Genomic DNA, 43602 nt, shown 5'->3' on the forward strand with positions numbered 1-43602 from the left:
GGGGTAAGGCCCCCGGCAGACCACCGGGTTGATAGGCCAGAACTGGAAGCCCAGCAATGGGTGCAGGTGACTGGTACTAATAGGCCGAGGACTTACCACAAAGAAGCTACGCGTCCACTGTGCAGTATCTGAGACAACACACGAGTTGGTCAGCAGATAACTGAAACCCGCACCACCGATCCATCACCAGCAGCACCGGTGACAGGAAAAGTGTGTGCCTCGTGCTCTGTTGTTTCACAGAGTTTCGGTGGCCATAGCGGAGGGGAAACGCCCGGACCCATTCCGAACCCGGAAGCTAAGCCCTCCAGCGCCGATGGTACTGCACCCGACAGGGTGTGGGAGAGTAGGACACCGCCGAACAACCCTTCCCAGAAAGCCCCCCGACCACCGGTCGGGGGGCTTTCTGCATTCACGGGTCATGCACCGGCAGAAGGTCTTTCGCCGTGCCCCCCGCCGGCCGGCATGGTGCTACCGGGAGGCGCCCACTGCCTTCATGGCAGCTGCGACCACCTTCTCGACGCCGTCGACATCCGGCACTCCCGCGCCGTGCTCGTCCGCCTGGAGGTCCTCGAGGGTGTCGAACTGCGACTGCAGCAGAGACGGGGGCATGAAGTGCTTCCTGCGCGACATGCGGTCGAGAAGCGTGTCGTAGTCCGCTTGCAGATGGACGAAGAACAGATCCGGGTAGCCCCCGCGCAGCCAGTCCCGGTACCGCCGCGCCAGGGCGGAACAGGCCGCCACCGACGTTCCACCTTCGACTGCCACTCGTTCGATCTCACCTGCCACCGCGGCGAGCCACGGTCGACGGTCGTCGTCGTTCAGCGGGTGGCCTGCAGACATCTTGTCGATGTTCGCCTTGGGATGAAAAGTGTCGCCCTCGATGAAGGTGCTCCCCAGTGTCGTCGCCAGTGCGCTGCCGACGGTGGTCTTCCCGGTCCCCGACACACCCATCACGACGATGTGTCTCGGAATGCCGTCGGCGTGGTCCGTCACGTCAGAACACCACCCAGAGCAGTGAGGCGAGCGCGAAGACCGCGAGTCCCAATGTCGTTTCCATGACCGTCCAAGTCTTCAGAGTCGTCTTCTCGTCCATGCCGAAGAATCGGCTGACGAGCCAGAAACCCGAGTCGTTCACGTGCGAGAGCACGGTGGCCCCCGCAGCGATCGCGAACACGAGCAGTGCGATGTCGAAGTTACCCAACCCGAGCTCGACCACCTGAGCCGAGACCAGGCCGGCAGTGGTCGTCAGCGCGACCGTCGCGCTGCCCTGCGCGACGCGGAGAGCCGCCGCGATGAGGAACGCCTGCACGATCAACGAGAACCCGAGATCCGACAGCGACTCCGTCAGAGACGCACCGATGCCGCTGGCGCGAAGAACTCCGCCGAACATTCCGCCGGCGCCCGTGATGAGGATGATCGCGCACACCGGGCCCAGGGCGTCGTCCATGAGCGACGTGGCCTTGGAGACGGAGAACCGTCCGGGTGCCAGGACCACGAGTGACAGGAGCACCGTCAGCAGCAGAGCGACGGGTGTCTGCCCCAGGAGAATGAGTGCGTCCGCCCATCCGGCGTCCTCCGAGACGATTCCGGCGGTCTGCAGCGTCGAGACACCGGTGTTCAGGCAGATGAGTATCAGCGGGAACAGGAGCAGTCCGAGGACGGCCAGGAAGCGCGGTGGCGCGACGGCAGGAGCGTCGGGGTCGTCGGCGGCATCGGCGAACAGCGCGGCCGGGCTGGTGACGAACCGGCGACCCAGGCGTGTGCCGACCAGGTAGGAACCGAGGAACCACGCGATGATCGCGACCGGGAGCCCGACGACGAGAGTGACGCCGATGTCTCCGCCCATGAGGTCCGCAGCTGCCACGGGTCCCGGGTGCGGCGGCACGATCGCATGCATGGCCGCGAAGGCGCCGGCTGTCGGCAGCGCGTAGAGCAGGACGGATCCGCCGAAGCGCCGCGCCACCGAGAAGATGATCGGCAGGAAGATGACGAGACCGGCGTCGAAGAAGATCGGGAACCCGAAGATCAAGGCCGCGACGCCGAGCGCGAAGGGAGCGCGCTTCTCACCGAAGCGTGCGATGAGGGTGTCCGCGAGAACCTGGGCACCACCGGTCTTCTCGAGGAGCCGGCCGAGCATCACGCCCAGCGCGACGAGCAACGCGACGTTGCCGAGTGTCCCTCCGAAGCCCGAGAGGAGCGTGTCGGGTACGTCCGCGAGCGGGATGCCTGCGGCGACCGCCGTCACCATGCTCACCAGAACGAGCGACAGGAAGGCGTGGAGCTTCACCTTCATGATGAGGAAGAGCAGGACGGCCACGGCGACGGCCGCGACCGACAGCAGGTAGGCCGTTCCGTGTACCGGTTCCATGATGTCCACGCCGAGTCACCCTTTCGCGTGCCGAGATGTGTCCCGACACTAACGGCGCGACTCGCACGCACGGCGTTGCACGCGCCTCACCGTGTCCGAATCGTCACGTCCGGCGGGGTGTCATCGAGCGCGTGCCACGCGGCCCTCGTCCCACACCGGTTCACCCGACTCGTACACCCGACCATCCGCCCCGAAGACGAGGAACCGGTCGAAACTCCGAGCGAACCATCGGTCGTGCGTCACCGTGACCACGGTTCCGTCGAACGCGACGATCGCGTCCTGCAGGGAGTCGGCCGACTCGAGGTCGAGGTTGTCGGTGGGTTCGTCGAGGAGAAGCATCGTGGTGCCGGACAGCTCCAACAGCAGGATCTGCAACCGTGCCTGCTGACCACCGGAGAGGTCGTCGTACCTCTGCTCCGCCTGGCGGGAGAGCCCGTAGCGGTCCAGTGCGCGGGACGCGGCCTCCCGTCCCATCCCGTCACGGTGCGAGGTCCCGCGGTGCAGGATGTCCAGCAATGTGTTGCCCTCGAGGTCGGGACGGGTGTGGGTCTGAGCGAACAGTCCCGGGCGGACCCGCGCACCGAGAGTGGCTGTGCCCGTGTGCGGTACGGGTGCCAAGTCGAGTTCACCGACAGGGAGGTGCTCGAGGTCGGGATCGGTTCCGCCGGCCGCGAGCAGCCGCAGGAAGTGCGATTTGCCGGACCCGTTGGAGCCCAGTACGGCCACGCGGTCGCCGTACCAGATCTCCGTGTCGAAGGGCTGCATGAGTCCGGTCAACTCGAGTGACGTGCACACGAGTGCACGCTTCGCGGTCCGTCCTCCCGTGAGCCGCACAGCGACGTTCTGGCGGAGCGGCACCGCCTCGGGTGGGCCCGCCTCCTCGAACTTCGCGAGCCTCGTCCGGGCCGCCTGATAGCGCGAGGCCACACCGTCGTTGAACTTCGCCTTCTCGCGCAACCGCAGTACGAGCGCCTGCAGTTTCACCCGCTCCTCGTCCCACCGCGCCTTCAACTCGTCGAGTCGCGCGTTCCGCTTCTCGCGTGCCTCGGTGTAGGTGGAGAAGCCGCCGCCGTGCACCCACGCCGAGGCGCCGTTGATCCCCGGCTCCAGTGTCACGATGCGAGTTGCGGCCGTGGACAACAACTCTCGGTCGTGGCTGATGAACAGTACCGACTTGTCCGACGCGGCGATGGTGCGCTCGAGCCACCGCTTGCCCGGCACGTCGAGGTAGTTGTCGGGCTCGTCGAGCAGCAGCAGCTGATCGTTGCCCGCGAACAATGCCTCGAGCACGAGCCTCTTCTGCTCGCCGCCACTGAGCGTGGACGCGGCCCGCCACTTCGCGCGTTCGAACGAGGTGCCCATCGCGGCCATGGTGACCTCGTCCCAGAACGGCTCGAGGTCGTACCCACCGATGTCGCCCCAGTCGGACAGCGCCTGTGCGTAGGCCATCTGGGTCGCTTCGTCGTCGTGCTCGATCATCGCGTTCTCGGAGTCGTCCAGTCGCCGGGCGGCCGTACGGACGGGCTCGGCGCACACGGACAGCAGGAGGTCACGCACCGTCGACTCGTCGCGCACCTGGCCGACGAACTGCCGCATCACCCCGAGCGTTCCGGAGCGCGTCACGCTCCCCTCGTCCGGCGGCACGTCACCGGCGACGATGCGGGTGATGGTGGTCTTGCCGGTCCCGTTGGGTCCGATCAGTGCGGTCTTGGCGCCGTCACCGACCCGGAAGGACACGCCGTCCAGCAATTGGCGGCCGTCGGGCAGGAAGTAGTCGACGTCGGACAGTTCGAGATGGGACACAGGACGTCAGACTACGGCCGGTCGATCGCGTCCTCCACGCCATATTCGTGCGTCGCTGGAGACGTCGCGGAACCCCGTCGGGCAAACTTGACCGATGCAGCCCACACAGCGACCCGTCACTCCCGGCGAGACCGGACGGCCGCGGCTCGTCGCATCGGACGTCGACGGAACGCTCATCGACCACCACGAGCGTGTGACGGCTCGAACGAAGGCCGCGGTGCACGCCGTCGTGGCGGCCGGGGACACCTTCGTGCTGTCGACGGGTCGACCGCCGCGGTGGATCGGGCCCATCGTCGAGCAGTTGGGCCACGCGCCCATGGCCGTGTGCGCCAACGGCGCCGTGATCTACGACAGCGAGAACGACGTGGTCGTGTCGGCGCGGACGTTGAGCGTGACCGATCTGGCCGAGCTGGCCGCTCTTGCGGAGTCCCTCATCGCCGGGTGCGGCCTCGCGGTGGAGCGGGTCGGCCGCAGCGCGCACGACGCGGCGACGCCGCAGTTCGTGAGCTCCCCCGGCTACGAGCACGCGTGGCTCAACCCCGACAACACCGAGACGTCCTCGGAGGAGGTGCTGTCCGCCCCCGCCGTGAAGTTGCTGATCCGGCAGTCGTCGATGACGAGCGGGGACATGGCGGCCGCACTGACGTCCCACGTGGAGCACCTCGCCGACGTGACGTTCTCGACCGACAACGGGCTGATCGAACTGAGTCCGCCCGGGGTGTCGAAGGCGTCGGGACTGCTGGAGATCGCGCGCACTCTCGGCATCGACGCGTCCGAGATGATCGCGTTCGGAGACATGCCGAACGACGTGCCGATGCTGACGATGGTCGGCCACGGCGTCGCGATGGGCAATGCGCACCCTGCTGCGATCGCCGCGGCCGACGAGGTCACCACGAGCAACGCGGACGACGGCGTCGCCCGCGTGCTCGAACGGTGGTGGAGCTAGAGGAGAACGATCAGCCGACGGGCGCTGCCTCGGGAGCCGGGGCAGCCTCGGGGGCCGGTGCGGGAGCGTCCACCGGCGCGCCGGCGTTCATCTCCGCGGTGTACGTGTCGGTGAAGGTCTTGACGACCGTCGTCACGATGCCCGTGATCTCGTCGAACGAGAGCGATCCGTTCTCGAAGTCGGACTGCCATCCGTTCGGGATGCGGTACTCGTCGGACGTCGGGAGTCCGAGAGATCCGGACTCCGAGCCCATGGCGACGAACTGCTTGAAGATCTGGCCGAGCACCGAGACCACCTGGCCGGTGGGCGTCGTGTAGATCGATCCGTTGGCGAAGTCCGCGCGGGTCTGTCCCTCGGGTGCGGGGAGCAGTCCGGTCAGGGCGGCGCCGAGTCGACCCGACTCACCGCCCTCGGCGACCCACTTCTGCACGATCGGGTTCTGGACGCCCATCGCGAGGAGTTCGGACACGAGCCCGGTCAGCGTGTTGCCGGGTGCCGGTGACGACGCGTCGACACTCGGGGGAGCGGCGACGGGCGGCGCCACCAGGCCCTCGTCGGTCGAGGTCCCGGTACCGGGCTCCGCCGGTGTCGGGGTGCCGGTCCCGTTCAGGTTGGCTGCCGCGATGGACCGGATGTCGTCCATACGTGCGTAGGCGGCGTCGCCCGGGCACTCGGTGTTGCCGACGTCGCGGTGCGCGAAGATCACCGGGAGATCGATCGAGCGGCCCTGCTGGACGAACGTGTACTGCGTGCCCTCGGACGTCATCGTGGTGGTCCCCTTCGGGTCCAGGCCGGCCTTGCCGAGACGCCATCCGAGGAACTTGCCGGCAGCGTCGAGCGACTCCTGCGTCGGCTGCTCCGAGCTGTAGTCGCCCATCAGCGCGATGCCCATGGTGTTCTCGTTGAAGCCGCCCGCGTGCGCGCCCTCGACGTTGCGATCGAGGCCACCTGCGCGGCCCTCGAACACCTGGCCGTACTTGTCCACCAGCACGTTGTAACCGATGTCGCACCAGCCCAGTGTCTGCGCGTGGTACGCGTAGATCGCCCGGACGATGCCCGCGGACTCGTCCTTGCTGTAGTTGTTGCTGCCCGCGGTGTGGTGCACCGTGGCGCCGCCGAGAGAGTCGTCGTACGTGGGAGAACCGCAGCGCTTCGACTCGTCCGCTCCCCACTGGGCGCGGGTGATCACGGCGGGGCCGGAGCCGTCGACGGGGGTCGCGATGTCACTCAGCGTGCTGTCGGCCGCCGAGGTGCCGGGCGTGATGAGCACGGCGGTCGCGTCCGCGAGGGCGTTCGCGATCGGCTGGGCCCGTAGCGGGCGGGACGACGACGCCGGGACGTAGCCGAGCTCGGGTGCCGGCGCGACGGGATCGGCCGCGTCGGGAGCGGGAGCCGCCTCGGGTGCTGGTGCCGCCTCGGGAGCGGGTGCCGGCGGCTCGACCGGGAAGGCCGGGTCGGCGGGGTTCAGCACGGCGCCGGCCGGGACGGTGGGGCTCAGCAGGAACTGGACGCGCTTGGTCAGGCCCACGTAGATGGGCTCCGTGCCGTTGGCGACGGCGGGCACGTCCGAATCGGTGCGACCGGTGTCGATGGACTGCGTCTCGTTCCACGGACCCCAGGAACCGTCGTCGAGCTGGGCACGCACACGGGCCACCGCAGAGCCGAGCTGGTCGGCCGTCAGCGCGACCATGCTGAAGGGGGCGTCCTGGGACACCTCCTTGACCACGGCGCCGTCCTGCGAGCCGTCCACCTCGGACGGCGCGGGGGCCGCCGGATCGGTGGGCGACGCGGCGGGCACCTCGGGAACCGTGAGTCCGGGGATGGACGGGATCTCGAAGGAGTCGGGCAGCGACAGATCGCGCAGCGACCCCAGGTCGATGTCCGGCAGATCCAGCCCGGTGAGTTCCTTCACGGGGATGACGATGTCGGGTGCGTTCGCGAGCGCCAGCTTGGCGATCTGCGTGGGAACGACGGTGGTCGTGTCGTTGGCCGCGCGCACTCCGGTGGTGCTGTCCCCGACGGCGTAGACCACGACAGGACTCGTGACCGCGAGTGCGGCGACGACACCCAGAATCAGTGACGGCTTCGGTCGACGGTGCAAGACGATTTCTCCCCTGGTAGACGTTGCCCCGCGATCACCGTCACATGTGACGGATGTGACTCATGTGATAGGTGATGCGCAACAAGCGCCACACTAACCACAGAAACACCAACCATCAACCTCAAGTAGAGGGTTCGGCCAGGTGTTCGAACGATTCGCCCGTCGGGAGGGTCGACGTGCGGGTTGCGGGACGACTACACAGCGTCGGATACCCTGGTCACCCGTGACTGATACTTCGCGAGGACGGTACGACCTGATCGTCGTGGGGTCCGGTTTCTACGGCCTCACGATTGCCGAGCGGAGTGCCGCGGAACTGGGAAAACGAGTGCTCGTGCTCGACCGGCGCTCCCACATCGGAGGCAATGCCTACTCCGAACCCGAGCCCGGTACCGGCATCGAGATCCACAAGTACGGCGCCCACCTCTTCCACACGTCGAACGAGAAGGTGTGGGAGTACGTCACTCGCTTCACCGAGTTCACGGGCTACCAGCACCGCGTGTTCGCCCTGCACAAGGGCCAGGCGTACCAGTTCCCGATGGGCCTGGGCCTGGTGTCCCAGTTCTTCGGCCGCTACTTCACTCCCGCCGAGGCGCGCGCGCTCATCGAGGAGCAGTCCAGCGAGATCTCGGTCGAGGATGCCGCGAATCTCGAGGAGAAGGCCATCGCGCTGATCGGCCGCCCGCTGTACGAGGCGTTCGTCCGCGACTACACCGCCAAGCAGTGGCAGACCGATCCCAAGGATCTGCCCGCGGGCAACATCGCGCGGCTCCCGGTCCGCTACACCTTCGACAACCGCTACTTCAACGACACCCACGAGGGTCTGCCCGTCGACGGCTACACCGCGTGGCTCGAGAACATGGCGAAGAGCGACCTCATCGAGGTCCGGCTGGACACGGACTGGTTCGACGTCCGTGACGAACTCCGGGCCGAGAGCCCGGACGCGCCGATCGTCTACACGGGACCGCTGGACCGGTACTTCGACTACTCCGAGGGCGAACTGGGTTGGCGCACACTCGACTTCGAGACCGAGGTGCTCGACACCGGTGACTTCCAGGGCACCCCGGTGATGAACTACAACGATGCGGACGTGCCCTACACGCGCATCCACGAGTTCCGGCACTTCCATCCCGAGCGCGACTACCCCGCGGACAAGACGGTCATCATGCGCGAGTACTCCCGGTTCGCAGAGTCGGGAGACGAGCCGTACTACCCCATCAACACTCCCGACGACCGCGCGAAGCTGGCGGCCTACCGGGCCCGCGCCAAGCAGGAGACGGCCGAGAACTCCGTCCTGTTCGGCGGCCGACTGGGCACCTACCAGTACCTCGACATGCACATGGCCATCGCCAGTGCGCTCACCACGTTCGAGAACACGTTGCGCCCCCACCTCGAATCCGGTGCTCCACTGGGTGATTCGGCGTGAGCGAGGACCAGTTGCTGGGGCGGTCGCTGCTCCAACGCATCCTGCTCCCGCGCGCCGGTGAGCCGCTCGACGTCCGCACCCTGTACACGGACGAGGCCCGCACCAACCCGCGCCGCGCGCATTCGCTCTCTCGCACCTCGGTGTCCATCGGATCCGAGTCGGAGGTCTCCTTCGGCACGTACTTCAACGCGTTCCCGGCGAGCTACTGGCGACGGTGGAGCACGCTGGATTCCGTCGTCCTGCGGGTCGAGCTGATCGGCCACTGCCGCGTCGACGTCTACCGCTCGAAGGCGGACGGGTCCCGGATCCACGTCCAGGGCGGCGACACCGACGACGCGACGACGGTCGACGGCGACGTCACGACTCTCGAGTTCGTCGTCGAGCTCGGTCCCTTCGAGGACGGCGGATGGATCTGGTTCGACGTCACCACGGACACCGACGTCGAGGTGCGGTCCGCCGGGTGGTTCGCACCCGTCGACGCGCCCGGACGCGCGTCCGTGGCCATCGGCATCCCCACGTTCAACCGGCCGACGGACTGCGTGAAGGCGCTGACGGCGATCGCGTCCGATCCACTGGTCATGGCCGTCGTCGACGCCGTCATCGTGCCCGACCAGGGCACCCGCAAGGTGCGCGACGAGCCCGGATTCGACGACGCCGCGGCCGCGTTCGGCGATCTCCTCAGCATCCACGACCAGGCCAACCTCGGTGGATCCGGCGGATACAGCCGGATCATGTACGAGGCGCTCGAGAACACCGACGCCGAGCACATCCTCTTCATGGACGACGACATCGAGATCGAGCCCGACTCGATCCTGCGGGCGCTCGCCATGGCCCGCTTCGCGAAGGTGCCGACACTCGTCGGTGGCCAGATGCTCAACCTGCAGGCACGAAGTCACCTGCACGTGATGGGCGAGAAGATCGACACCGGCATCTTCATGTGGGGTGGCGCCCAGAACGTCGAGTACGACCACGACTTCGCCGAGAAGCCGCTCCGCGAGTCGACACTGCTGCACCGCCGGATCGACGTCGACTACAACGGCTGGTGGATGTGCCTCATCCCGCGGGTGGTCGCCGAGACGATCGGTCAGCCGCTGCCGCTGTTCATCAAGTGGGACGACGCCGAGTACGGACTGCGAGCCCGCGAGGCCGGGTTCCCCACGGTGACTCTCCCGGGGGCCGCGATCTGGCACATGGCGTGGAGCGACAAGGACGACGCCATCGACTGGCAGGCGTACTTCCACCTGCGCAACCGCCTCGTGGTGGCGGCGTTGCACTCCCCGGGTTCCGCCCGCGGCCTCGTGGTGAACACCGTCAAGGCCACGATGAAGCATCTGCTGTGCCTCGAGTACTCCACGGTCGCGATCCAGAACATGGCGATCCGCGACTTCCTCGCCGGCCCCGAGCACATCATGGACATCCTGCCGACGGCGCTCGCCGAGGTGCACCGGGTACGCAGGCAGTACCCCGACGCCGTGGTCGTCCCGTCGTCGACGCTGCTCCCGCCGGCCAGCGGCGCGGACGTACCCGCCGTCGCCGAGCCGGTCGGCGCCGTGGCCAAGGTGTCCCGGCTGGCGAAGGGCCTGATCCACAACGCCCGAGGTGCGCAGCGGCAGCACCACGACCGTCCCCAGCTCAACGTGCCGACGCTCGATGCGCGCTGGTACCTGCTCTCGCAGGTCGACGGTGTCACCGTCACCACCGCCGACGGACGCGGCGTCGTGTACCGCAAGCGGGATCCGAAGATCGCCTCCGCGCTGCTCGGAGAGGCGCTCTCGCTGCGCCGCGAGCTGGCGTCGCGCTTCCCCGAGCTGTCCGACCGGTACCGTCGCGCCGTGCCCGAACTCACCAGCAAGGAGCGTTGGGAACGTGTCTTCTCCTATCCGAACTGACAACCTGGTTCGAACCGACCTGCGGGTCCTCACCGCGGTGCAGGGCAGCGTCGGATCACTGCCGGGCGCCGTGCGTGTCGCTCGGGGGATGTCGCACTTCGGTGAGCACGCCCTCGGGTGGATCGCCATCGGCGGTGTCGGTGCCGTGGTCGACTCGGCGCGGCGCGAGCAGTGGGCGTCGGTCGCGGTCGGTGCCGTCGGTGCGCACGCGGCGTCGATCGTCGTCAAGCGCATCTCGCGGCGTCGGCGCCCGACCCATCCGTCCGTGCGCGTCGGCGTCTCCACGCCCAGCCGGTTCAGCTTTCCGTCGTCGCACGCGACGTCCACCACGGCCGCGGCGCTGCTGATCGGCCGCGCGAGCGGTCTGCCCGTGGCACCGGTGCTGGTGCCCGCGATGCTGGTGTCGCGCCTGGTGCTCGGTGTTCACTACCCTTCCGACGTACTCGTGGGCTCCGCGCTCGGCGCGCTGTCCGCGGCGGCGACGGTGCGAGCCGAGAAGAACGCGGCGGTCCGATTCGGCCTGACCGGCGGAGACGCAGCGGCCACGACAGCAGGAGCAGCATGAGCGAGGAACCCGCCGTCGTCGGCGCGCCCCCGAAGAACCTGGCCACGGGCATCGTCAAGGCGGTGCGCCCGCGCCAGTGGGTCAAGAACGTGCTGGTCCTGGCGGCGCCCCTGGCTGCCGGCTCGGTCACCGAGAGCTCGGTGCTCCTGCCGGTCGCGCTCGCGTTCCTCGTCTTCTGCATGGCCGCGTCGGGCATCTATCTGGTCAACGACGCGATGGACGTCGAGGCGGACCGGGCGCACCCCACCAAGCGATTCCGTCCCATCGCGGCGGGTGTCCTCCCGGTCAACCTGGCCTTCGCGATGGCGGTGGTGCTGCTCGGCGGCGCGATCGGGCTCTCGTTCCTGGCCAACTGGAACCTCGCCGTGGTCATGGGCGTCTACATCGCGGTCCAGCTCGCGTACTGCTTCGGCCTGAAGCACCAGGCGGTGCTCGACATCTGCATCGTCTCGTCCGGCTTCCTGCTGCGCGCGATCGCGGGCGGCGTGGCGGCCGACATCCCGCTGTCGCAGTGGTTCCTGCTGATCATGGCCTTCGGATCGCTGTTCATGGCAGCCGGCAAGCGGTACGCCGAACTGCAGCTCGCCGAACGCACCGGCGCCAAGATCCGCAAGTCGCTGGAGAACTACACCACCACCTACCTGCGGTTCGTGTGGACGCTCAGCGCCACGGCCGTCGTCATCTGCTACGGACTGTGGGCCTTCGACCAGGACGCGAAGAACGGCAGTTCCCTCTTCGCGATCTCGATGGTTCCCTTCACTGTCGCTATCCTGCGGTACGCAGTGGACGTGGACGGTGGCGAAGCGGGCGAGCCCGAGGAGATCGCACTCGGGGACCGGGTGCTCCAGATGCTCGCCATCGTGTGGATCGGAGTGGTGGGTGTCGCTGTCTACCTCGCATGAGGAACTGACAGAACGTACCGGCGACGAGCAGTCGCGGGCCGAGGACCGGGTGGGAACGCCCGGGTGGGCCCGAGCGACCGGCGTCGCCGGTATCGCCGTGGTCGCGGTGCTGACCTTCTGGGGCGCCTGGGACCGCCGTTGGATCGCGGACGACGGACTGATCGTGCTGCGCACGGTCCGCAACCTCCTGGCCGGCAACGGGCCGGTGTTCAACGCGGGCGAGCGCGTCGAGACCAACACGAGCGCCGCCTGGACCTATGTCGTGTACGCCTTCTCGTGGCTCAGCGGTGTCCGCCTCGAGTACGTGGTGCTGACCATCGCCCTCGTGCTGACGACGGCGGCCGTCACGGTCGCGATGATCGGCACGGCACGCCTGTACGCCGGGCGCGCGGTGCTCGCGCTCCCCGCAGGAGCGCTCGTCTACATCGCCGTACCGCCGGCACGCGACTTCGCGACGTCCGGCCTCGAGTCGTGCCTGGTCATCTTCTGGATCGCGGTCCTGTGGTGGCTGATGCTCCGGTGGGCGGACCGGCGGGTGGAGAACCCGTCGACGGCACTCGTGCTCGTCATCGCGTTCTGGGGCGGACTGTCGCCCCTCGTCCGCCCGGAACTCGTCATCGTCGGCGGCCTCGCGCTCCTCATGCTCGTCGTCGCGACGTCGGGATGGATCCGCCGCGGCGCCGTCGTCGTGGTCGCCGGTCTGCTCCCGGTGGGCTACCAGATCTGGCGCATGGGCTACTACGCGCTGCCGTACCCGAACACCGCGGTGTCGAAGGACGCCGGCGGCGCCAAGTGGGCGCAGGGTTCGACGTATCTGTGGAACCTCGTGGGGCCCTACGCCCTGTGGGTGCCCGCGGTGCTGGTCGTCGTGGCCGCGGCACTGGCCGCCACCCGGATCGGGCCCGGTGCGGCTCGCCGTGGCGAGGCGCCGAGCGGTCTCGACGGACTGGTCTCGCGGATCCGGACGCCGAGCGCCGTGGTGGTCTTCGCGCTCGTGTCGGGTCTGATCTCCACGGTGTACGCGGTGCGAGTTGGCGGCGACTTCATGCACGGCCGCACTCTGCTCCCCGCGCTGTTCCTGCTGCTGCTCCCGGTCGCCGTCGTGCCGATCCCGCTGCGGCGCGGGATCGTGGTGCTGGTGTCGTGCGTCGCGCTGTGGCTCGGCGTGGTCGTCTGGGCGATCTTCGCGGCCACCACCACCGGCATGCCGCAGGGCACGACGGTCGGGCGTAGCGGCATCGTCGACGAGCGGGCCTTCTACTCCGAGAACACCGGCCACCGCCATCCGATCCTGGCCAGCGACTACCTGGACTACCCGCGCATGCGGGCAATGGTGCAGACCATCGAGAACACGCCGGACGGCGGTCTGTTGCTGCCGTCCGCGCAGTTCACCTACTGGGACGTGGTGCCGCCGCCCCTGCCGATTCCCGAGGGCGGCGACGAGCACGTCGTCTACTTCCTCAACTTGGGAATGACCAGCATGAACGTGGGGCTCGACGTCCGGGTGCTGGATCAGATGGGCCTGGCGTATCCGTTGGCGGCGCACACGGAACGGCTCGACAACGGCCGCATCGGACACGACAAGAACCTGTACACGGACTGGGTGGTCGCGGACACCGGAATGGTGGACGTGCATCCCTTCCTGCCGTTCTATCTGGACGAGGAATGGGTGGAGCAGGCGCAGGTCGCGTTGACCTGTCCGGAGACGCAGGAACTGCTGACGTCCTACCGTTCGGAGCTCACGCGGGCCCGATTCGTGCAGAACTTCAAGCACTCGTTGGATCTCGCGGGGTACCGATTCGACCGGGTGCCGAAGTACGAAATACAACGGTGTAATTTGGAGATGCCCCCGGAGCGGCCCGCATCGTGACGATGTGCGGCAAGTGAGATCCGCGTCACAGTGAGATCACCGGGTCATGGCGTTTCGGTGTCGTGAGTATTCCGATTTCGACGTCCCGGCTGGATTCCGGCATCTCGTTTGTGTAACGCTGTCTCCGTCGGCGGAGATATGTGTAGATGATGTGCGTCGACGTGCAGGATCGCCCGCGGGGCGATCGTGCGCGGAAGACGAGACCGATGGTTCAGGTTCCGAGGTCTTCCTCGGAGCGTGACCGGATATCGATCGACGAAGCGGTGCGGCCGTCCGGCTGCACGGAACTGTGAGAGGCCGAATGTATGCGTGACGGGTCCGTTACCGATGTCGCTGGTGACGACAGCGCTCTGCCGCGTAAGGCTTCACGCCTGCGCACCCCCCGAGTGGGCCGACGTATGCGTCAGGCCCTCGTCTCCGTCGTGATGGCCGCCGCCATCCCCCTCGGCCTCGCGGTCGTGGGCACCGGAGCCACTGCCAACGCCGAGATCCGTGCCGGATTCGACGTCTGGTCCGACTCGTCCATGGGTCCGATCAAGAGTCGCGTCTGGCGCGCCGCCGACGGCAACACGTCGAAGGTCGTGTACCTCCTCGACGGTCTCCGCGCGACGCCGGACATCAGCGGCTGGGAGCACGAGACCAATGCGGGCTCGTTCCTCTCGGACAACAACATCAACGTCGTCCAGCCGGTCGGCGGTGAGTCCAGCTTCTACACCGACTGGTACGCACCGTCGAACTTCAACGGCCAGCAGATCACGTACAAGTGGGAGACGTTCCTGACGCAGGATCTCCCCAACCGTCTCGCAGCGGGTGACCTCGGCTTCTCGCGTCAGAACAACGGCATCGTCGGTCTGTCGATGGGCGGCAGCGCTGCGCTGACGCTCGCCGCGTACCACCCGAACCAGTTCAGCTACGCCGGCTCGCTGTCCGGCTACCTGAACATCTCGGCGCCCGGCATGCGCGAGGCCATCCGCGTCGCGATGCTCGACGCCGGTCGCTACAACGTCGACAGCATGTGGGGACCGCCCTGGAACCCGGCGTGGCTGCGCAACGACCCGTTCGTCTTCGCGCCGCGTCTGCGTGACAACGGCACGCGTGTCTGGGTCTCGGCCGCCAGCGGCCTCCCGGGCAACTACGACCGCCCGGGCTCGCTGCTCGACTACTACAACACCGCCAACGGCATGGGCCTCGAGGCTCTGGCGCTCGCCAACAGCCGCGCTTTCCAGGTCCGCATGGCCTCGATCGGCGCCAACAACGTCACCTACAGCTTCCCCGCGCAGGGAACGCACCGGTGGGGTTACTGGTTCGATCAGATCGTGCAGATGATGCCCGACCTGCGTGCCAACATCGGCTGAGTCAGCTCGCTAGTCGACAGCCCCGGCCCTCGCTTCGGCGACGGTGTCCGGGGCTGTCGCATGTTCTGAGGCGACTCCAGTAACATTTGCACCACCAGTCACAGCGAGTCTCCCCGAGACCGTCGCCGTGACCGTGTAGAACAAGATCGGCGGCACTCTCGACGTACCGGACCTCTCCGGCACGCCGACGGCCCCGCACAGTCTGACGTTTCGAGGAAGCGAGTCCCACACATGCGAGTTCCGAACGGCCGGAGAGCGCGGATCCTGTCCGCCCTGGCGTTCACGCTGGTTCTTCCGCTCGCAGGGGGCCAGGCCGCCACGGCGGTCGCGTCTCCGGTCCACGCGGCACCTGTCCAGGCAGCGCCGCTGCGCGCGCAGGCGGATGCCGGCGCCACCGTATCCGCGGTCGACTGGATCACCGACCGCCGTGTCGCGGTGTGGGTGAACTCGCCGTCCATGGGAGTCCCGATCCAGGTGCAGCTGCTGCTCGCGCGGGACTGGAACAAGAACCCGCAGGCCACGTTCCCGTCGGTGTGGATGCTCGACGGCATGCGCGCGACCGACACCGAGAACGGCTGGACCGCCGAGACCGACGCCGAGTCCTGGTTCGCCGACAAGAACGTCAACGTCGTGCTGCCCGTCGGCGGTCAGTCGAGCTTCTACTCCGACTGGGCTGAGCAGAACAACGGCCGGAACTACAAGTGGGAGACGTTCCTGACCAAGGAGCTCCCGCCCATTCTCGAGCGTGACTGGCGCTCCAACCAGACGCGCGCGGTCGCCGGTCTCTCCATGGGCGGCACCGCCGCGATGACGCTCTCGGCGCGGAACCCGGGCTTCTTCCGATTCGCCGGATCGTTCTCCGGCATCCTCAGCACCACGACGCTCGGAATGCCGCAGGCCATCGGGTACGCCATGCAGGACGCGGGCGGCTTCGACGCCGGTGCCATGTGGGGCGTGCCGTCGAGCGAGCTGTGGGCTCAGCACGACCCGTACGTTCTCGCGGAGAAGCTGAAGGGCATGAGCCTGTACGTCTCGAGCGGCAGCGGTACCGCCGGACCGTACGACCAGCAGTCCGACATCCCCGGCATCAGCACGAACTACGCCGGCATGGGTCTCGAGATCCTGTCGCGGCTCACGTCGCAGACGTTCGCGACCAAGCTCAACAAGCTCGGCATCCCGGCCTCGATCAACTACCGGCCGTCCGGAACCCACTCGTGGCAGTACTGGCAGTTCGAGCTCCGCCAGGCATGGCCGCAGATCGCCACCGCCCTCGGCGTCGAGGTGGACAAGCCCGCGTGCAGCGTCGGCGGGAACATCGGCGGCACCGCGAGCGCCAACGGATGGCTCGGCGACTGCCTCACCTCCGAGTACGACGTCGCGGGTGGGCGGGCACAGGACTTCCGGTTCGGTCGCATCTTCTCCTCCGACGGGGGCACGCACGTCGTCGCCGGTGCGATCGGTGGCGCGTACGCGGCCAACGGTGGTCCGGCCGGTGCACTGGGCATGCCGCTGTCGGGTGAGCTCGGAACCCCGGACGGCCGTGGACGCTACAACTCGTTCCGCAACGGAATGGTCTACTGGACCCCGCAGACCGGTGCGCACGCAGTGCGCGGCGCGATTCTCGACGAGTGGGCCCGCCAGGGCTACGAGGGTGGGCCGCTGGGCTACCCGCTGCGCGACGAGGTGCAGACCCCGAACAAGCCGGGTGCGGTCCAGGGCTTCGAGATCGGTGCGATGTACTTCTCGCCCGACACCGGCACGCACGCCGTGATGGGCAAGATCATGGAGAAGTACGGCCAGCTCGGGTGGGAGAACGGGGCACTCGGCTTCGCGAAGACCAACGAGGTCCCGGTCCGTGACGGCGGTCGCTTCACCGAGTTCCAGGGCGGCAACATCTACTGGTCGCCCGCGACCGGCGCGTGGTCCATCCTCAACGGCCAGATATTCGACGCGTGGAAGAGCGTCGGGTACGAGAACGGTCGCCTGGGATACGTCACCAGCGATCAGTTCGACATCCCCGGCGGTGTCCAGCAGAACTTCCAGAACGGCTTCGTGACGGTGCGGGACGGCGTCGTCCAGATCGTTCCCTGACCCGACACCGGGCGGTGCCGACACGGTGGGACTTCGCCCCGCGGCCGGCCTCCGGCCTTCCCGCACACAGAGTCCTCTCAGACCGTGCCGGTACCGTCCGCTGTCAGTTGCCGTGCCCCGATGACAGTAAGGACGTTTTCGTGACCTCGAGGTTCGCCACCACCGTCGCTCCCGTGATGCTGGCCGTCGCGGCCGGTGCTCTGCTCACCGCGTGCGGCGGCGACGACTCCTCGGCCAGCAGCACGCCGTCCCTCACGTCGAGCGCCACCGCCGCTGCGACCACGACGGAGGCGCCGACCTCCACGTCCGCGTCCGCCACGTCGACCTCGCCTGGTGCGACCACGAGTCCGGGCGCGGCGGCGACCGCTCCCGACGAGGCGGAACCGGTGCCCAGTGGCTTCCCCGGCCCGACCGAGGTGCCGATCGACGCCCGTGGAACCGCGTTCCTCGACGCTCTGAAGTCCCGCGGCGTCACGGTGGCCGGCAACGGCGACATCGCCATCGGCACGGCGAGCTACATCTGCGCCGCCCAGTCCGAGGGTGTGGCGGACGACCAGGTCCTCACCTTCGTCACCGCGAACGTCGGTGCCGAGGCGTCGGCGTCCGGTGCGACCATCAGCGCCGAGGACGCGTCGCGGACCGCACAGACGTACGTCGACGTCGCGCGCTCGACGTACTGCGGATAGGCGGCGCCTCGTGACACGATCCGGTCGGCCCGGGCCGCCGCGTCGGCGTTCGGTGGCGCGCACACTGCTCGTCCTGCTCGCGGTCGCGCTCGTCGTCGTCCTCGTCCTGCTGTTGCTCTGGTACCTGCTCGCGGGTCGACTGACGACACCCGGTCCTGGTGAGCCGCAGGTTCCCGGTGCCGAGCCGCCCACCTCGCAGCCGGCGTCGTGCCCCGACGTGTTCGTGCTCTCGGTGCCGGGCACGTGGGAGTCGAACGCGGCGGACGATCCCTACGCTCCCACCGCGAACCCGATCTCGTTGATGCTGAACGTGACTCAGCCGCTGCAGCAGCAGTTCGGCCCCGAGCGCGCCGAGGTCTACACGGTTCCGTACGTCGCGCAGTTCTCCAATCCCATCGCGTTCCCGCCCGACGGCCAGGCCTCGTACAACGTCAGCCGGTCGGAGGGCGCCGCGAAGGCGAACGAGATCCTGGCGCAGCGGTCCTCGGAGTGCCCGCTCACGTCCTACGTGCTCGCAGGGTTCTCGCAGGGAGCAGTCATCGTCGGCGATCTCGCCGCGTCGATCGGCGCAGGGGCGGGTCCGGTTCCGGCGGAGCGAGTCCTCGGCGTCACCGTCATCGCGGACGGCCGACGCGACGGCACCAGCGCGCAGCAGATCGGCCCGCCGGTGGACGGCGTGGGCGCGGAGGTGGCTCTCGGCGGTCTCGACGTACCCGGAATCACCATGACCGGTGCCCGCCAGGGTGGGTTCGGTGCGCTCGCCGATCGGACCTTCTCGATCTGCGCTCCCGGCGACCTCATCTGCGCGGCGCCGCCCGAGGCGATGTCGCTCCGCAACATCCCGTCGTCGCTGACCGCACTGGCCGGTGCGGCGGGTAATCCGGTGCACGGCAACTACGCTCGGTACGTCGTAGACGACGCCGGCACCACCGCCACACAGTGGACGGCGAACTGGGCGGCGGGGCTCGTCGCGTCGGCTCCGACGCCTGCTCACAGCTGACGGAAGGTGCTGCGCGGGGCAACTTTGGTCTCGAGCCGGTAACGGTTAGAGTGGCGAGTCGGCTTCGACTCCGGCCACCGCACCTTCCCTCGACGCTGCAGGAGAGAAAATTCATGAGTTCTGCCGACGCCGCGGCCACCACTGCGCCACTGCGCACGTTCCGCTTCGCGGCAGGCGGTGAGGGCAACCCGGACGAGGGCGGCGCACGGCGTTTCGTGAAGTTGGCGCAGAAGGCGGAGGAGCTGGGTTTCGACAGCTTCATGATTCCCGACCACCTGGGCAACCAGGTCGGCCCCATCGCCGCGCTCGGCGCGCTGGCCGTCGCCACCGACAAGATCCGCCTCGGGACCGCAGTCCTCGCGAACGGTTTCCGTCACCCGGCGGTGCTGGCGAAGGACGCGACGACCATCGACCAGATCTCCGGCGGACGGCTCGAGCTGGGAATCGGTGCGGGCTGGCTCAAGGAGGAGTACGACAAGGCGGGCATCGCCTACGAGAGCCCCGGTGTGCGCATCGAGAAGCTCGACGAGTCGCTCACCATTCTCGACACCCTGATGCGTGGGCAGGAGTGCCACTTCCAGGGCAAGCACTACCAGGTGAACGGGTTGCAGGGCAGCCCGCGGCCGCGCCAGGGCCCCCGGCCTCCCATCGCCGTGGGCGGCGGCGGCCCGAAGATGCTCGCGATGGCAGCCAAGCACGCCGACATCATCTCCCTGGTCCCCAGCACCACGCGCGAGGGCAAGCTCAAGCTGTCCGAGATCACCATGGAGAAGAGCATCGAGCGCGTCGAGCTCATCCGCGCCGCTGCGGGCGACCGGTTCGCCGACATCGAGCTGAACTGGACCATCACGACCATCCTGATCTCGGACGATCGGGAGCAGACGGCGGAGATGGTCATCGGTGCGCTCGACAACGGCTTCCCGCCCAACATGGAAGTCGACACACGTCTGACCGTCGAGCAGATCCTGGAGTCGCCGTACATCGCGATCGGGAGCTTCGAGGAGATCGCGGACCAGATCCGGAACGTGCGGGCCCGGACGACGATGTCGTACGTCGGTGTCTTCCCGACGCAGATGGACGCCTTCGCTCCGGTCATTCCGCTGCTGGCGGGAGAATGACGGTCGTCGCTCGGCGGGTCTGTACCATGCTTGTGGTTCTCGCTGTCACGATCGGTGAGCGGGACCGGTGAGACTTACCGGTGAGTAAGATGGCGACGCTCGAGAACGAGCGCGTGCATCCAGCAGACCGCGCCCACATCAGAACTGGGCGGTGTCGTGTAGCCGGCGGTGTCGCACTGCTTCGGAGGAGAGAATGATGAGTAACTCGTTCGACGATTTCGTCGACGACACCGGCAACATCGTGATCCGCGAGGATCTGACGCTGGTCCGCCACGTCGAGCAGAACGTCGCGGACAACGGCGACGACCTGGCCTACCGCTACGTGGACTACTCGCGGGAGCGTGACGGTGAGGTGCACGAGCTCACCTGGTCGCAGTTCGGTGCCCGTCTGCGCGCCGTGGCCGCGCGCCTGCAGCAGGTGACGTCGCCAGGTGACCGCGTGGCGATCCTCGCTCCTCAGGGTCTCGACTACGTCGTGGCGTTCTTCGGTGCCGTCTACGCGGGCACCATCGCGGTACCGCTCTTCGATCCGGACGAGCCCGGACACAGCGACCGCCTGCACGCCGTGCTCGACGACTGCTCGCCGTCGGCGATCCTCACCGCGACCAACTCGGCCGCCGGTGTACGCCAGTTCTTCCGCGCTCTTCCCGCAGCGCAGCGCCCCCGCATCATCGCGGTCGACGCCATCCCGGACAGCGTCGGCGCCACCTGGACCGAGCCGCCCACCGACATCGACGCGATCGCGTACCTGCAGTACACGTCCGGATCGACCCGCGTGCCGGCCGGTGTGGAGATCACGCACCGCGCCGTCGGCGTCAACGCCCTGCAGATGGTCGACGCGATCGAGCTGAACCACGACTCGCGCGGCGTCACGTGGCTGCCGCTGTTCCACGACATGGGCCTGCTCACCGTGATCCTGCCGGCGCTGGGCGGCAAGTACATCACCATCATGAGCCCGCGTGCCTTCGTGCAGCGGCCGTGGCGATGGATCAAGGAACTCGCCGCCGTGTCCGACGGTGCCGGCACATTCGCGGCCGCACCGAACTTCGCGTTCGAGCACGCGGCACAGCGCGGCCTGCCGAAGAACGGCGAGTCGCTGGACCTGTCCAACGTCATCGGCCTGATCAACGGCAGCGAGCCGGTCACCACCACGTCGATGAAGAAGTTCAACGACGCGTTCATGCCGTACGGACTGCCGAAGACGGCCATCAAGCCGTCGTACGGCATGGCGGAGGCGACACTGTTCGTCTCCTCCACCAAGCACTCGGACGAGGCCAAGGTCATCCACGTCGACCGCACGGAGCTCAACTCCGGACGTGTCGTCCAGGTCGCCGAGGGAACGCCCAACTCCATTCCGCAGGTGTCGTGCGGCTACGTCGCACGCAGCCAGTGGGCCGCCATCGTCGATGCCGACTCCGCGTCCGAGGTTCCCGACGGGCACGTCGGTGAGATCTGGCTGCACGGCGAGAACATCGGCAAGGGCTACTGGGGCCGGGAGAAGGAGACCTCGGAGACCTTCCACAACAAGCTGGTCTCGCGCCAGACGGAGAACAGCCACGCCGACGGTGCGGCCGAGGGCGCGAACTGGATGCGCACCGGCGATTTCGGTGTCTACGTGGACGGCGAGCTCTACATCACCGGTCGCGTGAAGGACCTGGTCATCGTCGACGGCCGCAATCACTACCCGCAGGACCTCGAGGCATCCGCCCAGGACGCGAGCACGGCTCTGCGCCCCGGTTTCGTGGCGGCCTTCGCCGTGCCCGCGAACCAGCTTCCCGACTTCGTCTTCGAGCACGGCGGCGCCGGACTCACCCGAGACCCGGGTGACTCGTCGGAGCAGCTGGTCATCGTGGCCGAGCGGGCGCCGGGCGCCGGCAAGGCGGATCCGCAGCCCATCGCGGACACCGTGCGTGCGGCGATCTCGACTCGCCACGGCGTGACGGCACGCGACATCCTCCTGGTTCCCGCCGGTTCGATCCCGCGTACGTCCAGCGGTAAGATCGCGCGTCGGGCCTGCAAGGCGGCGTACATCGAGGGCACGCTGCGTGGCGGCTACCAGCAGACGGCGTTCCCCGACAATCCCGAAGACTGATCACCCGACGCGGGTAGTTTGGCGAGCTGATGGCTGAAGAAGAGACAACGACGTCCGCACCGGAGCCGACAGGTGACGCCGGGGCCCCGCAGGCGGGCGACATGACCGTCGCGCAGCTGAGGGACTGGCTCCGCGCCTGGGTCGCCGAGGCCACCGGCAAGGACGTCTCGGAGATCTCCGACGACCGTCCGATGGAGGAGTTCGGTCTCGCGTCCCGCGACGCCGTCGCGCTGAGCGGCGACATCGAGGATCTGGTCGGCGTCACGCTGACGGCCACGGTCGCGTACCAGCACCCCACGATCGCCTCGCTCGCGACACGCATCATCGACGGGGAGCCCGAGTCGGAGAGCGGCACCACCGACGACGCGTTCTACCTGTCCGGCACCACCGACGACAGTCACGACATCGCCGTCGTGGGCGTGTCCACCCGCTTCCCGGGTGCCGGCCACACGCCGGACGAGATGTGGGACATGCTGTCCGGCGGACGCGACGGCATCACCGATCTGCCCGAGGGCCGGTGGTCCGAGTTCCTCGGCGACCGTGCCATCGCCGAGGCGGTGGAGAAGACGGTGACCCGCGGCGGGTACCTCGACGACGTCAAGACGTTCGACGCGGAGTTCTTCGCCATGTCGCCGCGCGAGGCGGCCAACGTCGACCCGCAGCAGCGCCTCGCGCTGGAGCTGACGTGGGAAGCGCTGGAGGACGCGCGGATTCCGGCCAACGAACTCAAGGGCACGCAGGTCGGCGTCTTCATCGGCACGTCGACCAACGACTACCAGATGATCGCCGTCAGCGATCCCGACCCGCACCCCTACGCACTGACCGGCACGTCGACCGCCGTCGTCGCGGGGCGCGTGTCCTACTTCTACGACTTCCGCGGGCCGTCCGTCGCGCTGGACACCGCGTGCTCGTCGTCCCTCGTCGCCGTGCACCAGGCGGTGCGCAGCCTCCGCACCGGCGAGTCGAGCCTGGCCCTGGCCGGCGGCGTGAACATGCTGCTCTCGCCCGCCGCGACGCTCGGATTCGGGCAGACCGGCGTGCTCGCACCCGACGGCCGCATCAAGGCGTTCTCGTCGGACGCCGACGGCATGATCCGCTCGGAGGGCGGCGGCCTGGTGGTGCTCAAGCGTCTCGAGGACGCCGAGCGCGACGGGGACACCGTGCTCGCGGTCATCGCGGGCAGCGCGGTCAACCAGGACGGTCGCTCGAACGGGCTGGCCGCGCCCAACCCGGACGCCCAGGCCGACGTCCTGCGGACCGCCTACCGCGACGCCCGCATCGTGCCCACCACCGTCGACTACATCGAGGCGCACGGCACCGGCACCATCCTCGGCGACCCCATCGAGGCCGATGCACTGGGTCGCGTCGTCGGCCGCGGACGCGACGCGGACAAGCCCGCGCTGCTCGGTTCCGCGAAGACGAACTTCGGCCACCTCGAGAGTGCCGCGGGCGCCGCGGGGCTCATCAAGGTGATCCTCGCGATGCGCGAGAACCAGGTGCCGCCGTCCCTGAACTACGCCGGACCCAACCCCTACATTCCGTTCGACGCGGCCAGGCTCCGCGTCGTCGACACCGCGACGGACTGGCCCCGGTACTCCGGCACCGCCATCGCCGGTGTCTCCGGCTTCGGTTTCGGCGGCACCAACGCGCACGTCGTGGTCCGCGAGTACGTTCCCGCCGCGTCGGCGCCGAGCGTTGCCGGCGCACCCGAGTTCGATTCGCCGGAGTTCGATTCGACAGCGGTCGATCCGGAAGCGCTGATCGGGGAGCCCGTGGGCGTTCCCGAGGAGACGCCGGCGGACATCGAGCGGGTACTCGCGGGCGTGTCGGCGTCTCCGGCCGAGTCCGAGGAGGCGCCGGAGCCGGGACCCGTTCTCCTCGCCGTGTCGGCGAGCATGCCGTCGCGCCGTCGTCGTGCGGCATCGGATCTGGCCGACTGGATCGAGTCCGAGGTCGGCAGCACCACGGACCTCGAGGCTCTCGGTCGGTCCCTCGCCCGTCGTAATCACGGGCGCTCCCGCGCCGTCGTGCTCGCCACGACGCGTGCCGAGGCCGTCGCCGGACTGCGCGCCGTCGCCGACAACAAGCCGGGCCCCGGCGTGTTCTCCGCCGACGCGCCCGCGTCCAACGGCCCGGTGTGGGTGTTCTCCGGCTTCGGTGCGCAGCACCGCACGATGGCGAAGGACTTCTACGCGTCCGAGCCGCTGTTCGCCGCGGCGCTCGATCGCGTCGACGCCCTCATCGAGGACGAGTCCGGGTACTCGATCCGGGCGATCGTCTCGGACGACTCGCTCACGTACGACTTCGAGAACTCGCAGGTCGGGATCTTCGCGATCCAGGTGGCGCTCGTCGAGACGCTGCGTGCGTACGGCGCCGCGCCGACCGCGGTGGTGGGCCACTCGATGGGTGAGGTCGCCGCCGCGTACGCCGCCGGTGGTCTGAACCTCGAGGACGCGGTGCGCATCATCGTGGCGCGTTCGCGACTGCTCGGCGAGGGCCAGGAAGGTCTCGGCGACGCCGAGGCCGGCGCGATGGCGCTGGTGGAGTTCTCCGCGCAGGAGGTCGCCGACCTCACCGACCGCTTCCCCGGGGTGGAGCCCAGTGTGTACGCAGCGCCGACGCACACGACCGTGGGCGGACCGGCCGAGCCGGTGCGACAGCTGGTCGAGTACGCCGAGTCGCTCGGCAAGATGGGCCGCATCCTCGACGTGAAGGGCGCCGGACACACCTCGGCCGTCGATCCGTTGCTGGGCGAGCTCGCGGCCGAACTGATGGGCATCGAGCCCACCCCACTCGCCGTGTCGGTGTTCTCGTCGGTGGACAGGGAAGCGTTCTACCGCGCGGGTCACGAGCCGATCCACGGTGTCGAGTACTGGACCAAGGGCATGCGCCATCCCGTCTGGTTCACCCAAGCGGTCAAGCTGGCCGTGGATGCCGGCTACACCACCTTCGTGGAGTTGTCGCCCAATCCGGTGGCGCTGATGTCCGTCGCCGCCACGGCCTGGGCGACGGGTGTCCCGGACGCGACGCTGATCGCGACGCTCAAGCGCAAGGAGAGCGAGCCCGCGACGTTCCTCGCCGCACTCGCCGACCTCTACGTGCACGGCCATGCCGTGACGCTGTCGAGTCTGTTCGGGCCCGGCGAGTACGCGGAACCGCCACGCACCGCCTTCGTGCGCAAACACCACTGGATCGACGCCGCGGTGCATCTGGGCAGCGGCAGCGCCGGGGGCGCGCGAGTCGCGTTGCCCGACGGCCGCGTCGTCTGGGAGACACCGGTGGCCGGTGTGTCCGCCATCGGAGATCTGGTGTCGACACTCGCCGGCGAGGTGCTGGGCGACGTGACGGTCGGCGCCGTGGTCACGCAGCGCCCCGTGCCCACCACCGGTTCGCTCACCACCACGCTCACCCCGCATCCGGGCGGTGCGTCCCTCCAGGTGCACTGGAACGACGGCACCCTCTTCGTGCCGGTCGCCGACGCCGTGGTCACCGCGGCGGGCGGTGTCGGATCGCTGGCTCCCGCAGGCGATTCCGCCGCGGCGGCTCCGTTCGTGGAGGAGGAACCCGAGGTCGTCGACGACTTCGGCGATCGCTGGATCCCGAACGGGACACAGACGATGGAGGATCGTCTCGCGATCATCGTCGCCGAGTCGATGGGGTACGCGCCGGAGGATCTGCCGGCCGAGATCCCGTTGATCGAACTGGGTCTCGACTCACTGATGGCCGTGCGCATCAAGAACCGCGTGGAGTTCGAGTTCGACATCCCCCAGGTGCAGTTGCAGGCCGTGCGCGACGCCAGCCTGCGTGAGGTGGAGAAGTACCTCCGCTACGCGCTGGACAATCGCGAGGAGGTCGCGGCGCTCGCCGAGCAGCAGGAGCGCGAGCGCACGGCCGAGCAGGCCGCCGATCAGACGCCCGAGCAGGAACCCCCTGTCGCACAGCCGGATCCGGTGATCGCCGAGCCCGAGACCGCGGTCGACGAGACCGTACCGGGATCCGACAGCGGCCAGGCGGGCCCGACCGCGGCGACGGCGTTCGAGGCGCCCGTGTCCGACGCGGTGACCGACGTGGGCGACGCACAGTCGTTCGCGGAGGCGACCGGGACGGACGTCGCACCGCGTGACGCCGCGGAGCGCCTCACCTTCGCGACGTGGGCCGTCGTGACGGGGCAGTCCGCCAGGGGCATCTTCAATCCCCTTCCCGTGCTGGACGATCCGACGGCCGAGAAGCTCGCGGAGCGTCTGAGTGAGCGGTCGAAGGGCGAGATCACGTTCGACGACATCCTCGACTCGGAGACGATCGAGCAGCTCGCCGACGTGGTGCGGCCGTTCCTCGAGTCGGGCGACGTCACCGGACTGGTGCGCACGCTGCGCGCTCGCCCGGAGGGCTCCACCGCGGTGCCGGTGTTCGTCTTCCATCCCGCGGGCAGTTCGTGCGTCGTGTACGAGCCGCTGCTCAAGCGACTCCCGGCGGACACGCCGATGTACGGCTTCGAGCGCACGGAGGGACCGATCGAGGATCGCGCCCGCGAGTATCTGCCCCTGCTCCGGGAGATCCAGGGCGACGGGCCGTACGTGCTGATGGGCTGGTCCCTCGGCGGTGTGCTCTCGTACGCCGTCGCGACGATGCTCCGCGAGGAGGGCGCCGACGTGCGCTACGTCGGGCTCATCGACACCGTCATGCCGTACGAGCCGATCCCGGACACCCCGGAGGAGATCGAGCTCCGCTGGAAGCGCTACGCGCAGGTGGGCAAGAAGCTCTACAACGTCGACTACCCGCTGCCGTACGAGAAGCTGGCACAGGCCGACGACGACGGCCAGATCAAGATCATCATGGACATGGTCAAGATGAGCAGCGCCAAGATCCCCAGCGGCATCATCGAGCACCAGCGCACGTCCTGGTTGGACAACCGCGCGATCCAGACCGCCCGGCCCCAGCACTACGACGGGGACGTCACGCTCTACATGGCGGACAAGTACCACGACGACGCCATCGCGCTCGAGCCTCGGCTCGGCAAGCGGGAGCCGCACGGCGGCTGGGCGCCGTTCGCACCGAATCTGGACATCGTGCACATCGGCGGTGACCACCTCGCGGTGATCGACGAGCCGTACATCCGCGCGATCGCCGCGGATCTGACGGGCAAGATGCGAGACATTTCGGCGTCGATCACGCCGGAGGGAAGCGAGTCGCACACGTGAGCACCACTGCCGCCAAGCTGGCCGAACTGCGCGAGAAGTTGGAGGTGGCGCGGGAACCCGCAGGGGACGTCGCCATCGCCAAGCGCGCGAAGAAGGGCATTCCGAGTGCGCGCGAGCGCATCGACATGCTGCTCGATCCGGGTTCCTTCGTCGAGATCGGCGCCCTCGTCCGCGCGCCCGGCAACCAGGACTCGCTGTACGGCGACGGCGTGGTCACCGGCCACGGCACGGTCGACGGCCGACCGATCGCCGTGTTCTCGCACGACCAGACCGTGTTCGGCGGCACCGTCGGCGAGATGTTCGGCCGCAAGGTCGCGCTCATCATGGAGTTCGCGGCGGACGTCGGTTGCCCGTGCGTCGGTATCAACGACTCGGGCGGCGCGCGTGTGCAGGACGCCGTCACGTCGCTGGCCTGGTACGCGGAGCTCGGTCGTCGGCAGGAACCGTTGTCCGGCATGTGCCCGCAGATCTCGGTGATCCTGGGCAAGTGCGCCGGCGGCGCCGTGTACGCGCCGATCAACACCGACATCATCGTGGCCACCGAAGAGGCCTACATGTTCGTCACCGGCCCGGACGTCATCAAGTCCGTCACCGGCGAGGACGTCAGCCTCCACGATCTCGGGAGTGCCCGGAAGCAGGCCGAGTACGGCAACGTGCACCACGTGGCTCAGGACGAGAAGGCAGCGTTCGAGTGGGTGCGCAAGTACCTGTCGTACCTGCCGTCGAACTGCCACGAGCAGCCGCCGGTCATCAACCCCGGTCTCGAGCCGACCATCACGGACGACGATCGTTCGTTGGACACCTTCATGCCGGACTCGGACAACGCCGGGTACGACATGCACGAGATTCTGCTGCGGATCTTCGACGACGGTGACTTCCACGAACTCACCGCACAGACCGCGTCCAACATCATCGTCGGGTTCGCCCGCGTCGACGGTCGTCCGGTGGGAGTGGTGGCCAACCAGCCGATGCACCTCAGCGGCGCGTTGGACGCGGCGAGCAGCGACAAGGCGTCTCATTTCATCAACATCTGCAACGCCTTCGAGATCCCGCTCGTGTTGGTCACGGACACACCGGGATTCCTGCCGGGGCTCGAGCAGGAGAAGATCGGCGTCATCAAGCGCGGTGGCCGGTTCATCTTCTCGTACGTGTGCGCATCGGTCCCCAAGGTCACCATCGTGATCCGCAAGTCGTACGGCGGCGGATACGCGGTGATGGGGTCGAAGCAGCTCGGCGCCGACATCAACTTCGCCTGGCCCACAGCACGTATCGCGGTGATGGGCGCGGAGGGTGCGGTGTCGATCATGGCGCGCAAGCAGCTGGCCGAGGCGGGCGACAACGCTCCGGCGATCCGTCAGGGATTCATCGACTTCTACAACGAGCACGTGGCGACGCCGTGGGTGGCCGCCGAGCGCGGTTACATCGACGCCGTGATCGAGCCGTCCACCACGCGTCTCGAGATCCGCAAGGCCCTGCATATCCTGCGCGACAAGGCGAAGGAACCGCGACCGAGAAAGCAGCATCTGTTCCCGATCTAGTTCCGCCGGGGCTATCGTGCTGCCATGAGACGGACCGTGGTCGTCCTGGCCTGCGTCGGAGCGGTCGTGGTGCTGGTGGTGGCCGCGGTGGTGGCGGTGGTGATCACGCGGTCGTCCACGACGTCTCGCGACGATGCGCGGTTCCAGGAGTCGATCGCGTCGTTCTACGAGTCACCGGACACGCCTGCCGCGCCGGGTGAGCTGATCCGCATCGAGCCGATCGACGATCTGGACGTGCCCGGCGGCACGGCCTACCGGATGCTCTACGGCACCCAGCGTCCCGACGGGTCGCCCGCCGTCTCGTCCGGAATGCTCATCGTGCCGACGGCACCGGCGCCGCCGGGTGGTCGTCCGGTTCTGGCGTGGTCTCACGGCACGCTCGGCTTCGGAGACGAGTGCACCCCGTCGCGGCGGTACCACCCGACGATGGACACCCTGGACTTCACGAATTGGTTGCCGTCCGTGATGGAGCGCGGGTGGGTCGTCGCGGCGACCGACTACACGGGCCTCGGCACCGCCGGTGACACCTACTATCTGATCGCCCGCAGCGAGGCGCAGGACGTTCTGAACTCGGTGCGTGCGGCGCGCGATCACGCTCCGGCGCAAGCGAGTTCGGTGTACGCCACGTTCGGGCACTCGCAAGGCGGTCACGCGGCGATCGGCACGGCGATGTTCGCCGGCTACGCGCCCGAGCTCCGGTCGGTGGGCGCGGCGGCGGCAGCGCCCGCGGCGCTGCTGGGTCCGCTGTTCTCCGAACAGTGGAACGCGTTCGTGGCGTGGGGGATCGGACCCAGCGTCGCGGTCTCGTGGCCGGTCGTGTATCCCGACCTGCCGCTCGAGGGGGTGCTCGGCGACGCGGCGATGTCGCGCTACCGGTCGCTGGCCGACGGGTGCATCACGGACGAACTGCCCGAACTGTTGCTCGAGCGCGCCGAGGGGGAGCAGTTCTTCGACTCCGACCCCATGCAGAACCCGGACTGGGCTGCGGCGGCAGCGGATCAGACCATCGACCTCTCGCGCGTCGACATACCCCTCTTCGTCGTCCAGAGCCTCGCCGACACGGTCGTCCTCCCGAACACGACGGCGCTGCTGGCCCGGACGGCCTGCTCCGCACCGTCTCCCGAGTCCGACGTCGCCTGGATCGGCCAGGTGGCACACCAGGACACGGCGAAGGTCGGCGGCCTGGTGGCGGTCGACTGGTTGCAGGACCGCTTCGACGGCGTCCCCGCGCCGAACTCGTGCTCACACCCGTCGCCGATCGCGCCGGCGGAGCCCACGGGGTGACGAACGCCGTCTAGTAGACCCGCAGCGTCCCCGGCGACCACAGCCCGCTCCGGGTCTGCTCGGTGACCTCGACGGTCGCTGCGGACGCGCTCGGATCGAACCTGTCGTAGCGCTCGAGCGAACCCCAGTCGCGTCCCCAGTCGTGGTTCAGGTACGTCGGCACGGTGGTGGGTGTCGCCAGCATCTCGGTGAAGCCCAGCGGGCCACCGTTCTCCGCGGCCTGCCACGTGTCGGTGGACGAGACCGCCAACCCGCGATCGGGCAGGATGCGGAAGTTCGGCACCTCGGCGACGCCGTCGAGATGGTCGAACGGACGCTGGCACGGGAACTGCAGCCCCACGGCCCAGTCCAGCAGGACGGGCTGCGTCGTGCCGATCTCCTCCTGCAGCGGGACGACCACGGGCACGCGGGGCGGCGTGAAGGCCAGCCACTGGTCACCGGTGAGGTTGGGATCGTTGGCGACCACACGCACGGCATCCGCATCGGGGGAGAGCTCGTCGAGCGGGATGCGCAGGTTGCGCCACGACGGTGCCGGGCCGATGTCCTTGGGGAGGTAGTCGCCCTGGACCTGCACCGAGCCGTCCGGCTGCCGGATGCCGTACTCGACGCGGAGCGACTGACCGTACGTGTTCTCGCCGGTCTCCTGGTTCTCGGACCAGATGCGGCCGGCCGCACTGACCACCACCAGGGGCGCGTCGTCACTGCGCGCGGGGAGGCCGTACCAGCTCGACGTCGCGTAGGCCGGTGTCTGCACCCCGGTCTGGTACGAGCCGAGGACGGGTGTCGTGGCGGGGTCGAGCCCGAAGGGCAGGCGCGCGGTGGAGCCGTTGACGCCGGCGGCGCCGACACCACCCGCGGTACCGGAGGACTGACCCTCCTCGAAGGACGCGCCCACGGACTGCTGGTCGGTGTTGCCCTGTCCGGGCTTGACCTCCACGGCGTCGGCACTGAGGTCGGTGGGGATGCCGTTGGGTGTGAAGCCGACGGGCTCGGCGCCGCCCAGTGGGCCCGTGGCAGTGTCCACTGGTCCCGGAAGTGGCGACAGCACACCGGCATTCGGGTCGGACTCCACGAGGACGTCCCCGGCCAGTCCGCAGCTGTTGCCGGCCAACGCCTGCACGTTGGAGCGACCGAGCGAGTAGGCGGGGTACTGCGAGACGGCACCCTTGAGGAGCGAGAGGATCTCGAACAGAACGAGCAACCCGGCCACCACGGTGAGCGGCGCGGCCGCGAACTTGCGGATGCGCCGCCCGCGTTCGGTTCCGGGCTTCGGTTGCGGCGCAGCGAATCCCTCGCGGAGATAGTGCCATGCCGCGAGTCCGACGGCGGCGAAGAACAGGATCAGCAGCACGGTGTTGGACTGGATTCCCTTGACCGAGACCACCTTGTCGAACCACGGCACGCCGTAACTCGAGACGTACCAGTACCCGTTGATGCCCGAGAACGACAGTGCGAGAACGAAGGCGAGACCGACGACGAAGACGGTGCGGTTGCGCCGCGACCGCAGTGCACTGGCCGAGACCGCGACGGCGGTGAGCGCCGCGAGCGAACCGGCGATGCCGGCGTACACCCCGAAGTGGTGGGTCCACTTCGTCGGGTTGAACATCATGAAGAAGATGGTGCCGAAGACGACACCGATGAGACGCCACGCCGGACCGGACGGTACGCCCGGGATCCGCTTGCGCCGCAGCAGGACGAACACCGTGGTGAAGAGGCACAGCAGCATGGTCAGGAAGGCGAAGCGGCGGGCGACCGATCCGTCGACCGTCTGGACGAAGAGGTAGTAGTACCGCAGGAAGTCGTTGTACCAGGGCAGGTTCGGACCGATGAGCGTGCGGACACGCGTCGACTCCTGGACCGCCGCGAAGGTCTGGTCCCCGTAGACGACGATGAGGACCAGCACGCCGGCACTGGCGATGGGTGCCAGCAGCGGCAGCGTCCCGACCATGCGGTGCCGTTTGACCACGATGCGCACCAGCGGCCGGATGCCCGTCAGGATCGCGGCGACACACATGAGGCCGGTGGGTGCGGCGGCGAGGGTGAAGGCGCCGATCAGCGCTGCCATGGCGGCGGGGAGCAGCCGTCCGGTCGCGATGGCGCGCTCGACGGAGCACCACGTGAGCAGGGCGCCGAGGGCCACGACGGGCTCGGGACGCAGCCCGTTGTTGTACGGCAGCCAGAAGGCGAGGAAGACCAGTCCGCCGGTCCAGACGGCGACCGAGTTGACGCGCACCGCGCGCCCGAGGCGCGGGACCACCTCGCGGCTGATGACCAGCCAGCACAGGATGCCGGCGATCAGCGCGGGCAGGCGCATCCAGGGGCTCGCCGTGGAGATCTTGGCGAACGCGGCCAGCACGTCGTAGTACCAGCCGAAGGGCGCCTCGGGGACACCGAACCAGCGGAAGTAGTTGGCCATGTAGCCGGCGTTCTCGGAGACGCGGGCCATGGTGAGCAGGTACCCGTCGTCCGCGGTGTTGGCGCCGAAGAAGTGCCAGCCGGCGAGCGCGCCGACCACCACCGCGTCGATACCGGTGACCTTCCACCAGTGCGCGGGGAAGAAGCGGCGGTGGGTGCGGCCGTCGACACCGTCGAGCCTGGCCAGCGCACTCAGTGCGAGCGCCGTGCAGGCGATGGCGGCGGCCATGGCGAGCAGCTTGAGCACGGTGGGCGACGACGAGAAACGGGAGTCGACGGCGATCGACACGTCGAGGCCCGGGTACTGCGCGGCGCTGCCGGCGAGGTCGGAGTAGACGCCGACCACCTGGGGCCGCAGGTCGCCGCCGAGCTGACCCGCGCGGGGATTGCCCTGTGCGTCCACGAGCCCGTCGAACGACGCGGACGTGGCATCGATGGTGGACGTGAAGGTGATCGCCCCGCACGCGGCCGACTGCACCTCGGAGCGTGGGGCGGAGACGATCACGACGTTGCGGTCGAGGACGTCGACCGTGTTCTCGCCGACGCGGACGAACATCGCGTTCAGCGCGGCGCCCTCGCCCTGCGGCGGCGCGGTGGAGAGGAGGATGCCGCCCGCGGCCGGCACGTCCGCGACGGCGCTGCAGGGGATGGAGACCGACACCGAGACCGGCACCTGGGACATCAGGGGTGCATCGACACTGTCGACGGTGCCGTCCTGCGGCCACTGGACGACGGCGTCGTCCTGGGTGACCGGAAGGAACGGGGTCAGAATCGCGAAGAGAACACCGAGAACCCCCGCCACCATCGCCACGAGGCGGGTGGTGCGGTACTGCTGTCGGACGTCCACCGAGCGATCCGGGCCGGCAGGTGTCGGCGCGGTCGGCGAAGAGGTGAGGGCGTCGGGCACGGCTCCCGATGTTATGCGACCGTGATCCGGTTGCTGCACCCGCTGGTTACTTACTGGTACTTGATGTGTCCGGGCGACCAGATGCCCGAACGCGACGACGTGGTCACGTCGGGTTCGACGGCCACCGCGTCCGGGTCGAGGGGCAGATAGCGCTCGAGGGATCCCCAGTCGCGACGGAGGTCGTCCGCCAGGTAGGTCGGTACCGTCTCCGCGCGCAGGACCAGTGCGGTCCAGCCCAGGGGGCCGCCGCCGACGGAGTCCTGCCAGGCATTGGTCGACTCGGCCCCGTTGCGGTCGGGCAGGATGCGCCACTCCGGCAGTTCGGCGACTCCGTAGCGGTGGTCGAACGGCCGCTGGCACGGGAACGCGAGTCCGACGGACCAGTCCAGCAGCACCGGGTCGGTGGACCCGACGACGTCGTTGAGAACAGTGGTCCGCGGTGCGCGCGGCGGGGTGACGGCGAGCCACTGGTCGCCCGCCAGATCCTCGTCGGAGGCGACGAGTCGCACAGCGTTGGCGGTCGGCGGGACCTGGTCGAGGGGGACCCGCAGGTTGCGCCACGACGGTTGCGGGCCGATGTCGATGGGCGCGACGCGTCCGAGGATCTCCTCGGCACCGTCCGCCCCGACCGTGGCGTACTCCACCTCGAGGCTCTGCCCCGGGGTGACGATGCCGTCGGTGTCGACCGAGCGGATACGACCCGCGGCGGTGACGGACAGGAAGTCTCGCTGCGCGGCGTCGGGCAGCGCGTACCAGCCGGACGTGAGGCTCGCCGGTGCGGCGTCACCGGAGCCGAAGCTGCCGAGAACCGGCGTGGTCGCGGGGTCCAGCCCGAACGGCAGCGCGATCCGCGAGCCGTTGACGCCGGTGCCGGCGGTGGTGCCGCCCCCGGTGCCCGCGCTGTTCGCGGTGGCCTGCTGATCGGTGTCCGAGGGGTCGACCGAGTTGGCTCCGCCTGTCGCACCCGAGCTCTCGCGATCGGCGCTCAGATCGCCGGCGACGCCGTTCGGGGTGAAGCCGACGCTGGCGGTCCCGGCGAGCGGGTCGGCGCCCGGCTCGGGGTTCAGCGGCTGGAGCATCGAGGCGTTCGGATCGGTCTCCACCAGGACGTCGCGTGCCAGGCCACACGATTGACCGAGGATCGAGTTCACGTTGGACCGGGCCACCGAGTACGCGGGGTACTGCGACACCGCGCCCTTCAGCAGGGACAACACCTCGAACAGCACCACGAGGCCGGCCACGACGGTGAGCGAGGCCCCGCTGAAACGCCGGGTCCGCGCCGGCTCGGCGCCGACGTAGGGAGCGCGGAAGTGTTGCCATGCGGCGTACGCCAGCGTCAGCACGGTGAGCCCGAGCAGCAGCGTCGCGAAGCCCTTGCCGGCGATGGACGGGGGCTTGTCGAACCACGGCACGCCGTAGCTCGAGACGTACCACCACCCGTTGGACCCGGTGAACGCCAGCGCGGTGAGGAACAGGACGGCGCCCGTGAACAGAGTCCGGTTGCGCGGTGAACGCTCCGTCGCCGACATCACGGCGATGGCGGCGAGCGCGGCGAGAGACCCTGCGAGCCCGGCGTAGACGCCGAAGTGGTGCGTCCACTTGGTCGGCGTGAACATCATGAGGGCGAGGGCTCCGGCGACGATGCCGAGGATGCGGCGGGACGGACCGGTCGACGTTCCCGGGATCCGGCCGCCGCGGCGCAGCATCACGACGAGGCACGTCACGAGGCACAGCAGCATCGCGAAGACGGCGAAGCGGCGGGCGAGCGACCCGTCCGGAGCGATGTTCAGCAGAGCGTCCCAGCGGTACCGCTCGTCGAACCACTTCACGTTGGGTCCGACCGCGGATCGGACACGGGTGGCCTCGAGGACGGAGGCGACGGTCTGGTCGGCGAACACGGCGAACAGCACCACGGTGCCCGCCGCGAGGATCGGGGCCAGCAGCGCGGGCAGTCCGACGGCGTGGCGCCGACGGACGACGATCTGGATGACCGGGCGCGCGCCGGCCAGCAACGCGGCGATCGCGATGAGGCCGGTGGGTCCGGCAGCGAGGGAGAAGGCGGCGATCACCACGGCCACGGCCGCGGGCAGCAGGCGCCCGGTGGAGACCGCGCGCTCGATGGAGCACCAGGTGAGCAGAGCGCCGAGTGCGATGATCGGCTCGGGACGCAGGCCGTTGTCGTAGGGCAGCCAGAAGGCCAGGAAGACCAGACCGGCCGTCCACACGGCCACCGGTCGGGTGCGTACCGCGCGACCGAGGCGCGGGATGACCTCCCGAGAGATGACGAGCCAGCACAGGACGGCCGCGATCAGCGCGGGCAGGCGCATCCACGGGCTGGCGGTCGACACCTTGGCCAGTGCGGCCAGCATGTCGTAGTACGGCATGCCGAAGGGCGCCTCGGGCACGCCGAACCACCGGTAGTAGTTGGCCATGTATCCCGAGTGCTCGGAGACCCGCGCCATGTTGAGCAGATATCCGTCGTCCGAGGTGTTGGCGCCGATGACGTGCCACAGCAGCAGCGTCCCCACGACCACGGCATCCACGCCGGTGACCCGGAGCCAGTGCCGGGGGAAGAACCGCCGTGCGCGCCGGCCGTCGGCGTCGTCGAGCCGGTGCAGTGCGACCAGCGACGCGACGACCAGGAGCGATCCCAGCACGATCGCGAGCAGTTTCAGCGTCGACGGTGAGGAGGAGAACCGGGAGTCCACGTCGATGCGTACCGACATGTCGGCCGGTGCGGATCCGGTCAGGTCGCTGAACACCCCGACGGTCTGGGGGCGCACGTCGCCCGGGGCCGTGCCGGTGAGATCGCCGACCGCCGCGGTGGTGCTCTCCGGCGTCGAGGTGAGAGTGAGCGCATCGCAGCCGGCCACGGTGTCCGCGGGCACCGAGAGCAGCAGTTGGTCGCGCAGCACGACGGTGACGTCGCCGGCGTCGGTCCGTGTGACCACGAGGCCCACGCGCCGGGCGTCCGGTGACTGCGGCGCAACGGTGGACAGCACCAGGCTGCCCGGCGCGGCGTCGGCGAGAACGGAACACGGGACGGTGGCCGACAGCGAGAGCGGGTTGTACGAGACGAGGGGCGTCTCGACGCTGGTGAACGAGCCGTCCTGCGGCCAGGTGACGGACGCGGCGTCCTGCTCGACGGGCAGGAGCGGGGTGAGGATCGCCAGAAGTGTGCCGAGCAGACCCGTGACGATCGCGACGATGCGCGTGGTGGCGAACTGTCCCGACCGGCCTCCGGCCTTCCCGAAGGCGAATCGACTCGGTCTCGACGCCGGGGCCGGTGGTTCGGTCGTCGTCTCGGCGGTTGTCGGCACGCCACGATGCTAGGCGACGAGACCCGCCCCGCCAGAATCCGCGACCGTCAGCGGACGTCCCACACGTACGTGCCGTCGATCTCGGTGGCGGTGCGACCCAGCAGATCGTCGACGGTGTCGCGCAGTGCGTCCTGGTTCTCGGTCGGGGGCAGCATCACCACGTCGGCATCCCAGAACGCGAGGTCCTCTCGCGCCGTGCGTCGCTGATCGTCGTTCAGTGTCGGGACGATGCCGGTGCGTCCCGCGGTGCCGAGCAGCTTCGCGGTGGGTCGATCGATCGCGCCGTACTTCGCCTCCCCGTCCGGTTGTCCGCTCGGTCCGACGAAGTAGCCACCGGCGATGCGGTACTCGAGCCCGGTGTCCACCTGCCAGCGCAGCGCTGCGGCGGTGCCGGGATTCGGGACCGGCACGGTGACGATCGATCCCGGGTCGTCGGTGTCGACGTACTCGCGCCACGTCCCGTCCGCCAGGAACGACGGGGTCTCTCCCCGGTCGGCCGTCGGCAGCGGTGTCGGTGCGAGGGGGACGAGTGCGACGGCGAGAGCGCCCGTCCACACCACGGCGACGCGGCGCGAGGCGGGTGCGGTCAGGACGCGATCGGTGACCATCGCGATCAGCAGCGCCATGGCCGGCACCGCGGCCAGTACGAACCGGGTCTCGAGGACGGACTGCAGGAGCGGGATCCGGTCGAGGTACTCGCCGGGCAGGGCGATGCCGGTCTCCGTCCCGTCGACCACGAGGGCGACGCCCAGTGAGGCGACGCCGAGGATCAGGATCGACACGAAGGCGGCCACCGCGATCGGACGACGGCGCAGCACCACGGCGGAGACCACGACGAGAAGCAGCAGCGGGATGCCGAAGTACGCGTTCTGCTCGGTGGGGTTCAGGGCGACGTCGTCCATCGGAAACGCTGCACCCCAGAGCGACTGGGGCGGGAACCGGACGAGTGACACCAGATCGTTCCCGGGCAGATTGTGGTCGAGGTAGCTGTAGTGCTGTCGCCCGCGGAACTGCCACCACAGGGGTATCGCGACGAGCACCGCTGTCAGCAGTGCGGCACCCAGCACGGGCAGTGCCGCGTGCCGGACCATGGGGACGAACCGGCGCGGCCGGAACACCCAGTACAGCACCGTGAACAGGGCGACGGCGACCGCGAAGACGAGGAGCGGCTCCTCGCCGAGCATCACCTGCCACGCCACCAGGAGACCCAGGACGACGGCGTGACGGCGACGGCGAGTGTTCTCCGCGTCGGCCATTCGGACGAGCAGATACAGGATGAACGGCAGGACTCCCAGCACGACGAAGTTGGGGTGGGCGTTGGCGTGCGAGATCATGCCCGGCGCGAACCCGCAGAGGAGCCCGCCGAGACCCGCGGCCGCACGTGACCGGATCACGGTGCGGGAGAACAGGAAGTACCACCCGTAGGCGGTGGTCGCCAGCCCGAGCGTCAGGGCGAGGGTGAACGTGGCCGCCGGTCCGAAGGCCAGAGTGATCGGTGTCAGAGGTACCGACAGGCCGAGCATCGCGGTGTTGGCCATCATGTTCACGCCGTCGGGCGCGTTCTGCAGGTCGGAGAAGAACGGGTTGTCGAAATGGGTGACCGAGCGGGCGGTCACGGCGAAGAACCACTCCCACATGGTCTGGTCCTGGCCGCTGAAACGGAGGTACTGCGACTGCAGGTGCTGCCACTGGTTGTGCAGCACCAGCACGGACAGCAGCGTGTAGACGGTGGCAGCGAGGAGGTCCGCCCGGCGGGCGGTCACGTGCGCACGACGAGGACGAACGGACCGATCTCGCGGATCTCGAACCGAGGGTCGTCGAACAGCGACTCGGGGTAGGAGACGGTGTAGCGGCGCACGTTCGGATCGTTGGGGTACACGTCCTCCGCGAGACGCAACGTGTAACCGTCGGCGCCGCGACGGAAGAGGAACGCGTCGGGGGCGCGCCACGGCAGGGCATCGAGGGCGGCGATCAGTTCGTCGCTGCTGCGCAGATCGCTCCACGACTCGATGGCGTCGGCGCGGGCGGCGAACTCGGCGAGCGGGTTCGCGTAGTGCGACGTCAGCCCCTGGAACCCGAAATACGGGTGGTACGCGAGGAACGTCGTGTCCGAGGTGAGCAACACCGTGTCGGTCCGCGGACCGGGCCGCGCCTCCTGGAGTGCCGCGTCGACCTCGCCGTAGTACGACACGGCGCTCGGTGGTCTCTGATCGGCACGGACTCCGTCGCCGTCGGTGTCCGTGTACGCCACCGTGATCTCGTTCTGCAGGACGTGGGGGATGTCCTGGGCGAAGGCGACGGCACCGACGATCCCGACCGCGACGGAGACGGTTCGGACCCGGGGCGACTCACTCGCCACCAGGTACAGCGCCCGAGCGCCCTCCACGAAGCCGAACACGCCCGCGGTGCCGAGGATCAGCACCAGCACCGCCTCGAGTCGGAAGCCGAGCAGGGTGGTACCCGCGACGGTGGCGAGCATCGACAGCAGGCACCACCCGTAGACGGCGACGACGCCGAGACCCAGGGCTTGCGCACGGCGAGAATCACGGACGCGCACCACGATCCACAGAGTGCCGACGAGGCACAGGGCGCCCGTGAGGGTGAACTGCGCCATCGGGAAGGGCAGCTCGGACCCGGACTCCGGCAGGTAGTGCAGAGCGGTACCGCTCTCCGCCGTGCTGCCCGTCAGCGACGCGAGCAGGTACGGCGCCCAGACGGTGAGCGCGAGCAGCCCGGAGATGCCTGCGATGACGACGAGGCGAAGTGCCGGGTCGAGCAGCACTGCGAGGGAACGGTTCTCCCGATAGCGCAACACCGCCGCGACCACCGCCATGAGCACGACGGTGAAGGCCGCGATACCGAGATAGAGGGTGTAGACCGTCGCGGCGACACCGAGGAACAGGCCGGTGCCGACGACGGCTCCCCATCCTGCGCTGCGCGTCGACCCCGGGCGATGGAGTGCACCCCACGCCAGGATCAGCACGGGCGGGATCATGACTGCGATCGTGGCGCCGTAGGCCTCGGGTGAACCGTTGGCCAGCATCAGGGCCGTCACGCCGAGCGCGGCCAGTACTGCCAGGTCCGCCCGAACGAGACTGCGCCACAGCACGAGCGAGACCACGGCGGCGACGGCGAGGGACGCGATGGCGTAGGGCTTGTAGGCCTCCCACCCGGCAATACCGAGCGCGTCCGCGACCCGGCCACCGACCCAGAACCACCCCGCGGGGTAGTACGGCGGGAGGTCGGCGTAGGTCATGTCGGCCAGTGCCGGCGAGTCGGTGAGGCGAGTGAGGTACTCGGTGCGGAACTCCTGATCCACCGAGATGCCGAACAGGTACAGCTTCGTGGCGGCCAGCGGCATGCCGAGTGTGACGGTGACGAATCCGGAGAGGCCGATCCACGACAGCAGGGTCGCGACACGGGGGGAGCGGCGCAGCCGGAGCATCACCACCGACGCGGCCAGCACGGCGAGAGCAGCCACCTGCCCGACCGTCGCGACGGCGCGAGTCACGTTGGAGGAGTTGAATGCCGGCCACTGCACCAGGGAGAAAGCGTACAGACCGACCGCCGCCACCGCGGCCGCGACGACTGCCGCGGCGACGGCCTCTGCGCTGGTACTCAGAGCCGTCCGCATGACTCTGTTCGGCATGGCCCTGCTCAGATGGGGAGTTTGCGGAAGATCGGACGCGGGACGTGCCGCAGCGCCATCATGACGAAGCGGAAGGGCCCCGGAGCCCACACCAGATCCTTGCCCTTGCGGGACGCGGACACGGCCAGCTTGGCGATGTCCTCCTTGTCCACCGTCAGCGGTGCTTCCTTGACGTGCGCGCTGAACTTGGTGCGCACCATGCCCGGACGGATGACGGTGACGCGAGGTCCGAACTCGCGCAGGGCTTCCCCGAGGCCGAGGTAGAACCCGTCGAGTCCGGCCTTGGTGGAGCCGTAGACGAAGTTGGAGCGCCGCACGCGCTCGCCCGCGACGGAGGACATGACGATGATGCGGCCGAAGGCCTGCGCCTTCATCTTCTCGCCGAGGAGCACACCCACCGACACCGACGCGGTGTAGTTGATGTTGGCCGTGAGCACGGCCTTGTTCTGGTCCTGCCACAGCAGTTCCGGGTCGAAGTCCACCGCGAAGGCCACGATCGCGACGTCGACGTCGCCCTTCGACCAGGCCTCGTCGATGACCTTCGGGTGCGACGCTGTGTCGAGCGCGTCGAAGTCGATGACCTCCACGGACTTGGCGCCCTTGGCCGTCAGCTGAGCGACGGCCGCGTCACGCAGGGGATCGTTGGGCAGCGCCGCGAGAATCACGCGAGCCGACGACGTCGAGAGGTACTCCTCGGTGATCGCGAGGCCGATCTCGCTCGTGCCACCCAGTACGAGAATGGTCTGCGGGTCGCCCACAGCATCGATCGTCACAGCAGTTCCAACCTTCTGGCCATATCCGAGGCGAAGACGCCTGTGGGGTCGACGGATCGCCGAACGGCGATCCACTCGTCGATGCGCGGGTACATCGCGTGGAACGTGTCCGCGGACGTCCGGGAGTCCTTGGCTGTGTAGAGCCGTCCGCCGAACTCGAGCACCCGCCGGTCGAGGTCCGCGACGAACGCGCCGAGACCCTCCTTGATCGGGAAGTCGACGCAGACGTTCCAGCCCTCGATCGGGAAGCTCAGTGGCGCTTGGTTGCCCGGTCCGAAGAGCTTGAAGACGTTGAGGAACGAGTAGTGCCCCGAGCGCTGGATGTCGTGAATGATCTTCTTGAACTCGCCGACGGCCTGCGGCGGCACCACGAACTGGTACTGCAGGAATCCGGCCGGGCCGTAGGCCCTGTTCCACTCCCCGAACATGTCGAGCGGGTGATAGAACTGCGTCAAGTTCTGCACCTTGCTGCGGTAGGTACCCGACTTGCGGTACCAGAGCTCGCCGATGGGTCCGAACGTGTACTTGTTCGCGAGGCCGTTGGGGAACACGTCGGGGAAGGTCAGCAGCGGCTTCGCGCTGAAGCGCAGCGGATCCTTCTGCAGCTTCGCCGGCAGCTGGTCCAGGGTCGCGAGCGATCCGCGCGACAGCGCCGCACGTCCCAGCTTCGGCGGACCCGAGATGGCGTCGAACCAGGCGCTCGAGTAGTCGTACCGGCTCTCGCTGCCGTCGCTGTGGATCGCGATGGTCTCGTCGAGGCTCGCCGTCACGTCGCCGTCGGCGATGAAGTACGCGGTCTCGGTCGGCGTCATCTCGATGGTCGCCCGCAGGATGATGCCGGTCAGGCCGTTTCCGCCCACCGTGGCCCAGAACAGCGGCGCGTCGTCGCCGTCGGGCGTGATGTGGCGGACGGTGCCGTCCGCGAGCAGCAGCTCCATCGAGCGCACGTGATTGCCGAAGCTGCCGGCGCTGTGATGGTTCTTGCCGTGGATGTCACACCCGATGGCGCCGCCGATGGTCACCTGACGAGTGCCGGGGAGCACGGGAACCCACAACCCGAACGGCAGTGCCGCACGCATCAGCTGGTCCAGACTCACTCCACCGTCCACATCGACGATGTGCGTCTCCGCGTCCATCGAGTGGATGCGGTTCAGTGCGCTCATGTCGACGACGAGCCCGCCGCCGTTCTGCGCGTTGTCACCGTACGAGCGGCCGAGTCCGCGGGCTATGACGCCGCGCCGCAGATGGGACGGCTTGCTCTCGTTCTGCTCCGCGACCCGGAGGACGGCGGCGGCCACGATCTCGGGATCGGACGTGGTCAGCACCTGCGCCGTGGTGGGCGCGGTACGTGCCCACCCGGTGAGGGTGCGCGCACTGGTGGGTGGCATTTCGGTGATGGACATCGTTCGTCAGGTTACAGGCAGTGGCAGGCCCAGTACGCTGACGCTCTGTGTCATCAGACGATCACCAGCGCGTTCCTCTCCCCGTCGAGATCCCCGTCACGGAGAACACTGCCGACGACGCACTCGACCTGAAGACGCAGATCCTGCGATTCCTGGCGACGGGCGTGTTGTCGGCCATCGTCGATTTCAGCATCACGATCGCGCTCCAGTACGGACTCGACGTCCAGCTCTCCCTGGCCAAGGCCGCCGGTTTCGTCGTCGGCACCACCGTCGCGTACCTGATCAACCGGCGCTGGACGTTCGCGGCACCGCCGTCGCGGGCGCGGTTCGTGGCCGTCGTCGTCCTGTACGCGGCGACGTTCGGTGTCCAGAACGTGCTGTACACGCTGTTCGGGCACCTGTGGCCCGAGACGATCCTCTACAGCGCCGCGGCGTTCGTCGTCGCGCAGGGCACCGCGACGGTGATCAACTTCGTGGTCCAGCGAGCGGTGATCTTCAAGTTGCGCTGACGCGCCCGTGCGCCTTCTGCGCATCCAGCGATACGTACAAGGCGCACGGGGGCTAGGCCCAGTCCTTGAAGGCGGGTGCCGCGGCGTCCTTGTCGGAGAGTTGGTAGGTCAGGGGTGTGCCGTCGCGGCCGCGGGTGGGCCAGTCGATGGCGAGGTCGGGGTCGAGCGGGTGGATGTCGCGGTCCGCTCCGGGGGTGTACTCGAGGCTGCACAGGTACATCACCGTGGAGTGGTCCTCGAGGGAGAGGATCGCGTGCCCGAGCCCGACGGGCAGGTACACCGCGCGGCGGTCGACGTCGTCGATGAGCACCGAGTCCCAGGTGCCGTACGTCGGTGAGTCCTTGCGGAGGTCGACCACGACGTCGAGGAACGCGCCGCGGGTGCAGGTGACGTACTT

27 protein-coding genes and 2 rRNA genes are annotated in these 43602 nt (G+C 68.8%); 18 read left to right on the forward strand and 11 right to left on the reverse strand.

Annotated elements, in window-relative coordinates; translation table 11 throughout:
• A 23S ribosomal RNA gene (locus BR07_RS0122105) occupies positions 1–100 on the forward strand; the annotation flags it as partial.
• Between the two features lie 143 nt (positions 101–243).
• A 5S ribosomal RNA gene (gene rrf / locus BR07_RS0122110) occupies positions 244–360 on the forward strand.
• Positions 361–468: 108 nt separating this feature from the next.
• On the opposite strand, the gene BR07_RS0122115 is transcribed toward rrf, so the two are convergent.
• From BR07_RS0122115 to BR07_RS0122125, 3 genes are all read right to left on the reverse strand, one after another.
• Positions 469–993, reverse strand: coding sequence for a gluconokinase (locus BR07_RS0122115; protein ID WP_442970392.1), 525 nt, complete (start codon positions 991–993; stop codon positions 469–471).
• Position 994: 1 nt separating this feature from the next.
• Positions 995–2377: a GntP family permease gene (locus BR07_RS0122120; RefSeq protein ID WP_027507266.1), complete on the reverse strand. Its 1383-nt coding sequence runs from the start codon at positions 2375–2377 to the stop codon at positions 995–997.
• Positions 2378–2488: 111 nt separating this feature from the next.
• Complete coding sequence (locus BR07_RS0122125) at positions 2489–4171, reverse strand: ABC-F family ATP-binding cassette domain-containing protein (RefSeq protein WP_027507267.1); 1683 nt, start codon at positions 4169–4171, stop codon at positions 2489–2491.
• A 94-nt stretch (positions 4172–4265) separates the two neighbouring features.
• Here BR07_RS0122125 and BR07_RS0122130 point away from each other — a divergent pair, with 94 nt between their 5' ends.
• Positions 4266–5117 carry a Cof-type HAD-IIB family hydrolase gene (locus BR07_RS0122130; protein WP_027507268.1) on the forward strand — a complete coding sequence of 284 codons (852 nt, stop codon included), beginning with the start codon at positions 4266–4268 and terminating at the stop codon, positions 5115–5117.
• A gap of 10 nt (positions 5118–5127) precedes the next feature.
• Here BR07_RS0122130 and BR07_RS0122135 read toward each other — a convergent pair whose 3' ends face one another.
• Entirely contained in the window at positions 5128–7218 is a 2091-nt protein-coding gene (locus tag BR07_RS0122135; RefSeq protein ID WP_027507269.1) for an N-acetylmuramoyl-L-alanine amidase, read from the reverse strand.
• Between the two features lie 223 nt (positions 7219–7441).
• Between BR07_RS0122135 and glf the strand changes: the two genes are divergently transcribed.
• From glf to BR07_RS26450, 14 genes are all read left to right on the forward strand, one after another.
• On the forward strand, positions 7442–8641 hold the full coding sequence (glf, locus tag BR07_RS0122140; RefSeq protein WP_231476480.1) for a UDP-galactopyranose mutase: 1200 nt from the start codon (positions 7442–7444) through the stop codon (positions 8639–8641).
• Complete coding sequence (locus BR07_RS0122145) at positions 8638–10530, forward strand: glycosyltransferase (protein WP_027507271.1); 1893 nt, start codon at positions 8638–8640, stop codon at positions 10528–10530. Before glf ends, BR07_RS0122145 begins: the two co-directional genes overlap by 4 nt.
• 19 nt (positions 10531–10549) lie before the next feature.
• Positions 10550–11095 carry a phosphatase PAP2 family protein gene (locus BR07_RS26020; RefSeq protein WP_051613706.1) on the forward strand — a complete coding sequence of 182 codons (546 nt, stop codon included), beginning with the start codon at positions 10550–10552 and terminating at the stop codon, positions 11093–11095.
• A complete protein-coding gene (locus BR07_RS0122155) occupies positions 11092–11997 on the forward strand; it encodes a decaprenyl-phosphate phosphoribosyltransferase (RefSeq protein WP_027507272.1) in 906 nt (301 codons plus the stop codon). Before BR07_RS26020 ends, BR07_RS0122155 begins: the two co-directional genes overlap by 4 nt.
• Before the next feature lie 49 nt (positions 11998–12046).
• Entirely contained in the window at positions 12047–13867 is a 1821-nt protein-coding gene (gene zomB, locus BR07_RS0122160) for a flagellar motor control protein ZomB (protein WP_269320113.1), read from the forward strand.
• A 398-nt stretch (positions 13868–14265) separates the two neighbouring features.
• Entirely contained in the window at positions 14266–15222 is a 957-nt protein-coding gene (locus BR07_RS0122165) for an alpha/beta hydrolase (RefSeq protein WP_231476482.1), read from the forward strand.
• A gap of 231 nt (positions 15223–15453) precedes the next feature.
• A complete protein-coding gene (locus tag BR07_RS0122170) occupies positions 15454–17313 on the forward strand; it encodes an alpha/beta hydrolase-fold protein (protein ID WP_027507275.1) in 1860 nt (619 codons plus the stop codon).
• A 140-nt stretch (positions 17314–17453) separates the two neighbouring features.
• Positions 17454–17999, forward strand: a complete 546-nt coding sequence (locus BR07_RS0122175) for a DUF732 domain-containing protein (RefSeq protein ID WP_027507276.1) — start codon at positions 17454–17456, stop codon at positions 17997–17999.
• Positions 18000–18009: 10 nt separating this feature from the next.
• Positions 18010–18999, forward strand: coding sequence for a cutinase family protein (locus BR07_RS0122180; protein WP_081821493.1), 990 nt, complete (start codon positions 18010–18012; stop codon positions 18997–18999).
• A 113-nt stretch (positions 19000–19112) separates the two neighbouring features.
• On the forward strand, positions 19113–20117 hold the full coding sequence (locus tag BR07_RS0122185; protein WP_027507278.1) for an LLM class F420-dependent oxidoreductase: 1005 nt from the start codon (positions 19113–19115) through the stop codon (positions 20115–20117).
• A gap of 196 nt (positions 20118–20313) precedes the next feature.
• The gene (fadD32, locus tag BR07_RS0122190) at positions 20314–22209 is read left to right on the forward strand and encodes a long-chain-fatty-acid--AMP ligase FadD32 (RefSeq protein WP_027507279.1); all 1896 of its coding nucleotides are present in this window, start codon (positions 20314–20316) and stop codon (positions 22207–22209) included.
• A gap of 29 nt (positions 22210–22238) precedes the next feature.
• Positions 22239–27407: a polyketide synthase Pks13 gene (gene pks13 / locus BR07_RS0122195; protein ID WP_037187477.1), complete on the forward strand. Its 5169-nt coding sequence runs from the start codon at positions 22239–22241 to the stop codon at positions 27405–27407.
• On the forward strand, positions 27404–28945 hold the full coding sequence (locus BR07_RS0122200; RefSeq protein WP_027507281.1) for an acyl-CoA carboxylase subunit beta: 1542 nt from the start codon (positions 27404–27406) through the stop codon (positions 28943–28945). The genes pks13 and BR07_RS0122200 overlap by 4 nt, the downstream gene beginning before the upstream one ends.
• Before the next feature lie 24 nt (positions 28946–28969).
• A complete protein-coding gene (locus BR07_RS26450) occupies positions 28970–30229 on the forward strand; it encodes a lipase family protein (protein ID WP_051613705.1) in 1260 nt (419 codons plus the stop codon).
• A gap of 10 nt (positions 30230–30239) precedes the next feature.
• Here the strand turns inward: BR07_RS26450 and BR07_RS0122210 are convergent, their stop codons facing one another.
• The 6 genes from BR07_RS0122210 to BR07_RS0122235 are packed head-to-tail and all read right to left on the reverse strand — an operon-like array spanning position 30240 to position 42696.
• On the reverse strand, positions 30240–33551 hold the full coding sequence (locus tag BR07_RS0122210) for an arabinosyltransferase domain-containing protein (RefSeq protein ID WP_027507282.1): 3312 nt from the start codon (positions 33549–33551) through the stop codon (positions 30240–30242).
• Between the two features lie 50 nt (positions 33552–33601).
• On the reverse strand, positions 33602–36871 hold the full coding sequence (locus BR07_RS26030) for an arabinosyltransferase domain-containing protein (protein WP_037187485.1): 3270 nt from the start codon (positions 36869–36871) through the stop codon (positions 33602–33604).
• A 47-nt stretch (positions 36872–36918) separates the two neighbouring features.
• Positions 36919–38634 (reverse strand): 6-pyruvoyl-tetrahydropterin synthase-related protein, encoded by a 1716-nt coding sequence (locus BR07_RS26035; protein WP_155957168.1) that lies wholly within the window; start codon positions 38632–38634, stop codon positions 36919–36921.
• Positions 38631–40520: a galactan 5-O-arabinofuranosyltransferase gene (locus BR07_RS0122225; protein ID WP_231476483.1), complete on the reverse strand. Its 1890-nt coding sequence runs from the start codon at positions 40518–40520 to the stop codon at positions 38631–38633. The genes BR07_RS26035 and BR07_RS0122225 overlap by 4 nt, the downstream gene beginning before the upstream one ends.
• Before the next feature lie 8 nt (positions 40521–40528).
• Positions 40529–41293: a decaprenylphospho-beta-D-erythro-pentofuranosid-2-ulose 2-reductase gene (locus BR07_RS0122230; RefSeq protein WP_027507284.1), complete on the reverse strand. Its 765-nt coding sequence runs from the start codon at positions 41291–41293 to the stop codon at positions 40529–40531.
• A complete protein-coding gene (locus BR07_RS0122235) occupies positions 41290–42696 on the reverse strand; it encodes an FAD-binding oxidoreductase (protein WP_027507285.1) in 1407 nt (468 codons plus the stop codon). The genes BR07_RS0122230 and BR07_RS0122235 overlap by 4 nt, the downstream gene beginning before the upstream one ends.
• Before the next feature lie 47 nt (positions 42697–42743).
• Here BR07_RS0122235 and BR07_RS0122240 point away from each other — a divergent pair, with 47 nt between their 5' ends.
• Positions 42744–43205, forward strand: coding sequence for a GtrA family protein (locus tag BR07_RS0122240; protein WP_081821494.1), 462 nt, complete (start codon positions 42744–42746; stop codon positions 43203–43205).
• 52 nt (positions 43206–43257) lie between these two features.
• Here the strand turns inward: BR07_RS0122240 and BR07_RS0122245 are convergent.
• Positions 43258–43602: dTDP-4-dehydrorhamnose 3,5-epimerase family protein (locus BR07_RS0122245; RefSeq protein WP_027507287.1), on the reverse strand; the 345-nt coding region annotated here is incomplete at its 5' end.

The sequence above is a fragment of the Rhodococcus sp. UNC23MFCrub1.1 genome, assembly GCF_000686025.1.
Lineage (GTDB): Bacteria > Actinomycetota > Actinomycetes > Mycobacteriales > Mycobacteriaceae > Rhodococcoides.

Coding starts and splice junctions, on each gene's coding strand:
- BR07_RS26450 (WP_051613705.1), top strand. CDS start 28,970: ATGAGACGGACCGTGGTCGTCCTGGCCTGCGTCGGAGCGGTCGTGGTG.
- BR07_RS0122170 (WP_027507275.1), top strand. CDS start 15,454: ATGCGAGTTCCGAACGGCCGGAGAGCGCGGATCCTGTCCGCCCTGGCG.
- BR07_RS0122165 (WP_231476482.1), top strand. CDS start 14,266: ATGCGTCAGGCCCTCGTCTCCGTCGTGATGGCCGCCGCCATCCCCCTC.
- BR07_RS0122130 (WP_027507268.1), top strand. CDS start 4,266: ATGCAGCCCACACAGCGACCCGTCACTCCCGGCGAGACCGGACGGCCG.
- pks13 (WP_037187477.1), top strand. CDS start 22,239: ATGGCTGAAGAAGAGACAACGACGTCCGCACCGGAGCCGACAGGTGAC.
- fadD32 (WP_027507279.1), top strand. CDS start 20,314: ATGAGTAACTCGTTCGACGATTTCGTCGACGACACCGGCAACATCGTG.
- BR07_RS0122225 (WP_231476483.1), bottom strand. CDS start 40,520: ATGCCGAACAGAGTCATGCGGACGGCTCTGAGTACCAGCGCAGAGGCC.
- BR07_RS0122235 (WP_027507285.1), bottom strand. CDS start 42,696: ATGTCCATCACCGAAATGCCACCCACCAGTGCGCGCACCCTCACCGGG.
- BR07_RS0122155 (WP_027507272.1), top strand. CDS start 11,092: ATGAGCGAGGAACCCGCCGTCGTCGGCGCGCCCCCGAAGAACCTGGCC.
- BR07_RS0122185 (WP_027507278.1), top strand. CDS start 19,113: ATGAGTTCTGCCGACGCCGCGGCCACCACTGCGCCACTGCGCACGTTC.